The sequence below is a fragment of the Cupriavidus sp. OTU4054 genome (assembly GCF_038440175.1).
Lineage (GTDB): Bacteria > Pseudomonadota > Gammaproteobacteria > Burkholderiales > Burkholderiaceae > Cupriavidus > Cupriavidus pauculus_D.
Window position 1 is genome coordinate 114,036 of record NZ_JASATF010000003.1, and the last position, 57,671, is coordinate 171,706.

At 67.7% G+C, this 57,671-nt stretch carries 49 protein-coding genes (2 of these 49 cut by a window edge); 27 read left to right on the forward strand and 22 right to left on the reverse strand.

What is annotated here, in order from left to right; translation table 11 throughout:
• Together AAHB16_RS05370 and AAHB16_RS05375 are read right to left on the reverse strand one after the other, a co-directional pair.
• Positions 1-187, reverse strand: partial view of an alpha/beta hydrolase gene (locus AAHB16_RS05370; protein ID WP_342050299.1) — the beginning only. It extends 524 nt beyond the left edge of the window; only the first 187 of its 711 coding nucleotides appear in the window; its start codon is at positions 185-187; its stop codon lies off the left edge, out of view.
• A 166-nt stretch (positions 188-353) separates the two neighbouring features.
• On the reverse strand, positions 354-680 hold the full coding sequence (locus tag AAHB16_RS05375; protein ID WP_150376758.1) for a hypothetical protein: 327 nt from the start codon (positions 678-680) through the stop codon (positions 354-356).
• Positions 681-1,467: 787 nt separating this feature from the next.
• Here AAHB16_RS05375 and AAHB16_RS05380 point away from each other — a divergent pair.
• The 6 genes from AAHB16_RS05380 to AAHB16_RS05405 all read left to right on the forward strand — a co-directional run bounded on the left by AAHB16_RS05380 (position 1,468) and on the right by AAHB16_RS05405 (position 13,907).
• Positions 1,468-5,427, forward strand: coding sequence for a cobaltochelatase subunit CobN (locus AAHB16_RS05380; protein WP_411859887.1), 3,960 nt, complete (start codon positions 1,468-1,470; stop codon positions 5,425-5,427).
• 147 nt (positions 5,428-5,574) lie between these two features.
• Positions 5,575-7,221, forward strand: a complete 1,647-nt coding sequence (locus tag AAHB16_RS05385) for a M30 family zinc metallopeptidase (RefSeq protein WP_223851634.1) — start codon at positions 5,575-5,577, stop codon at positions 7,219-7,221.
• A gap of 99 nt (positions 7,222-7,320) precedes the next feature.
• Positions 7,321-8,379 (forward strand): cobalamin biosynthesis protein CobW, encoded by a 1,059-nt coding sequence (cobW, locus tag AAHB16_RS05390; protein WP_342050300.1) that lies wholly within the window; start codon positions 7,321-7,323, stop codon positions 8,377-8,379.
• A gap of 4 nt (positions 8,380-8,383) precedes the next feature.
• Entirely contained in the window at positions 8,384-12,196 is a 3,813-nt protein-coding gene (cobN, locus tag AAHB16_RS05395) for a cobaltochelatase subunit CobN (RefSeq protein WP_342050301.1), read from the forward strand.
• The gene (locus AAHB16_RS05400; RefSeq protein WP_342050302.1) at positions 12,193-13,260 is read left to right on the forward strand and encodes an ATP-binding protein; all 1,068 of its coding nucleotides are present in this window, start codon (positions 12,193-12,195) and stop codon (positions 13,258-13,260) included. The genes cobN and AAHB16_RS05400 overlap by 4 nt, the downstream gene beginning before the upstream one ends.
• A gap of 92 nt (positions 13,261-13,352) precedes the next feature.
• Positions 13,353-13,907, forward strand: a complete 555-nt coding sequence (locus tag AAHB16_RS05405) for a vWA domain-containing protein (RefSeq protein WP_342050303.1) — start codon at positions 13,353-13,355, stop codon at positions 13,905-13,907.
• A gap of 18 nt (positions 13,908-13,925) precedes the next feature.
• On the opposite strand, the gene ltaE is transcribed toward AAHB16_RS05405, so the two are convergent.
• Positions 13,926-14,957: a low-specificity L-threonine aldolase gene (gene ltaE, locus AAHB16_RS05410; RefSeq protein ID WP_150376765.1), complete on the reverse strand. Its 1,032-nt coding sequence runs from the start codon at positions 14,955-14,957 to the stop codon at positions 13,926-13,928.
• Positions 14,958-15,177: 220 nt separating this feature from the next.
• On the opposite strand from ltaE, the gene AAHB16_RS05415 reads away from it, so the two are divergent.
• On the forward strand, positions 15,178-16,398 hold the full coding sequence (locus tag AAHB16_RS05415; protein WP_191002306.1) for a methyl-accepting chemotaxis protein: 1,221 nt from the start codon (positions 15,178-15,180) through the stop codon (positions 16,396-16,398).
• Between the two features lie 5 nt (positions 16,399-16,403).
• Here AAHB16_RS05415 and AAHB16_RS05420 read toward each other — a convergent pair whose 3' ends face one another.
• Entirely contained in the window at positions 16,404-17,300 is an 897-nt protein-coding gene (locus AAHB16_RS05420) for an alpha/beta hydrolase (RefSeq protein ID WP_150376766.1), read from the reverse strand.
• 330 nt (positions 17,301-17,630) lie between these two features.
• Here AAHB16_RS05420 and AAHB16_RS05425 point away from each other — a divergent pair, with 330 nt between their 5' ends.
• A complete protein-coding gene (locus tag AAHB16_RS05425; RefSeq protein WP_342050304.1) occupies positions 17,631-18,116 on the forward strand; it encodes a copper resistance protein CopQ in 486 nt (161 codons plus the stop codon).
• Between the two features lie 407 nt (positions 18,117-18,523).
• Positions 18,524-19,144 (forward strand): TetR/AcrR family transcriptional regulator, encoded by a 621-nt coding sequence (locus AAHB16_RS05430; RefSeq protein WP_150376768.1) that lies wholly within the window; start codon positions 18,524-18,526, stop codon positions 19,142-19,144.
• A 60-nt stretch (positions 19,145-19,204) separates the two neighbouring features.
• On the opposite strand, the gene AAHB16_RS05435 is transcribed toward AAHB16_RS05430, so the two are convergent.
• The 5 genes from AAHB16_RS05435 to AAHB16_RS05455 form a co-directional block, all read right to left on the reverse strand.
• Positions 19,205-19,972 (reverse strand): alpha/beta fold hydrolase, encoded by a 768-nt coding sequence (locus tag AAHB16_RS05435; protein ID WP_342050305.1) that lies wholly within the window; start codon positions 19,970-19,972, stop codon positions 19,205-19,207.
• Positions 19,969-20,997, reverse strand: coding sequence for a M14 family zinc carboxypeptidase (locus AAHB16_RS05440; protein ID WP_150376770.1), 1,029 nt, complete (start codon positions 20,995-20,997; stop codon positions 19,969-19,971). The genes AAHB16_RS05435 and AAHB16_RS05440 overlap by 4 nt, the downstream gene beginning before the upstream one ends.
• A gap of 18 nt (positions 20,998-21,015) precedes the next feature.
• On the reverse strand, positions 21,016-21,939 hold the full coding sequence (locus AAHB16_RS05445) for a LysR substrate-binding domain-containing protein (protein WP_150376771.1): 924 nt from the start codon (positions 21,937-21,939) through the stop codon (positions 21,016-21,018).
• A 122-nt stretch (positions 21,940-22,061) separates the two neighbouring features.
• A complete protein-coding gene (locus AAHB16_RS05450; protein ID WP_342050306.1) occupies positions 22,062-24,209 on the reverse strand; it encodes a phosphocholine-specific phospholipase C in 2,148 nt (715 codons plus the stop codon).
• 53 nt (positions 24,210-24,262) lie between these two features.
• On the reverse strand, positions 24,263-24,454 hold the full coding sequence (locus AAHB16_RS05455) for a hypothetical protein (protein WP_150376773.1): 192 nt from the start codon (positions 24,452-24,454) through the stop codon (positions 24,263-24,265).
• Positions 24,455-24,923: 469 nt separating this feature from the next.
• On the opposite strand from AAHB16_RS05455, the gene AAHB16_RS05460 reads away from it, so the two are divergent.
• A complete protein-coding gene (locus tag AAHB16_RS05460; protein WP_150376774.1) occupies positions 24,924-25,412 on the forward strand; it encodes a hypothetical protein in 489 nt (162 codons plus the stop codon).
• 29 nt (positions 25,413-25,441) lie between these two features.
• Here AAHB16_RS05460 and AAHB16_RS05465 read toward each other — a convergent pair whose 3' ends face one another.
• A complete protein-coding gene (locus AAHB16_RS05465; protein WP_342050307.1) occupies positions 25,442-26,638 on the reverse strand; it encodes a DSD1 family PLP-dependent enzyme in 1,197 nt (398 codons plus the stop codon).
• A 175-nt stretch (positions 26,639-26,813) separates the two neighbouring features.
• On the opposite strand from AAHB16_RS05465, the gene AAHB16_RS05470 reads away from it, so the two are divergent.
• The 4 genes from AAHB16_RS05470 (at position 26,814) to AAHB16_RS05485 (ending at position 30,816) form a co-directional block, all read left to right on the forward strand.
• Entirely contained in the window at positions 26,814-28,241 is a 1,428-nt protein-coding gene (locus AAHB16_RS05470; protein ID WP_223851636.1) for a tetratricopeptide repeat protein, read from the forward strand.
• 38 nt (positions 28,242-28,279) lie between these two features.
• Entirely contained in the window at positions 28,280-28,630 is a 351-nt protein-coding gene (locus AAHB16_RS05475; protein ID WP_150376776.1) for a DUF6152 family protein, read from the forward strand.
• 2 nt (positions 28,631-28,632) lie between these two features.
• Positions 28,633-29,142, forward strand: a complete 510-nt coding sequence (locus AAHB16_RS05480; protein WP_150376777.1) for a hypothetical protein — start codon at positions 28,633-28,635, stop codon at positions 29,140-29,142.
• A gap of 126 nt (positions 29,143-29,268) precedes the next feature.
• The gene (locus tag AAHB16_RS05485) at positions 29,269-30,816 is read left to right on the forward strand and encodes a methyl-accepting chemotaxis protein (protein WP_342050308.1); all 1,548 of its coding nucleotides are present in this window, start codon (positions 29,269-29,271) and stop codon (positions 30,814-30,816) included.
• Positions 30,817-30,967: 151 nt separating this feature from the next.
• Here AAHB16_RS05485 and AAHB16_RS05490 read toward each other — a convergent pair whose 3' ends face one another.
• The gene (locus tag AAHB16_RS05490) at positions 30,968-31,912 is read right to left on the reverse strand and encodes a hypothetical protein (protein WP_191002307.1); all 945 of its coding nucleotides are present in this window, start codon (positions 31,910-31,912) and stop codon (positions 30,968-30,970) included.
• A 132-nt stretch (positions 31,913-32,044) separates the two neighbouring features.
• Positions 32,045-32,203, reverse strand: a complete 159-nt coding sequence (locus AAHB16_RS05495; protein WP_191002308.1) for a hypothetical protein — start codon at positions 32,201-32,203, stop codon at positions 32,045-32,047.
• A 202-nt stretch (positions 32,204-32,405) separates the two neighbouring features.
• Between AAHB16_RS05495 and AAHB16_RS05500 the strand changes: the two genes are divergently transcribed.
• The 4 genes from AAHB16_RS05500 (at position 32,406) to alaC (ending at position 35,742) form a co-directional block, all read left to right on the forward strand.
• Positions 32,406-33,062: a PadR family transcriptional regulator gene (locus AAHB16_RS05500; RefSeq protein WP_342050309.1), complete on the forward strand. Its 657-nt coding sequence runs from the start codon at positions 32,406-32,408 to the stop codon at positions 33,060-33,062.
• A gap of 33 nt (positions 33,063-33,095) precedes the next feature.
• The gene (locus tag AAHB16_RS05505; RefSeq protein ID WP_150376781.1) at positions 33,096-33,908 is read left to right on the forward strand and encodes a siderophore-interacting protein; all 813 of its coding nucleotides are present in this window, start codon (positions 33,096-33,098) and stop codon (positions 33,906-33,908) included.
• A 90-nt stretch (positions 33,909-33,998) separates the two neighbouring features.
• On the forward strand, positions 33,999-34,388 hold the full coding sequence (locus AAHB16_RS05510) for a hypothetical protein (RefSeq protein WP_150376782.1): 390 nt from the start codon (positions 33,999-34,001) through the stop codon (positions 34,386-34,388).
• Positions 34,389-34,521: 133 nt separating this feature from the next.
• Complete coding sequence (gene alaC / locus AAHB16_RS05515; RefSeq protein ID WP_150376783.1) at positions 34,522-35,742, forward strand: alanine transaminase; 1,221 nt, start codon at positions 34,522-34,524, stop codon at positions 35,740-35,742.
• Between the two features lie 47 nt (positions 35,743-35,789).
• Here alaC and AAHB16_RS05520 read toward each other — a convergent pair whose 3' ends face one another.
• The 4 genes from AAHB16_RS05520 to AAHB16_RS05535 all read right to left on the reverse strand — a co-directional run bounded on the left by AAHB16_RS05520 (position 35,790) and on the right by AAHB16_RS05535 (position 40,733).
• A complete protein-coding gene (locus AAHB16_RS05520; protein WP_446718066.1) occupies positions 35,790-37,148 on the reverse strand; it encodes a collagen-like triple helix repeat-containing protein in 1,359 nt (452 codons plus the stop codon).
• Between the two features lie 301 nt (positions 37,149-37,449).
• Positions 37,450-38,646 (reverse strand): GGDEF domain-containing protein, encoded by a 1,197-nt coding sequence (locus AAHB16_RS05525; protein ID WP_342050311.1) that lies wholly within the window; start codon positions 38,644-38,646, stop codon positions 37,450-37,452.
• Between the two features lie 96 nt (positions 38,647-38,742).
• Positions 38,743-39,717 carry a Bug family tripartite tricarboxylate transporter substrate binding protein gene (locus tag AAHB16_RS05530; protein ID WP_150376785.1) on the reverse strand — a complete coding sequence of 325 codons (975 nt, stop codon included), beginning with the start codon at positions 39,715-39,717 and terminating at the stop codon, positions 38,743-38,745.
• Positions 39,718-39,821: 104 nt separating this feature from the next.
• A complete protein-coding gene (locus tag AAHB16_RS05535; protein ID WP_150376786.1) occupies positions 39,822-40,733 on the reverse strand; it encodes a LysR family transcriptional regulator in 912 nt (303 codons plus the stop codon).
• A 161-nt stretch (positions 40,734-40,894) separates the two neighbouring features.
• Between AAHB16_RS05535 and AAHB16_RS05540 the strand changes: the two genes are divergently transcribed.
• Together AAHB16_RS05540 and AAHB16_RS05545 are read left to right on the forward strand one after the other, a co-directional pair.
• Complete coding sequence (locus AAHB16_RS05540; protein ID WP_342050312.1) at positions 40,895-42,250, forward strand: MmgE/PrpD family protein; 1,356 nt, start codon at positions 40,895-40,897, stop codon at positions 42,248-42,250.
• A gap of 38 nt (positions 42,251-42,288) precedes the next feature.
• Complete coding sequence (locus AAHB16_RS05545) at positions 42,289-44,418, forward strand: acetate--CoA ligase family protein (protein WP_342050313.1); 2,130 nt, start codon at positions 42,289-42,291, stop codon at positions 44,416-44,418.
• Here AAHB16_RS05545 and AAHB16_RS05550 read toward each other — a convergent pair whose 3' ends face one another.
• The 5 genes from AAHB16_RS05550 to AAHB16_RS05570 form a co-directional block, all read right to left on the reverse strand.
• On the reverse strand, positions 44,419-45,576 hold the full coding sequence (locus AAHB16_RS05550; RefSeq protein WP_342050314.1) for a RidA family protein: 1,158 nt from the start codon (positions 45,574-45,576) through the stop codon (positions 44,419-44,421).
• Positions 45,577-45,594: 18 nt separating this feature from the next.
• A complete protein-coding gene (locus AAHB16_RS05555) occupies positions 45,595-46,563 on the reverse strand; it encodes a PDR/VanB family oxidoreductase (RefSeq protein ID WP_342050315.1) in 969 nt (322 codons plus the stop codon).
• 13 nt (positions 46,564-46,576) lie between these two features.
• Entirely contained in the window at positions 46,577-47,602 is a 1,026-nt protein-coding gene (locus AAHB16_RS05560) for an NAD(P)-dependent oxidoreductase (RefSeq protein ID WP_150376791.1), read from the reverse strand.
• 17 nt (positions 47,603-47,619) lie between these two features.
• The gene (locus AAHB16_RS05565; protein WP_150376792.1) at positions 47,620-48,789 is read right to left on the reverse strand and encodes an aromatic ring-hydroxylating oxygenase subunit alpha; all 1,170 of its coding nucleotides are present in this window, start codon (positions 48,787-48,789) and stop codon (positions 47,620-47,622) included.
• Between the two features lie 82 nt (positions 48,790-48,871).
• Complete coding sequence (locus AAHB16_RS05570) at positions 48,872-49,840, reverse strand: Bug family tripartite tricarboxylate transporter substrate binding protein (RefSeq protein WP_342050316.1); 969 nt, start codon at positions 49,838-49,840, stop codon at positions 48,872-48,874.
• A gap of 186 nt (positions 49,841-50,026) precedes the next feature.
• Between AAHB16_RS05570 and AAHB16_RS05575 the strand changes: the two genes are divergently transcribed.
• A complete protein-coding gene (locus AAHB16_RS05575; protein ID WP_191002309.1) occupies positions 50,027-50,719 on the forward strand; it encodes a GntR family transcriptional regulator in 693 nt (230 codons plus the stop codon).
• Between the two features lie 24 nt (positions 50,720-50,743).
• On the opposite strand, the gene AAHB16_RS05580 is transcribed toward AAHB16_RS05575, so the two are convergent.
• On the reverse strand, positions 50,744-51,646 hold the full coding sequence (locus tag AAHB16_RS05580; RefSeq protein ID WP_150376795.1) for a LysR family transcriptional regulator: 903 nt from the start codon (positions 51,644-51,646) through the stop codon (positions 50,744-50,746).
• 175 nt (positions 51,647-51,821) lie between these two features.
• On the opposite strand from AAHB16_RS05580, the gene AAHB16_RS05585 reads away from it, so the two are divergent.
• From AAHB16_RS05585 to tcuB, 6 genes are all read left to right on the forward strand, one after another.
• Positions 51,822-52,775 carry a Bug family tripartite tricarboxylate transporter substrate binding protein gene (locus tag AAHB16_RS05585; protein ID WP_150377565.1) on the forward strand — a complete coding sequence of 318 codons (954 nt, stop codon included), beginning with the start codon at positions 51,822-51,824 and terminating at the stop codon, positions 52,773-52,775.
• Positions 52,776-52,794: 19 nt separating this feature from the next.
• A complete protein-coding gene (locus AAHB16_RS05590) occupies positions 52,795-53,523 on the forward strand; it encodes a PIG-L deacetylase family protein (RefSeq protein WP_342050317.1) in 729 nt (242 codons plus the stop codon).
• A complete protein-coding gene (locus AAHB16_RS05595; protein WP_150376797.1) occupies positions 53,520-54,233 on the forward strand; it encodes a 4-carboxy-4-hydroxy-2-oxoadipate aldolase/oxaloacetate decarboxylase in 714 nt (237 codons plus the stop codon). The genes AAHB16_RS05590 and AAHB16_RS05595 overlap by 4 nt, the downstream gene beginning before the upstream one ends.
• A 46-nt stretch (positions 54,234-54,279) precedes the next feature.
• The gene (locus AAHB16_RS05600; protein ID WP_150376798.1) at positions 54,280-55,221 is read left to right on the forward strand and encodes a LysR family transcriptional regulator; all 942 of its coding nucleotides are present in this window, start codon (positions 54,280-54,282) and stop codon (positions 55,219-55,221) included.
• 151 nt (positions 55,222-55,372) lie between these two features.
• Positions 55,373-56,794: an FAD-dependent tricarballylate dehydrogenase TcuA gene (gene tcuA, locus AAHB16_RS05605; protein ID WP_150376799.1), complete on the forward strand. Its 1,422-nt coding sequence runs from the start codon at positions 55,373-55,375 to the stop codon at positions 56,792-56,794.
• On the forward strand, positions 56,781-57,671 hold the 5' portion of the coding sequence (gene tcuB, locus AAHB16_RS05610) for a tricarballylate utilization 4Fe-4S protein TcuB (protein ID WP_150376800.1). 294 nt of this gene lie beyond the right edge of the window; the window shows 891 of its 1,185 coding nt (coding positions 1-891); the start codon lies at positions 56,781-56,783; its stop codon lies beyond the right edge, outside the window. Before tcuA ends, tcuB begins: the two co-directional genes overlap by 14 nt.

Below are 57,671 nucleotides of genomic sequence, written 5' to 3' on the forward strand. Positions count from 1 at the left end.
GCGGAAACACGAAGCGGATATTGGGCGCGTCGCCGAGGCCCAGTTCGGGCACCACGGGCACGAAGTCGCTGCCGTCGGCGCCGAGGCCATGCATCCAGATGACGGTATAAGCGGGCGGTTGCGCCGCGGATTGCGACCGTTCGGGCGCGGATTCGAGTTCGATGGCGGGGAGCAGCGCAGCGGTCATGAGAGGAGGCCGGTTCCAGGGTCGGGGCGCGCGCGAGGGCCCATCGCCGGGAATCGGCCGGGCCGCGCGGAGGCGCACGGCCGCGAGTATCGCACAGGCTTCGGTCGCGCACGCTTCGGCGGCCGACGCTTGCCAGCCAGGCCCTCCGCCGCGTGGCGGACGTGCCTCAGGCCGCGGAAGGCACGATGGGCACGGTGGTCAGGCCCGGCGATACGCGCGCGGGCTGGGGCACCTGCGGGAGCTCTTCCGGCCGCTTGTCGGCGCGGGGTTCCGTGGCCGGCGCGGCGGCGCGGCGCTTGTCGGCGACGCCTTCCACACCGCTCGTCCCGACTTCCTCGAGGAACGAGATCATGTTGCGGTAGTAGTCCACCTGCATCTGCGCTTCCAGCAGGCGACGCTCGGCCTGAAAAAGCGTCAGCCTCATGTCTTGCAGTTCCTTCTCAGCGATCTTCTCGGGCGTCGGTGGACTGAACAGGTTAGCAAGCGAACGCATGGCAGATACCTCCAGGGGTGACGACTGCTGTTAATGCAAATGCCTTGCCATGACCATCAATATAGTCGACCTGAGGTGAGGTACACGATGGGTCACCATGCTCCGTGTGGGCTCGCCCACGCGGATGATTGCCTCTCGCCGCTCCCCGGTGTAGATTTTTTGCCGGCGCATAACGGGTGTTTCGGGGCATGCACTTTGTGCACGAAGCATCGATCACTTCTGCACGCGATTGTCATTTTTACGCGCGGGCATGCTCGCTTGTTGCCTCGCGCGCATGAATGACATGCACTCATGCCCCGGCGTTTCCCTCTGCGTTGTCGATTTCAGTGAGCGCAAAAACAACAGGTTGCGGCACCCTGCAACGTGCGTTTGGATGGTGTCGCGCACCACACATCGCATGGCAAACGCGCGTGCGAGGCGCAAGGGTAGAATGCTGCGCTTGTCTGCCCCGACCGCCCCGACTGTCCCGTCGTCGCCCCCTGTGTTCATTCCTCGCTCCGTCCGCGCCAGCCTGCTGACGGCCTCGGCCCTGCTGCTGTTCTGCCTGCTGCTGATCGCGGGGCCGAAGGCATTCGCCGCGCCGGTGCGCATTCTCGTCATCACCCCGAACACCCATCTGTTGCCCGCGGCGCAGGCGGCCTTCCGTGCGCGGTACGCGCAGGGCGACGGCATCGCGGACATCGACTTTGCCGCCACGGCGTCCGAGGCCGCGACGCGCATCGCGCGCGCCGATGTCGTCCAGACGTGGTACGTGCCGGGTGCGATGCAGCGCACGCTGGCCCCGGCGATGCGCGCCGCACAGGCGCGCGGCGCGCTGTTGCTGGCCACGCCTGCCGCGGACGCGGAAGCGGCGTGGGGCGTGGCGCTCGATGCCGCGCGCAACGATGCCGCGCGCCAGTACTGGGAGGCCGGTGGCGCGGACAACCTCGCCGCGTTCTTCGCTTATGCGGCGGCGCAGCGTGGCGCGGCGATCGACGTGCCCGCGGTGCGGCCGGCGCCGGCGGCGGGCATCTATCATCCGCGCGCCGCGCAGCCGTTCGACAGCCTGCCCGCGTATCTCGCCTGGTACCGGAGCGAGAGAGGCGGAGATGAAAGAGGCGGAGATGAAAGAGGGGGCGGGGTAGGGGCGCGGTCGCCGCTCGTCGCGCTGGCGTTCTATGCGACCAGCTATCGCCAGCGCGATCTTGCGCATATCGATGCGCTGATCGCGGCGCTCGAGCGGCAGGGCATCGGGGTGGTGCCGGTGTTCGGCTGGCCCCTGTCGAGTCTCGACGCGTATCTGACGACCGATGGCGCATCGTCGCCGATCTCGCTGCTGCTGTCGCTGAACCTGACCATTCCCCGCGCGCAGGACAAGGACTGGCTTGCCGCGCATCGCATCCGGATCATCAACCTTGTTGCCACGCGCGACAGCCGCGCAACCTGGGCCGCCGATGTGCGCGGCATCCCGGGCGACCGCGTGCCGCTGCTGGTCACCGCGCCCGAACGCGCCGGTGCCACCGAGCCGATGCTGTTCGCCACGCAGGAAGACGTGGAAGGCGCACGCGCGAGTGTCGCCGTGCCCGAGCGCGTGGAGGCCATCGTGGCGCGCGTGCGGCAATGGCTGTCGCTGCGCGCCAGGCCGGCCGCGGACCGGCATGTGGCTATCCTCTATTACAACAACCCGCCCGGCCGCGGCAATATCGGCGCGAGCTATCTGGCGACGCTGCCCTCGCTGGCCGCGATGCTCGAGCGGTTGCGCGCGGCGGGCTACCGTACGGGCACCGCGCTGCCCGACACCGCGACGCTCACGCGCCTGCTCGAGGCCAACGGCCGCAACGTGGAGACGTGGTCGCCGGGAGAGCTCGACGCAATGGTGCGCGCGGGGCACGTGACGCTGCTGCCCGTGTCGCAATACCGCAAATGGTTCGATGCGCTGCCGCCGGCGTTCCGCGAGGCGGTGACGCGCGCATGGGGACCACCGGAACGCAACCCGCTGATGATGACGCGCGTGGCCGCGCGGGGCTCGCTGGGCATTGACGGCAAGACCGTGACGGAAGGCGAGCCGGCATTCGTCATTCCCGGTCTGCGCTTCGGCAACCTCTTCGTCGGCCCGCAGCCGCTGCGCTCGACGTTCGCGCGCGCGCAGGACACCTCGCACGATCTGCTCACGCCGCCTCCGCATTCGTATATCGCCGCGTATCTCTGGTATCGCCATGCCTTCGGTGCCGATGCCGTCGTGCACGTCGGCCGCCACGGCACGCTCGAATGGCTGCCGGGCAAGCAGGTGGGTTTGTCGGGCGACGACAGCGCGGAGGTGCTGCTCGGCGGTGTGCCGAATGCCTACGTCTACATCCAGGACGGCGGCGGCGAGGCCATCCAGGCCAAGCGCCGCAGTGCCGCGGTGCTCGTCAGCCATCTGTCGCCGCTGCTTGCCAACGCGGGCCAGCCGCCGGCGCTTGCGCAGCTCGATCAAGCCATCGAGCAGGAAGCCGCCACGCGCGATGCCTCGCCGGAACTTGCGCGCCAGTACCGCGCGCAGGCGATTGCCGAGGTGCGCGCGCTCGGACTCGACCGGCAGCTCGGGCTCGATCCGGGCGCGCCGTGGGAGTCGATCGAGCCGACGATCCATGCGTTTCTGCATCGCGTGGAGGCGGAGCCCGTGCCGCTCGGCATTCACGCGCTGGGCCAGATGCCGCCGCTGCGCGAGCAGGAGGATGCGTTGGCCACGATGCTGGCCGCGCGGCTGCGTCCGGCGCAGGTCCGCGCGCTCGGGATGCCGCGTGTTCGGGAATGGGCCGCGGATCTCGTCGCCGGCCGCGAGCCGTCGCTCGATGCGCCCTCCGCCCCTTCCGCCCCTTCCGCCCCTTCCGCCTCATTCCACGACGCCGGTCCCGCGGCGCCCCCGGCGGCGGCCGACCGATCGCTCGCCGACGCCGCGCGCGCGGCCATTGCGGCCGGCCGTGGATGGCTCGCCGACCTGCGCGTATCGCCCGCAAGCGAACTCGACGGGCTGCTCACCGTGCTCGACGGCGAATACCTGCCCAGCGGCCCGCTCGGCGACCCCGTGCGCACCCCCGACTCGCTGCCCACGGGCCGCAACCTGCACGCATTCGACGGCGCCCAGATCCCCACGCGCGCGGCATGGGCGCTCGGCAAGACCATGGCGGAACAGACGCTCGCCCGCTATCGGCAGGAACACGGGGCGCCGCCCGAGTCCGTCTCCATGGTCCTCTGGTACGGCGAGACCGAACGGCATCAGGGCGCAATGGAAGCCGAAGCGATGTACCTGATGGGCGTGACGCCCGTCTGGAATGCGCGCGGCATCGTCGAAGACGTGAAGCTGATTCCCGACGCGGAACTGGGCCGTCCGCGCGTGAACGTGGTGCTGACCATCTCGGGCATCTATCGCGACGGGTTTGGCGACAAGGTCGCGCTGCTCGACAAGGCCGCGCGGCTGGCCGCCGCGGCGGGCGACAACGCCATCAGCCGGCACGACCGGGCAGTGACGGACGCCCTGATCGCGCGCGGTACCGACGCCACGCAGGCCGCGCGTCTCGCTCGCGCCCGTGTGTTCGCGGCAAGTCCGGGCAATTACGCCATCGGCGTGCAACAGATGGTCGAGCAGAGCCGCGACGCGCAGCCGCCGGCCGGCGATGCGCAGCCCGGCACGCAGGGACCGCGCAACGCACTGGCCGAGCTCTATCTGCACGCGATGAACCACGCCTACTCGGCCGATGGCTGGGGCGAGAGCGCACCGGGCGCGCTGGCCAGCCATCTGCGGTCGAACCAGGCCGTGCTGTTCTCGCGCGCAAGCACGCTCTATGGCGCGCTCGACAACGACGATACCTATCAGTACGCGGGCGGCCTCGTCGCGGCCACGCGCTCGGTAACGGGACAGGCCCCGCCGCTGTGGCTGCACAACCTGCGCACGGCCGGCGAGACGCGCACCGTTGACGCGCGCACGTGGCTGGCCACCGAGCTCAATGCGCGCCACTGGAATCCGAAATGGATCGCCGCGATGCAACGCTCGGGCTACGCGGGCGCCCGCGAGATCCAGCGCGAGATCGAGCACCTCTACGGTTTCCAGGCGACCGTCCCCGAACAGATGTCGGGCACGTTCTGGCAACGCACCTACGACGTGTACGTGGCCGACAGCCTGCACCTGGGCATGGACCGATTCTTCCGCACGGCCAATCCCCATGCCATGCAGGCCATGCTGGCGCGCCTCATCGAAGTGGACCGGCAGGGCAGTTACCGTTTCAGCGACGCCGAGCGAGCCGAGCTGCTGCGCCGCTATGCGGCGTCGGTGCGGCGCGACGGACTGTCGTGCACCGCGAACACGTGCGGCAATCCGGTACTGATGGCGCATATCGCGCGCGCGTCGCAGGCGGCGCATGTGGATGCCGCCCTGCTGCGCGACATGGGGCGGCAGTTCGCGGACGCGAAGGTGGCGGATGCGCGGACGCTTCTCTCGGCCCGCTCGGCCCGCTCGGTGCCCTCGGCGCCATCACGCCCTTCACCGGTAACCCCCATGCATGTCAGCCGTGACCCCGCCGCGCGGCCCGCGCGGGAGGCACCGGCCGCGCCCGCCCAGGCCGAGCCGATTCACGGCATCCGGCTCGAACCGGTAACAGGCACCACGCCGTCGCTCGCGCCCGCGTCCACGCCTTGGCGCCTCGGTGCCGCCGCGTTCACGCTGCTCGCGTTTCTGGCCGGCGCGGCCGCCGCGTGGCGCCGCGCCACACACCGAGCCCCTCGGGCCTGATCCGGGCGCAGGGGTACAGACCGGGCGCGCGCTGCCGATATTGCCCCATGGACCTGTCTTCCACAGGGACCAAAAAAATCTAGACAAAGAACGGGGAAAAGTATCATGCGTGCGCGCAATGCAACGAATTGGGGCGCGATAGCGGCCATGACGCTGAGCGCGGCGCTTGCCGCCTGCGGTGGCGGCGGCGGCGACGACGGCGGCGCGGCACAGACGAGCACACCGGCCACGACGTCCGGACCCGTCGCACCCAGCGCGCCTGCCACGCCGGCGTTGGTGGTGGCGGCCGCCTGCGGCGGCTGCGCGGCCGTGGACGCCAATACCTATGCCGGCAGCGGCACGGGCGTCTGGCAAGCCAGCAACACGTCGCTGGCGGCGGTCGATTTGCCCGTCAGCATCGCGGGCCTCAATGGCCAGGACGTGTCGCTCGTCTTTACCAACGACGGCGCGGTGGCGCAGGCCATGCCCGCGATCTCGCTGACGGCGTCCCGCTTTCCGGCCGCATTGCAGAGCCTCGAGCTCGACGGTGGCGCACAGGATGCGGAGGCCACGCGGCGCGCGATCTCGGACTTCAACCACAATGGCTGGGCGACGCTCGTCGGCGACAAGCGCCCGCAGTCGTCGGCCATCGCACCGCAGGCGCCGAACTTTACCGCGCTGACGAATTCGCGCACCTGGTATCACGCGGACAACAGCGCGCGTACCGCGACGCTGCGCAAGCAGATCGCCACGACCGACGGCACCACCGTGAACTTCTGGGTGGAGAACGGCGAGGAAGGCGCGGGCAGGATCGACTCGACGACCCTCGACAGCCTGGCCGCCGCGTATGCGGGTGCCGGCGGCATCTACGACATGCTCAAGTCCGTCGGCGGCGTCATGTGGGGGGCGCAGCAGTTCTCGACGCTGATCGACGGCAGCGGCCAGCCGATCGACATCGTGATCCTGAACTTCGATCGCAACAACAAGCCGTACGACCTCGTGGGCTACTTCTACGCGCGCAACAACTTCAAGCGCGCAAGCCAGCCGTTCAGCAACGAATCGATCTCGCTCTACCTCGATTCGGAGACGCTCTATCTCGCGGGCGCGGCGGGCATGCAGCAGATGCGCATGACCATGGCGCACGAAGGCATGCACATGCAGAACTTCTATCGCCGTGGCGTGCAGCAGTCGAGCGTCTACATGTACGACACGTGGCTCGAGGAAGCCACCGCGATGATGATGGAGGACTTCGCGAGCTTCACGATCGATCCCACGTACAACGCGATCCGCGACGTCCGCTTCCGCGACTATGTGGCCTATGGCGCGGGATCGTACAACTGCAACCTCACGGTCTGGCGTCCGTTCGACGCCAGGGTGTGCGACAGCTACTCGGTATCGGGTTCGTTCGGCGGCTTCCTGAACCGTCAGCTCGGGCTGGCGTTCTACCGAAACCTGCTCACCAACTTCAGTACCACGGCCTCCGTGGGCGTGCTCGACGCGGCCATCCGTTCGGTGCAGCCCGGTTCGGGCTTCCTGCAGCAGTTCGCGGCCTGGAGCGCCACCGCGGCGTCGCTGATGCCCGCGAGCGCGAGCCCGGCCGGCTATGGCTACCCGGTGCGCGCCGATGGCGGCTTCGTGCTGCCGCAGATCGATCCCGCGTCTTACGCCAGCCTGCGCACGCTGACCACGGCCGTGCCGCAGACGCTGCAGGCCTATGCAAGCCTGCCGATCGTGCGGCAGGCCGTGCGCGGCACCTATCGCGAGACCGTACGCGTGCCTGCCGGTACCCATCTGTCGATCGTCGTGCACGATTGATCTCCCTCCGGTCCCCTCTTCGCGCGAGAGGGGACGCGGCGGCTCTGCTATGCTGGTCGTCCTTGCGAAAAACCTTCGCGGCACAACCTTTCGACCGGCATGCAAACCAACAAAATCCCGGCAACGATCGTCACCGGCTTCCTCGGCAGCGGCAAGACGACGCTGCTGCGCCATATCCTCGACAACGCCAACGGCCGCCGCATCGCGGTCATCGTCAACGAGTTCGGCGAACTCGGCATCGACGGCGAAATCCTCAAGGGCTGCGGCATCGGCTGCGACGACGCGGGCGAGCCCACGGGGCAACTCTACGAACTGGCCAACGGCTGCCTGTGCTGCACCGTGCAGGAAGAGTTCTACCCGGTGATGGAGCAATTGCTCGAGCGCCGCGAGCAGATCGATCACGTGCTGATCGAGACGTCCGGCCTGGCGCTCCCCAAGCCGCTCGTGCAGGCCTTCCACTGGCCGAGCATCCGCAATGCGTTCACGGTGGACGCCGTGGTGACCGTGGTCGATGGCCCGGCCGCCGCCGCCGGCCAGTTCGCGGCGAATCCGGTTGCCGTGGACGCGCAGCGCCGCGCCGATCCGAACCTCGACCACGAGTCGCCGCTGCATGAACTGTTCGAAGATCAGCTCGGCAGCGCGGACCTCGTCATCCTGAACAAGACCGACCTGATGGACGACGCGCAGCGCGCGCAGGTGGAGGCGCTCGTGCGTCCCGAGATTCCGGCCGAGGTCAAGATCGTGCCGGCACAGGGGGGCCGCATCGACGTGGACCTGCTGCTCGGCCTGAACCGCGCGTCGGAGGACACCATCCACCTGCGCGTGGACCATCATGGCGACGGGGACGACGCCGATCATCATCACGACGAGTTCGACTCGGTGGTGGTGGAGGCCGGCGATGTCGATCGGGATCGGCTCGTGGCGGCGCTCGGCCAGCTCGTGCAGTCGCATACGATCTATCGCATCAAGGGTTTCGTGGCGCTGCCGGGCAAGCCGATGCGGCTGGTCGTGCATGGCGTGGGCCAGCGTTTCGACAGCTATTTCGACCGTGCATGGCGCCCCGGCGAGAGCCGCCGCACGCGCGTGGTGCTGATCGGGCAGGACCTCGACCACGCGACGCTGCAATCGCAACTGACGGCCGCGCTGGCAAACGCCTGACCCCATGCACCTGCTGTCTACCCGGCCGGGCGGCTTTGTCGAGGACAACGCCATCGTCCTGCGCATCGAGCAGACACCGGGGGACATCGTCGTGCTCAGCGCCGCCGACACCACGCTGTCGCTGCTCGCGAGCGTGGTGCCGCGCCTCGGTGCCGATTTTCCCTCGGTGCGTCTGGCCAACCAGATGTACCTGCGCCAGCCCGCGTCGCTCGACCTCTATGTCGACGAGGTCTTGCGGCATGCGCGCGTGGTCGTGGTCGATCATCTGGGCGGGGCCAGCGACTGGGCCTACGGGCTCGAGCGCTTGCCCGAACTCGCCCGCGCGCGCAATCAGCTGCTGGTCATGGGCTCCGGCGACCTTGCCGAGGACGAGAACCTGGCGCGCCATGGCAATGCGCCGGCCGCGCTGAGCCACCTGCTCTGGCACTACCTGCGCGAGGGTGGCGCGGGCAATGCCGAGCAGTTCTTTCGCTGCATCGGCCATCATGCCTTCGGCCTCGGCGAGCCCGCGCTGCCGCCGCAGGTGTTGCCGCAGGCGGCGCTCTATCACCGCGATCATGGCGTGGCCACGCTCGCGGACTGGGAGCACGAATGGTGCGCGCGCGGCTTGGCGGAAGCGCCGGTCGTGGCCGTGCTGTTCTATCGCTCCCATCTGCAGGCAGGCAACACGGAAGTATTCGATGCGCTGTGCGCGGCGTTGATGGACGCCGGCATGCGGCCGCTGCCCGTTGCGCTGACCTCGCTCAAGGAACCGATCTGCCGCGACGTGCTGCAACGGCTCTGCGATGCGCATGCGGTGTCGGTCGTGCTCAACACCACCGCGTTCTCGGCCGGCACGCCCGACGGCGGGGAGGGCGATGGCGTGGTCATCGCCAACGACGCGCCGGTGCTGCAGGTCATTCTTTCCGGCGGCAATCGCGAAGACTGGCTGGCCGACACCCAGGGGCTGGGCACGCGCGATATCGCCATGCATGTCGCGTTGCCCGAGGTCGATGGACGCATCATCACGCGGGCCATCAGCTTCAAGGGCCTCGCGTATCGCTGTCCGCATACCGAGGCCGATGTCGTGCGTTACCAGGCGGACGCCGAGCGCGTGGCGTTCGTCGCCGAACTCGCGCGGCGCTGGTGCCGGTTGCGCGCGCTGCCCAATGCGGAGAAGCGTGTCGCGCTGATCATGGCCAACTATCCGGCCAGCGAGGGGCGCATCGGTAATGGGGTGGGGCTCGATACGCCCGCGTCGGTCGTGCGCATTCTCTCGCTGCTGGCGGCCGAGGGCTATACGGTGGAGGCATTGCCTGCCGATGGCGATGCGCTGATGCACGCGCTGACGCAGGGCGTGACCAACGACCTCGATCAGCATGCGGTGCGGCCCGCGTTCCAGAGCCTGGCGATGGATCGCTACCGTGCGTGGTTCGCGTCGCTGCCGGCCGAGAACCGTCATGCCGTGATCGCCCGCTGGGGCGAGCCCGAGCAGGACCCCATGGTGCGCGCGGGGCGGTTCATGATCGCGGGCGTGCGCAGCGGGCATCTGTTTATCGGTATCCAGCCCGCGCGGGCCTATGGTGTGGACGACTACGCGAGCTATCACGACGCGGAGCTCGCGCCACCGCATGGCTACCTCGCGTTCTATCTGTGGCTGCGCGAGGTGTTCGCGATCGATGCGGTGGTGCATGTGGGCAAGCACGGCAACCTCGAATGGCTGCCGGGCAAGAGCGTGGCCCTCTCCGCGGCGTGCTGGCCCGATGCGATTCTCGGGCCGTTGCCGCATCTGTATCCGTTTATCGTCAACGATCCGGGCGAGGGCGCGCAGGCCAAGCGCCGCGCGCAGGCGGTGATCATCGACCATCTGATGCCGCCGCTGACGCGGGCCGAGAATTATGGGCCGCTGCAGGATCTGGAGCGGCAGGTGGACGAGTACTACGAAGCGCTGACCGTCGACCCGCGGCGCGCGAAACTGTTGCGTCGCTCGATCCTCGATACGATCGTGAACCAGCAGTTGCATCGCGAACTCGGTTTCGAGGCGCCTTCCGGTGGCGACGAGGAAGACGCGCTGCTCAACCGGACCGATGCGTGGCTGTGCGAACTCAAGGAGTCCCAGATCCGCGACGGGCTCCACGTATTCGGCGCCTCGCCGCACGGCACGCAGCGGCGCGACACGCTGGCGGCGCTGGCCCGCTTTCCGGCGGGCGACGGTGTCGGCTTGCTCCACGCACTGGCAAAGGACCTGGCCCTCGACTTCGACCCGCTCGACGCGGACTGGGCCGCACCGTGGCACGGGCCCCGGCCCGCGTTGCTGACGGGCGTCGATGCCGGGCCATGGCGACATCATGGCGACACGCGCGAGCGGCTGGAGTTGCTGGCGCTGGCGTTGCTGGAAGACATGTTGGGGGACGCGTTGGCGGGTGCGCCGGAGAGCGATAGCGCGATGGCGCGCACGGACCTGCCCAACACGCGCCGCGCGCTGCACCACATCGCCAGCGAGCTCCTCCCGCGCCTCGACGCCTGCGGCGATCAGGAACTGTTGCAGCTGAAACGCGGCCTGAACGGCCAGTTCGTTCCCCCGGGCCCGAGCGGCGCGCCCTCACGCGGTCGCCCCGACGTGCTGCCGACCGGCCGCAATTTCTACTCGGTGGACACGCGCGCCGTGCCCACGCGCACCGCGTGGACGCTTGGCGTGCGTTCCGCGGACCAGCTCGTCGAGCGCCACCTGCAGGAGCATGGCGAGTACCCGAACGCGGTTGGCCTGTCCGTATGGGGCACGGCGACCATGCGCACCGGCGGCGACGATATCGCGCAGGCCATGGCGCTGCTCGGTGTGCGTCCCAAATGGGCCCCCGGCAGCCATCGCGTGGTCGACTTCGAGATCCTGCCCGTCTCGACCTTCAACCGCCCGCGCATCGACGTCACGCTACGCGTATCGGGCTTCTTCCGCGATGCCTTCCCGGGCCTCGTGCAACTGTTCGATGCCGCCGTGCACGCGGTGGCGGCGCTCGACGAGAGCGAGGACGTGAACCCCATCCGCGCGCGCGTGCTGGCCGAACGTGCGCGGCTCCAGGCCGAGGGCGTCGACGACGCCACGGCAAGCGAGCGTGCGACCTGGCGCGTGTTCGGCGCAAGACCGGGCGACTACGGCACGGGCCTCCAGCCGCTGATCGACAGCCGCCGCTGGCAGGACGACGCGGACCTGTCGCATGCCTATCTGCATGCGGGCGGCTATGCCTATGGCCAGCGCGCCGACGGCATCGATGCACGGGAGAGTTTTGCCACGCGGCTCGCGGAGATCGACGCGGTGATCCAGAATCAGGACAACCGCGAGCACGATATCCTCGACGCCAACGACTACTACCAGTTCCAGGGCGGCATGGTTGCCGCCGTACGGCATCTCGGCGGCACGCAGCCCGCGATCTATCATGGCGATCACGCCAACCCCTCCGCGCCACGGGTGCGCACGCTCGGCGAGGAGATTGCACGCGTCATCCGCACGCGCGTGGTCAACCCCAAGTGGATCGACGGGGTCAAGCGCCATGGCTACAAGGGCGCGTTCGAGATGGCCGCCACCGTCGATTACCTGTTCGGCTACGATGCCACCGCGCGCGTGGTCGCCGATCATCAGTACGCGCTGGTGGCCGACGCCTATGTCAACGACGATGCCACGCGCGACTGGATCGCACGGCATAATCCGCGCGCGTTGCAGGGCATCTGCGAACGCCTGCTCGAAGCGATCGAGCGTGGGCTGTGGCAGGAGCCCGGCGACCAGCGCGCGCGTATCGAAGCGCATCTGCTCGACAACGAGCAACGGCTCGAAGGACATTCATGACCGCCTCGGCAAGACCGATCTTTCCTTTCTCCGCACTGGTTGGCCAGGAGCGTCTGCAGCTCGCGCTGCTGCTCGCGGCCGTGGACCCCGGCATCGGCGGCGTGCTCGTGACGGGGCCGCGCGGCACCGCCAAGTCGACGGCCGCGCGCGCGCTGGCCGAGCTGTTGCCCCATGGCCATTTCGTGACGTTGCCGCTGGGCGCAAGCGAAGAGCAACTGACGGGTACGCTCGATCTCGGACATGTGTTGCAGGAGGGGCAGGTGCGGTTTGCGCCGGGGCTGCTCGCGCGCGCGCACGAGGGTGTGCTGTATGTGGACGAGGTCAACCTGCTGCCCGATCCGCTCGTCGATCAATTGCTCGACGTCGCGGCGAGCGGGGTCAATGTGGTCGAACGCGATGGGGTCTCGCATCAGCATGAGGCGCGGTTCGTGCTTGTCGGCACGATGAATCCGGAGGAGGGCGACCTGCGGCCGCAGTTGCTCGATCGTTTCGGCCTGGCGCTGGCCATCGGCAATTACGACGATCCCGTGGCGCGGCAGGCCATCGTGCGGGCGCGGCTGGCGTTCGATGCGGATCCGCAGGGGTTTCGCGCGAGCGTCGCGGCGCGCCAGCGCGATCTCGCGGCGCGTGTGGCCGATGCCCGCGCGGGGCTGCGATCGCTGGCGTTCGACGATGCGGTGCACGCGCGCGTGAGCGTGCTGTGTATCGCCGCCGCGGTGGACGGCGTGCGCGCGGACCTCGTCATGCTGCGCGCGGCCCGTGCGCTGGCGGCGTGGGAGCGCGCGCCGGCGCTGACCACGGCGCATGTGGACGCGGTGGCGGACCTTGTGCTCTACCACCGCCGGCAGGCGTCGCAGGGGGGCTCGCCAGACGAGCGTGGCACGGCCGAGTCGTCGCCGGGCTCGCCATCGGACCCGCCATCGGACCCGACGTCGGGCGCGCCGGAGGCGCAGCCGGGCAGCGATGAATGGGGCGCACTGCCACCGCCAACGGAGCAGGCCACCCCCGTAGCCCACGTCAAACCGCTGAAGCCCTTCGGAAAGCTACCGCCAAAAAAAGCCTAGGCCACCGGCGCGATACGCCCGCCAGACAGGGCGGCGCCCGGTGGCATGCCCCTCGCGGTGGCAGCGCACGCGGCCTGCAGCCTGGCACACGCGTGCACTGGCCGCGCACGCTCGCGCGCAAGGGCCGGGATGCGCTTGACGCATCGCACCTCCGTTACCGCGACGCGGACGCGCGTGCGGGCGTGCTGCATTGTTTCGCGCTGGATTGCTCGGGCTCGATGCTGCAGGCAAGGCAGCTCGCATTTGCCAAGGGCGTATTGCTCAGACTGCTGGAGCGCGCGTACCAGTCGCGCGGCGACGTGGCACTGGTGTGCTTCGCCGCGAGCCGCGCCGAAGTCCGGCTGCAACCGTCCCGCGCGCGTCCGTGGAACGAGTCCTGGCTCCGCCCGATTCGCGGGGGCGGGGGCACACCGTTGACGCTGGGCATGGCCCGCGCCGACCAGGTATTGGCCGGCCACGCCCGGCGCGCGCCTGCCCAGCAACGATTGCTATGGGTGCTGACCGACGGCCGCACTAACGACGCACCGCCTCGCCCGGCGTGGGCCGACCATATCGTGGTGGTCGATATGGAGCGCCACGCGTTGCCGCTGGGACGGTGCCGATTGCTCGCGGAGAGATGGGGCGCGGAGTATATGCCCGCGCCTTGAGGGTGGCCTGTTTCCGCTTCAACGCGAAGCAAAGAATCCCTGCACGGCCTCCACCGCCGCCTCCACCGCCGCCCGCCCCACATCCAGATGCGTGACCCACCGCTGCTGCGTGGCGCCATAAGCAGACGTCACCCCGAGCCCAAGCTCCGCCACATGCGCCGCCAGTGCCGCCGCATGCTCGGCCGGCACCGTCACGAACACGATGTTCGTGTCCGGCATCACCACCTTCAATGCCGGCACCTTCGCGAATCCTTCCGCCAGCCGCCGCGCATTCTCGTGATCGTCCGCGAGCCGTGCCACATGGTGCTCGAGCGCATGGAGCCCCGCCGCGGCCAGAATGCCCGCCTGCCGCATCCCGCCGCCCAGCATCTTCCGCAGGCGCCGCCCCTTGCCGATCAGCTCGGCCGAGCCCACGAGCACCGAGCCGACCGGCGCCCCGAGCCCCTTCGACAGGCAGACCGACACCGAATCGAACGGCCGCGCCAGCACATCGGCCGCGACGCCCGAGGCCACCGCCGCATTGAACAGCCGCGCCCCATCGAGGTGGCACGCGAGCCCACGTTCACGCGCCAGCGTCGTGGCCTCGACCACATAGGTCTGCGGCAGAATCCGCCCACCGATCGTGTTCTCGAGCGCCAGCAGCCGCGTCCGCGCAAAATGCGGATCGTCGGGCTTGATCGCCGCCGCGATATCGTCCAGCGCCAGCGTGCCGTCCGGCTGGTTCGCGATCGGCTGCGGCTGGATGCTCCCGAGCACCGCCGCGCCACCCGCTTCCCAGCGATAGCAGTGCGCCATCTGCCCGACGATATATTCGTCGCCCCGCCCGCAATGCGCCATCAGCGCAACGAGGTTGGACTGCGTACCGGTCGGCACGAACAATGCCGCTGCCTTGCCCAGCATCTCCGCGGCACGCGCTTCGAGCCGCGTCACGGTCGGATCGTCCCCGAACACGTCGTCGCCGACCACCGCCTCGGCAATGGCCGCGCGCATCGTCGGCGTGGGGCGGGTCACGGTATCGCTGCGGAAATCGTATCGAATCGGGGTGCTCATGGCTGGGGTCCTCGTCGGCCGGTTGGCGTGCAAAAACGCGCGTGAAAACAGCAATGATGGCACGCCCGGGCGTCGCTTGCCGCACCGCATCGACGGTTCGCCGCATTGCAAGAACGATCGCGCTAAAGATTGCCCGCTCATCTGCCGTTAGGACAGCGATCGAACGACGAAAGCCCCGCGGGATCCCCCACGCGAGGGCGCAAGAGGAGCGGGAGCACCCATGGCTTTGACGAACTTGAGCATTCGCGCACGCATAGGCATCGCCTTTGGCGTGGTATTGATCGTGATGGCGGTCATCATGGCCGTGGCGCTGGGACGCGTGACGCAGCTCGAGGCGCGGCTGGCGGCGAAGCCGGCGGCCGCCGAGACCGTGGCCACCGCGGACGACGACAGTACACGCGCTATCGTCTACGGCCTCGGCGTGTTCGCGCTGCTGGCGAGCGTGGTGGCCGGCATCGGCATCGTGCGCGGCATCGAGTCGCCGCTCTCGGAGGCGGTCTTTATCGCGGAAACGGTCGCGGCCGGCGACCTGAGCAAGGAATTCGAGACCGATCGCGGCGGCGAGTTCGGCCGGCTGCTCGGCGGCCTGGGCGAGATGGAGGACATGCTGACGGACCTCGTCACGCGCATCAAGGCCGCAACGGATGCGATCTCGGTGGCATCGCACGAGATTGCCGCCGGAAATACCGATCTGTCCCAGCGTACCGAGGAGCAAGCCGCCACGCTCGAGGAAACCGCATCGAGCATGGGTGAACTGACGTCGATGGTGAAGCTCAATACGGACCGCGCGCGCACGGCCAACACGCTCGCGGGCGAGGCGTCGGGCATCGCTGAACGCGGTGGCGCGCTGGTTGGCAGCGTGGTGGAGACCATGGAGGCCATCAACACGAGCTCGCGCAAGGTCACCGATATCATCGCCGTGATCGAGGGCATCGCGTTCCAGACCAACATCCTCGCGCTGAACGCCGCCGTGGAAGCGGCCCGCGCGGGCGAGCAGGGCCGCGGGTTCGCGGTCGTGGCGGGCGAGGTGCGCACGCTCGCGCAGCGCAGCGCCGCCGCGGCCAAGGAGATCAACGTGCTGATCAGCGATTCGGCGCGGCAGGTGGAGAGCGGCTCGGCGCTGGTCGGGCAGGCCGGCGAGACCATGAAGGAGATCGTCCAGGCCGTGCGCCGCGTGACGCAGATCCTCGCGGAGATCGCCACTGCGTCCGATCACCAGAGCACGGGCATCGCGCAGGTGAACGAGGCTGTGGCGCAGATGGATACGGTCACGCAGCAGAACGCCGCGCTCGTGGAGCAGGCCGCCGCGGCGTCGGCGGCGCTGGCCGACCAGGCGCAACAGCTGCAAAGCGTGGTGGGCGAGTTCAAGCTCGACGACGAGCCGGCCTCCCCCCGCCCCGCCGCGCGGCCGGCCCAACGTCCGGCGCTCGCGCACGCCTGACCAGGTTAGCCTCCCGAGGCGGGGTCACGCAGGTCATCCGACCGCAGATAGGGAATCACCGGCGCCCAGAACGCCGCGAGCCAGTCCGGATGGGTCGCGGCGTTGTGGGGCAGGTCCTCGAACGTCACCAGCCGGCTGGCGCACCGCGCCACGCGCGCGAGCTGCTGGCCGTGGCTATAGGGAATGGTCGCGTCGATCCGGCTATGCAGCAGCATCAGCGGCATCCGCAGCCGGCAGACCCGCGCCGCGTTATCCCACGGGTCCGGCAGCATCCACGCCATCCACCCCGGTACGCGTCCCGTCGCTACCGCCGCGGCACGCGCCGACGAGAATCCCGCGCCGATGATCGCGCCCACCGGTGCCGGCTGCAGCCGGTGCAGCACGTCGAGCAGAATCCCGGACCCCAGCGAGTAGCCCAATACGTAATGCCGCACCGCCCGCGGGGTGGCCGCCCGGAAATGCGCATAGGCGGTCTTCGCATCCTCCCGCAGATTGCGCACCGTGGGCCGCCCGGTGCTCGAGCCGTAGCCGCTGTAATCGAAGACGAACGACGAAATCCCCGCCGCATGGAGCAGCGCCTGCACGGGCGCCCAGTCCGACAGGCACTCCGAATTGCCATGGAACACGCAAAGCGCCGGCGCATCCGGTGCCGTGGCCTGCACAAAACAGCCATGCAGCGTGCGATCGCCGCTCGCGAACTTGAGAGAGACGGAAGGCGCCCCCATCTGTTCAGGCGTGACGGCATGGTCCGGGCAGGTATTGAACGCGGCCCGCTCGACCGAGCGGAACAGCAGTTGCCGGCCCACGGCAGCGGCCGCCAGCAAGGCCAGCAGCGCCGCGGCGCGCCCCGCTGGCAGTCGTGAGGCCGTGCGGGCTGGCGGATTCGGGTCGATCGCGGTCATGGATATCGGGGGCAGTGGCGCCAGGAGTTTGGCGGCCACCAGACTGGGCCGCAGGCCGATGCTATCGCATCGATAGAAACTATTTAGGCCGGCATCGCAAAAAACACCTTGCTTATCTATCTAGTAGTAGATATTATTCGATCCATGGTCACGACGCAGTCAGCGTCACAAACCAGCAGCACAGCAGTCAGTACCGGGAGTCGGTCTTTTTTTTAACGCTGGATCTCTACCTACCAGTAGATGTAGCGAAAAACGAAAAAGACCGCAACACAGACATCGGGCCCGATCGAGCGTCAACCTCGTAGCGCCCAAACGAAACGGAGCTAGATCATGAACGCCAAGACTATCCTTACCGCCGCCGCCCTTGCCGCCGCTTTCATCGGTGGTGCCGCCCAAGCCGCACAAGGCTCGCGTGACCCGTACCTCGACGGCGCCCGCACCATCAGCGAACCGCGTAGCACGTTCACCGACGGTGCCCGCATCAGCAACCGCGATGGCTTCACCGACGGTGCCCGCACCGCCGACCCGTACCTCGACGGCGCCCGCGTCGGCAAGGCTGACCCCTTCACCGACGGTGCTCGCATCGTCGCCGGTCTGGACCGCGTGGGTGTCTCCGCCGAACCGAGCCGCAAGGTTGACCCGTACACCGACGGCGCCCGCGATATCAACCGCCCGCGCAACCCGTACTACGACGGTGCCCGCACGACCGATGTCTACACCGACGGTGCCCGCACCGTAGCCGGCCTGGATCGTACCGGCGTCTCCGCTGAACCGTCGCGTCAGTTCGATGTGTTCACGGATGGCGCGAATGCCTGACGGCAAGCTTTGATGGCAGGTGACATATCCGGTCTCCTGCCTGATACGCCGAAGCCGTCAGGACGCTTCCGGCGCGCGGACCCTCTCTCCCCGCGCGGCGGTGTTTCCTGACGATTGCGGCAGATCCGGCAGGAGCCTCATGAGGGCTCCTGCTTCAGTTGTAAGAACCAGAAGAAGAAAGGAGTTTCATCATGAGTATCCGGAACAGTGCCTTGATCCTCGGCGGGTGGGTAGCCCTCAGCCTGATCAGTGGCTCGGCCGTCATGCTGGTGGCGCAAACGCTGCCTGCATAAGCCCCCTGTGCCCCATCGGGCAGATTCGGGAAATTCCCGGTTGAGTATCTATCTTCGTGTAGATAAACTTCCGGCATACGCAACTCTGGACGCGGTGTCCGCCTCCTCGGGAATATGAAAACGCAACCTGTTCGCGAGCAACTGCTCGAGCACACGCTGGTACTGATTCGCCGCCGCGGTTTCAACGGCTTCAGCTACCGCGATCTGGCCGAACTGGTCGGGGTCAAGACCTCGAGCATTCACTATTACTTCCCGTCGAAGGACGATCTGGTCCTGGAGGCCGTGAAGACGTACAGCGCGCGCATTACCGAGCGCATGCGGAACATCGACCCGGAACTGCCGTTGCTGGACCAGGCCCGCCAATACCTGGAACCGATTCGCGCAACCTGCGGCTCGGACCAGATCTGCCTGGCGGGCATGTTGTCCACGGAAGTCCTGAGCCTGCCCGAGTGCGTGCACAAGGTGCTCAAGGACTTCTACGCGGTCAACGAGGCCTGGCTGACGAAACTGCTCGAAAAAGGCCAGGAACAACGCGACATGCCGTACCCGGTGCCGCCGGCCATGCTGGCGCAGGTGGTCTACGGTGCGCTGCAAAGCGGCCTGATCGCGGCGCGCCTGTTCGGCAACCAGGAACGCGTGGAAGCCGCGGCCCACACGCTGCTCGGCGCGCTGGAAAACGTCAAGTGCCCGAATCAGCTGGCGGCGGAAGCCGCCGCGGCCGCCGCAGTGGTCTGATCGCCGCCGTACCCGCAAGACAAGAAACCCCGCTTCGCGGGGTTTTTTTATTGGCGGTCCTTATTGCTGGCTGAAGCGCGCGACCCTCTCGCACACCCAGTGCGGATCGTCATGGGGGAGGTCGTGGCCGGCCCACGGGTGCTGGTGGTGGGCGACCTGCCATGCGGCTTCGAGTTGCCGGGTGCAGATGGGGTTGACGAGGCGGTCTGCCGCCGAGGACAGCAGCAGGGTAGGGCAGGCGGGGCGCGCCGGTTGCGCCTGGTAGCGGGCGGCCGCCATCAGCTGTTGCCACGCGGCACGGCGGGGTACCGGGGCGGACCGCGCGATGGCGACCCATTCGGCGAGGTCCGCGTCGCGGGTGTCGAGCCGTTCGCAGGTCAGCCGGTGGATCGTGCGCTCGCAGCGCACGCGGTCGTCCCAGTGGCGGGCCATCCCGAGCAGTGCGGCCCACGTGTCGGGGCGCAGCCGTTCGGTGACGCCGCTGAACGGGCGCAGGCTCGTATTGACGAGCACGAGGCCCGCGATCTCGTCGGGATATTGCTGGGCCCAGTCCGTGGCGACCATGGCGCCGAGCGACATGGCGAGGACACGATAGGGCGCCTTATAGGGAGCCGTATGAGGCGGCAGCATCGCCTGCCGCGCGGCGGCCCGCACATGTTCGCGTATGCCGCCCACGGTCGCGGGCACGGGCACCCCGCGCTGGGCGCCATTGCCGGGCAGGTCGATCGTGACCGGTCGCCCCAGGCCGTGAGATTCCCACAGCGCCGGCAGCGTGCCCCAGTGGCGCGCCTCACGCGTCAGTCCACGCAGGAAGATCCAGGTCGTCATGGCGCGGGCGGTCCTTCCCAATGCCGGCGCGCCTGCTCGTCCAGCAGCGCGCGCCGTTCGCCCTGCGGCAGCCACCGCTCTGGCGAGAACGCGATGCGGCCGAGAAAGTCGAACAGGCTCACATGCCGCCGAAGCACGCGCGCGGTGCGATGCGCCTTGATCGGGTTGAAGATGCCCGCGCGCGAGAACAGCTGCCGCGGATTCTTCTTGATCCAGAGCCACGACCCGAGCTCGAGCGTCATCGGCAGAAATAGATGCCGCGCGGGCGTGCGGTCATACGCGTAATCCCAGAGGTCGCCGTGCAGCAGATACTGGTGGCTCTGCGGCTCGAACGCATAGCCGTGGTGCGGATGGGCCTGCTCGAACATCGTCTTGAGCAGATACATCTCCGGCAGATGCGGCATATGCGCGTGCGTGCGCGCATACGGAAACCAGATGCTGTCGCGCCAGCCATAGCCCGAGTGGCAATCCACCGCGAAGCTCAGTGGCCGCGACAGCAATTCTTTTTCGACGACGCCAAGCAGTGCCGCGCTCTCCGGCTCCATCGGCGCGCCCGCGCGTCCGCGAAACCACGGCAGCCACGGGCCGATGCGCTGGCCTCCCGCGAGAAACGGCACGCGGGCATCGGCGTTCTGCGGGGCATTGCGCATGAGGTCCACGCCATTCGGATTGGCTCGCCGGCCGGTCCACATGCCGCCCGGGTTGACGATCGGCATGAACACGAGCCGCACGGCCTGCAGTTCGCGATGCAGCAGTTCGTCCCATTGCAGGCGGCACAGCAGCGCGCGCATATAGTCGAGCACCAGTTGCGTGCCGATGCGTTCGAGCCCGTGAATGCCGCCGAAGATGCCGATGGCTGGCGCGTCGGGCGAGTCGGAGCCGAGCGCGGCCACATGCACGCCGAATGCGCGATCGCCGACGGCCACGCTGCAGACCTCGCGCACCTCGAACCACGATGCGCCCAGCTCCAGCAGTGTCATCAGTTGGTCATACTCGGGAAAGCCGGCGGGGCCCGTCGCGGTCATGAGGAGATCATCGGGCAGTCATGATTCGTGCGTTGGCGTGCGATCGCGCAATCCGTTCACTATAGGCGTCCCCGCGGCGGGTGTGGGCAGCACCACGCAATCGAGCAGGGCCGTGACGAGACGCGTGGCGCGCCGCGCCTGCAGGCAGTACAGATATTCGTGGATGACAGGCGATGGCCCCGCGAACGGAATCGCGCGTAGCGACGGATCGCGCGGCACCTCGCCCACGGGCATCACGCTGACGCCGAGGTTGTGGCGAATGGCCTCGCAGATGGCCTCGCGGCTGCCGATTACCGTATGCGGCGGCAGTTCGAGGCTGGCGGCGGCCAGCGCGGTCTCGGTGGCCTCGCGGGTCATGGAGCCGCGCTCGCGCACGAGCAGGTGGTGGCGTGCGAGTTCGGCGATGTCGATGCGTGCCTCGCGTGCCAGCGCATGATCGGGATGCGCGACCACGACGGTCGGGTCTGCGGCGAGCATCACGCGCGTCAGCCGGTCGTCGTCCACCGCATGGGAAGACACCGCGGCGTCGATGCGATAGTCGAACAGCGCGTCGAGCACGGTCTTGGAGTTGCCGGTCTCGAGCGTGACGCCGATATCGGGATAACGCTGGCGGAACGCGGCGATGCTGCGCAGGATGTAGAACGGCCCGGTGGCACCGATGCGCAGCTTGCCGAAGCGCAGGCTGCCGGCATTGCGGAGCAGGAAATCGGCGTCGCCTTCCTGCTGCATCATCTGTTCGGCAAGCGGCATCAGCGCGATGCCGACATCGCTGAGATCGACGCGGCTCGCGCGGCGGTGGAACAACTCGACACCGTAGATTTCTTCCAGTTGGCGGATGCGGCCCGTGACGGTGGGTTGGCTGATGCGGAGCTGCCTGGCAGCGGTGGTGATGCTGCCCTGGCGCGCGACTTCGAAGAAGGTCACCAGCAGGTCACCAAGCATGTAGGGTCTGATCGAGGCGGGACGACCAGCGAGAGTAACGTGCGATTGTGACAATCTGGAGACGACATGATGCCCCGCGCTTCATGAAAGAAGCGCGGGGCGTCGGACATCGGCGGTGACGCCTAGCCGCCCATCGCCGGATCGGACACGCCGTCCTTGCCGTTCTCGAGCCGGCCCGCAAAGCGCCGCGTGAAGCCGCCCTGCGCGGTGGTCACCGTGAAGTCATACCAGTTGCCCTGCGCGGCCAGTGCCCAGTTCCTGTCCACGCTCTTGCCCGCCGGCACCGCGACGGTCTCGGGGCTGAAGCCGGGGTAGGCGTTCGGCGTGATCGTGAACGTGCACGCCGTGGCGCCGCGATTGATCAGCGTGAGGTAGACGTTGGCGTTGGCTTCGTCGTAGCAGACGCGGATTTCCGGCGCGGAAGCGCCCGACCCCGTTGCCGTGCTCGCATCGCCCGAGAACGAACGATGGAAACCGTTGGGGCCGACCACCCACAGGTCGTAGCGGCCGTTCAGCAGCGTGAACACGTCCCACCTGGCGTCGATCTCCTTGCCCGGGTCCACCGCATAGCGGCGCGGCACGTCCGCGAGGTGCAGCTTGTCGTAGACGTGGAATACCGCCGCCTGCGTGCCGTCGTTCTTGAACTTGAGCCACATCGCGCGATTGACCGGGTCTTCCAGGCCGCTCACGTGCAGCGTGTAGGGCAGCTTGCGCGATGGCCGCGTGCCGGCGGCCTGCTTCGGCAGCACCTGTGCGGCCACCGTCGGCTGCGCGATCTGCGGCAGCGCTTCCTGCGCGGTGCGCAGGTTGTCCGCATCGGCCTTCTGCATGGTCGGCAGCGTGGGCAGCGCGTTGGCATTGGGGTTCACGAAGTCGAACGCGCTGGTCAGGTCGCCCATTACCGCGCGGCGGTACGCGCTGATATTGCTCTCCACCACGCCGAAGCGGGCTTCGAGGAAGCGCAGCACCGACGTATGGTCGAACACCTGCGAATTGACCCAGCCGCCGCGGCTCCACGGCGATACCACGTACATGGGCACGCGCGGGCCGGGACCGTAGGGCTGCTTCGTCGTGTGGTACTCGCCATCCGTGCTCATCGTGGCGGCGCCGATCGGCTGGCCGCTGGCGTCGAGCGCGGGCACGGCCGGGGGCGGCACGTGGTCGTAGAAGCCGTCGTTCTCGTCGAAGTTGATGAACAGCACGGTACGCGCCCAGATATCGGGGTTGGCCGTCAGCGCGTCGAGTACCTGCTGCGTGTACCAGGCCCCCTGCACGGGGCTCGAGGGCCCGGGGTGCTCCGAGTACGTGGCCGGGGCCACGATCCACGACACCTGCGGCAGCTGGCCCGCGGCGATATCGTCGCGCAGCGCCTGCAAAAAGCCGCCGTCGGGCATCGTGTTGCCAATGCCCTTGTAGAGCGGGCTCACGGCCTCGTCGGCGGTCGTGTACGCGGGATACGGCGCGCCGTTGATCTGGTTGCCGCGCGCGGCGTTGGCGGCGCGATATTGCTGGAAACCCGCGAGCGGGTTGTCCGTGAAGTTGTCCGGCATGTTCTGGTAAACCTTCCAGCTCACGCCCGCTTCCTGCAGGCGCTCCGGATAGGTCTTCCAGGTGTAGTTGATATTCGTGGCTTCGAGCGAGTCGCCGCTGTTGTCGATGACGGGGCCGCCATGCGCGCCGGTCGGATCGTTCGTGCCGGTCCAGTGGAACAGGCGGTTGGTGTTGGTGCCGCCGTGGAAGCTGCAGTGGTATGCGTCGCAGATCGTGAAGGCGTTGGCCAGCGCGTACTGGAAGCCCGCTTCCGCTTCGGTGTAGTACCCCATCGATTGCGGCTGCTTGAACGTAGGCCAGCGGTTCATGCGGCCGAGGTCCCATGCGTTCTGCGCGTCGGGGAAGCTGTGCGGCGTGCCGTTGACGCGCTGCGCGTTGCCCTTGCTGCTGTCGAGGTGATACGGCGTGAGGGTGCGCGTGACGCCCGTGCTGGCGTTGATGTACGTCTGCTGAAAAACGTTGAGACCGCCGGCGAGCGGAATCGGGAAGCGGTCACCGAAGCCGCGCACGCCCTTGAGGGCGCCGAAGTAATTGTCGAAGGAACGGTTCTCCTGCATGAGGACAACCACGTATTCCACGTCGCGGATGGACTTCGTGGCGTTGTTGGCGGGAATGGCCATTGCGCGGCGGATGGCTGGCGGGAAGGCGGCGAGGGCGGCCGTGGCGGCGACGCCGGAGCCTGCCATCTTCAGAAAGTTGCGTCGGCTGTTCGAGTTCATGGCGAGTCGATGAGGTTGCTTGCCGGTAGGCGTTTGGGGGGGCGATGCGGGCCTCAGGGCGCGCACTTCATCTGGGGCGTGACGGTGCCCGGTGGCGTGGTGCCGCCACCGGCGGGCGGCGTGGTGGGATTGCTGCCGTTATCGGCATCGCTGCCGCCGCAGGCGGCGAGCGCGGCGCAGAGCGCCAGGGCGGCCAGCGGCGCGAACGGGCGCGCGCGGGTCAGGGTACGAAGGACGAAGGTCATGGTGGGGTTCTCTCTTGCGGAGGACGGGACGTACGCTGCAGATCGTAGGAAGGGGCGTTTTCGCCGCAATGACATTCGGCGCAAGAATGCCGATGTCGGTATTGACGCTTTTGTGTGTCGTGTTTGTGACGTGGACGACATGTGATCGATGCATCGCAGCGTCGGGTTTTGTGCGAAAAACCGCGGCAGATACCAAACAGGTGCTGCGACGCAGCAATGGCTGTGCTATGGTTTTTAGACTTCGCCCTCTACTCAAGGCCTGCGCGGCACGAGTGCGGATCGGCTATGGTCTTGCCCTACGATCTGAGAACCCGCGCTGGCACTGGCTTTGCGGGTGACAAAGGGGTCTGGAATGCGGGTTCGCGCCGCCAGGTGGTGCACACGTCATGCGCTCCAGCCCTGCTTGTAAACACGCCCTTTGGTCACCAATGTGGCTGTAGAAGGGACGTTTGCAGGGAGCTGCTTGGAAATGGATGCTGATTCACCTTATGTCTGGCACTACACGGTAGGCACGCCGCTGGCGGCCATCGCGCGTTCGGGGCAGCTCGTGCCCGGCGCCGGGGGCGCGTGCGGACACGCGGCCGAACCGTGCCAGAAGATCCTGTGGTTCTCGCGGAACCAGCAATGGGATCCGTCGGCGAGCAAGGACGACAAGCTGCGCGCGGACGCGCGCGGCCTGAGCCGCGCGGCGCTGCATGCGCGCTTCGGTCTCTACCGGTTCGGATTACGGGCCGACGACCGCCGGCTGTTACCGTGGCCGACCGTCACGCGGGTGGCGGACATGGATGTACCCGACGCGATGACGATGGTCGCGAGTGGGCTGCGCTGTGGCGCGGCACCCACGGACTGGATCGGGACGCTCACCGATGTCCCCGTGAGCGACCTTGTGTTCGAGGCATGGAATGGCCGCGGCTGGATCGCCGCGGACCTGTACGAGCTGGCGGCCCAGCTCGCCTGATACGGTTGTTTGAGTTTTAGCGGCTGAATCTAGCGGCTGAACCCGCGCGCGGCGATCGGCCAGACGGCCTCCACCACTCCCGCGCGCACGCAGACGAGGTCGTCGTAAAGGTTCAGCGTCGGGTCGCAATGGCCCGGCACGAGCAGCACGCGGCTGCCGAGCGCCGGCAGCGCATCGATCCCACCCCCCTCCGCCACGGGCTTCACGATGCCATGCTCGTCGTTGGCCGCGGTGTACACCAGCGTTTGCGAGGGCGCGTTTGCCTGCTCGCTCCACACCCACGGCAGGCCCGAATCCACGGCCATCGACTTGAGCCCGGCGTCGAGGATCACGCGGTCGCCCGCGGCCACGCTCATTACCGTGCTCGCGATAAACAGGCCGTGCGCGAAGCGCATCGTGCCCGTAAAGGCGTTGCTGGCGTAGTCGGCGTCCATGAACACGTACGAACCGGGCTGGATCTCGGTATAGACCCCGCTCTGCAGGTCGAACTCCACGCTGCCGCTGCCGCCACCGGTGACCACTTCGCATTCCACGCCGGCCGCGCGCAGTTCGGCGACCACGGCGGCCGTGCGGGCGGCCGCGCTGGCCGCCGCATCGCGGCGCTCGTTCCAGTCGCGAAGATGCTGGATGCCGCCGTGATAGGCCTGCAGCCCGCGCATATGCAGGCGCTCGAAGGTGGCGATACGCTGGGCCAGGCGCAGCGCCGCGGGCGCGTCGGGCACGCCGCAGCGGCCCTGGCCCACGTCGATTTCCACGAAGACATCGAGCCGGCTGTCGGCGCGGTCGCATGCCGCCGCGAGCACGTCGATCTGCGCGACGTCGTCCACGCATACGCTCAGGCGCGCATGCCGCGCGAGCTTCGCGAGCAGATCGGCCTTGGCGGGGTTTGCGGGGTTCAGCGCGACCTCGTTGCTGATATGGATGTCCGTGACGCCCGCGGCGACGAACGGCAGCGCCTCGCTGACCTTCTGGCAGCACACGCCCACCGCGCCGCGCGCGATCTGCGCGAGCGAGATGTCGGGGCATTTGTGGGCCTTGGCGTGCGGGCGCAGCTTGATGCCGGCGGCATCGGCCGCGGCCTGCATGCGATCGAGGTTGGCCTCGAAGGCGTCGAGGTCCAGCACCAGCGAAGGAGTGTCGATATCGGCGACGGACTGGCCCGGGCAGGCCGCGGCGGGAAGAGTCAGGGACACGGCTTCGTAGGTGTCGCGGGAGGCGGAGCGCATGGGCGTGGCAGTGGCATGGAGGAGCGAGGAGCGTAGCATGGGTGCCTGCAAGTGTGGAGAGGGACGCCTGGCGCGGGCGGCCTCCCGCCGCCTTCGGGGGCCGGCCCGCCTTGCGCCGGCGCGCCTGTTGACTACGATGAGGGGATGTCCGCGCAGACGACGACAAGGGGACGCGATGGCACAGACGGACTTCAGGGGCCTGCACGTATCGCCCGCGAGCGCGCATTCGCTCGAGCGGTACGAGGCCGCGCTCAACCTGCTGCATGGGTATTACGGCGATCCGCTGTCCGTGATCGACGGCGCGCTGGTCGACGATCCCGACTTCGCGATGGGCCACGCACTGCGTGCCGGCCTGATGGTGACGTCCGGCGACGGGACCGCGGAGCCGATGCTGCGGCAGAGCGTGGAAGCGGGCGAGGCGCTGGGCGCGCGCGCCAACGAGCGCGAACGCCGGCATTTCGCGGCGGCGCGGGCCTGGCTCGACGGACGGTTCTCGCAGGCCGTGCAGGCCTACGGCGATATCGCCGTCGATTATCCGCACGATATCCTTGCGATTCAGGTCGCGCATATCGGCGATTTCCTGCTGGGCCAGTCGAGCATGCTGCGCGATCGCATCGCGCAGGTGCTGCCGCACTGGAATGCGAACGTGCCCGGCTACAGCTATCTGCTGGGCATGCATGCGTTCGGGCTCGAGGAGATGCAGCGGTACGAGGATGCCGAGGCGCGCGGGCGCGAGGCCGTGGCGCTCAACCCGCGCGATCCGTGGGCGATCCACGCGGTGGCGCATGTCATGGAGATGCAGGGGCGCCTCGACGCCGGCGTCGATTGGCTGACCGCGCGCCGCGAGGACTGGGCCGAGGACAACATGCTCGCCGTCCACAACTGGTGGCACCTCGCGTTGCTGTTGCTCGAACGCGAGCAGCACGATGCGGTGCTCGCGCTCTACGACGATCATGTCGCGCGGCCCGCGCCGGCGGTCGCGCTCGACCTCGTGGATGCCGCCGCGCTGCTGTGGCGGCTGCATCTGCGCGGCGTGGACGTGGGCAACCGCTGGATCGACGTGGCCGACGACTGGCAGTCGCGGGGCGCGGCTGGATACTATGCGTTCAACGACGTGCATGCGATCATGGCGTGTCTCGGAGCCGGGCGCATCGACGATGTGGCGGCCCTGCACGCTGCCATGCAGGAGGCGGCGGCACAGGGCGGCGCGGGCAATGCGCACCACGCGGGCAACACCAACAGCACGATGACGGCCGAGGTCGGGCTGCCCGTGGCCGAGGCGTTGATCGCGTTCGATCGCGGCGATCATGACAAGGCGATTGCGCGGTTGATGCCAGTGCGGCAGATCTGCCATCGCTTCGGCGGCAGTCACGCGCAGCGCGACGTCTTCACGCTGACGCTGATCGAGGCGGCGCTGCGCGGCGGCCGCGCGAATCTTGCCGATGCCTTGCTGGCCGAGCGTGCCGCGCTCAAGGCGATGAATCCCGCGCTCGGCACGATGATGCGGCGCGCGCGGACGTTGCGCGAGCCCGGTGGATTGTCCTCGGCGACGCCCGACAGTATTGCGCACCCGCCGCCGGAGTCGCCGCGGTTTGATGCCTGAAGTTTGACGCCTGAAGTCTTTCGACAAGGAGTGTTCGCATGCACCATCCCCGTCGTTTGTTGCTGTCGCTCGCGTTCGCCGTCAGCCTGCCGGCTTTCGCGCATCATGGCTGGTCCACCTATGACGATACCAGGCCGCTGACCGTGACCGGCAAGGTCGTCGAAAGCCACTACAGCAATCCGCACGCCACGATTACCGTCGAAGCGAGTGGCAAGCGATGGTTCGCGGTGCTCGCGCCCGTCTCGCGCATGGAGTCGCGCGGCGCCACCGCCGACAAGGTCGCCGTCGGCCGCGAAGTCACGATGGTGGGCTACGCCAGCAAGGAGAAGGCCGACGAGATGCGGGTCGAGCGCATCACGCTCGACGGCAAGACGGTCGAGTTGCGCTGACGGTGGCGACCCCGGTCGCTGTCACCGAGTGGGCCGCCCAGCTTGCGGCGCTGCCCGTATCGGCCACGCTGCGTGCGTCCGCGTGGGCCTATCCGATCGTCGAGATTTTTCATCTCGCTGGCATGGCGCTGCTGTTCGGCTCGATCGTCGTCGTCGATATGCGGCTGGCGGGGTTCGGCCGGCAGTTGCCGGTCACCGTGCTGCTGCGCCATGCGCTGCCGCTATCGGTCGTCGGCTTCCTGCTGATCGCCGCGAGCGGCGTGCTGCTGTTTCTTGCGCATGCCGACGACCTGGTCGGCAACCGCGCATTCGTCGTCAAGACCCTGCTTGTGCTGCTCGGGCTGGCCAATGCGGCGTGGTTCCATATGGGGCCGTATCGCGAGCTGCTGCGGCCCGGCAGCCGCTGGGAAGCCGGTGGAACGCCTCCGGCGGGCGCGCGGCTCTGTGCGTGGATCTCGCTCGTGACGTGGGGGCTCGTGATTTGCGCGGGACGGTTGATTGCTTATATGTAGTCTCTGCCGTCAAGTGCAGAATCGCAGAAGTTTGATGTAACGCAAACGTGTGCGTGGAAGGTCTCAAGGTTCGGGGCGAGGCGTCGTTAAGCCGGTACCGACTGATCGATCGAATCTGACAACTCCATGCAAAACGTAAGCATCCGCCACGGCCTGCTGGCAACGCTGGCGATTTTCGGCCTTATGCTCGTTCTTGGCGCCGCCCTCGGCGTGCTCGAACTGCGCGAGTCGAAGTCCTCCCTCGAACGCGCGCATCTGGTGGCTTCCCGCGCGCTGCTGCTCAACGACGCCTACAAGGACATGATGCGGGCGCGCTCGGCGCTCACGCGCGCCTACAGCTCCAGCAAGGAGAACGGCAAGGTCAGCGACGAGGCGCTCGGCATGGCGGACAAGTTCATCGCCAAGTCGAAGGAGGAGCTCGACGCGTTCGAGAAGGCCGATACCTTCGCGGGGCAGGATGCGAGCACGCGCGAGGACATCATTGCCGTGGCCCGCGGGCATATCGATGCGGGGCAGCGCGCGGTGGCGGCGCTGCGCAAGGATGACACCGCGGGCTATACCGCGATCAACGAGAAGGACATCGTCGGCTTCGGCACGAAGCATTCGGCCGGTGTCGAGCGGTTCCAGCAACTGGCGTTGCGCCTCAATGACGAGGAACTGGCGCGCAGCCAGACGCGTTATCAGCGCGTGATCGTGCTTGTGATCCTCGGGCTGACGCTGTCGGCCGCGCTGATCGTGGCCGTGCATCTGGCGCTGCGCAGCCTCGTGGTGGCGCCGCTGACCAAGGCATCGGACCTGCTGATGCGCGTGGCCGAGGGCGATCTGACGATTACCGTGCCCAGGGCCGGCACCAACGAGATCGGGCAGGTGCTCGACGCGCTCGCGCGCATGCAGCATGGGCTGACGGAGACGGTGCTCAAAGTGCGGGCGAGCTCCGATGCGGTGACGATCGGCGCGCGCGAGATCGCGGCGGGGAATACGGACCTGTCGTCGCGTACGGAGCAGCAATCGTCGGCGCTGGAGGAAACGGCGGCGAGCATGGAGCAGCTGACCTCGACCGTGAGCAACAACGCCGACAGCGCCTCGCGCGCGAGCGAACTGGCCAGCAGCGCGGCCCAGCTGGCCACGCGGGGCGGGGAGGTGGTGCGCGGCGTGGTGCAGACGATGAGCGAGATCAACACGAGCTCGCAGAAGATCGTGGACATTATCGGCGTGATCGACGGCATCGCCTTCCAGACCAACATCCTGGCGCTGAACGCCGCGGTGGAAGCCGCGCGGGCCGGCGAACAGGGCCGCGGATTCGCCGTGGTCGCCGGCGAAGTCCGCGCGCTCGCACAGCGCAGCGCCGGTGCCGCGAAGGAAATCAAGGCACTGATCGATTCGTCGGTCGGCAAGGTCGACGCCGGCAGCGTGCAGGTGGAGCAGGCCGGCAGCACGATCGGCGAGATCGTCTCCGAGGTCCGCCGCCTGGCCGACCTCGTGAACGAAATCTCGGCGGCATCGGGCGAGCAGTCGTCGGGCATCGCACAGGTGAGCTCGGCGGTGTCGCAGATGGAACAGGTCAACCAGCAGAACGCCGCACTGGTCGAACAGGCCGCGGCCGCGGCCGATTCGCTGGAAGCCCAGGCCAACCAGCTGTCGTCGGCGGTGATGACTTTCAAGCTGGCGGCGTAGGGGCTTGTTGAGGACGCGGCGGCGGCCGTCTCATATGCGCCAAAACGATGACTCGTATGAGCAGGGGATGCCACGTGGGTAGGGGGAATGGATCCACAGGCCGAACTCCGCGCGGTTCCGTTCGCCCAGCGCAGTTGCCTGTAGCGCGTCCTTAGAAACTCGCCGCGAAACCGAACGACACGCCGGAGACGTTGTTGCCGAACACGTACCGCACCACGGCGCGGATGCGGGTCACGAAGACTTCGTGGGCGCTCGTGTCCAGTTCCAGTCCCGTGCCGACCGTGGTCAGGTAGTTGAAGCCCAGTGCGCCGGCCTGGTTGCCAAAGTACTGCGAGTGGGAGAGCTCCAGCACATAGCGGACCGGGCGGTCGAGGGCGCGGAGGCCGGTGGGGGCGCGCCAGCGTGCGTAAAGGCTGGCGGTCTGCGCGGCCGAGGACGCGCCGATGCCATACGATGTCCCGAAGCTGCGCAGATAGATGTTCGTGTAGCGCAGTTCCAGATCGAGATCGTTCTCGCCGCGGTGGCTCTCCCAATCCAGCATCACCGATCCGCCTATCCCATAGGCGTTCATCGATCCATCCTCGAGAAACATGATGTCGCGGTCGGTCTTCTGTTCGACCGCGAACTTGGCCACCGAGATATCGCTTGCGACGCGTCCGATCGATGCGTTGAGGATGGGCCGGAACACCAGCTCCTTGCTCTCGGTCAGCGGAAAATCCCAGCCCACCCCGACGGTGCCCGCGAACGTGTTCCATTTGGTCGGCACGCGGCGCGTTTCCTGGCCATTCGAGGCGACAAAGGTCGGGTCGTACCGGTTGTAGGCTACCGAGCCCTCGAGGTATAGCGGGAACGACTTGCTGAGCGTAAAGCCGCCGCCGAGCTGCCAGAGCGTGATATCGGGATTATCGGTACTGGTATTGCTGATGGACAGCGAACTGGACGCCAGATCGGGCACGACCGCGAACGACATCAGCGTCAGCACCGCATTCGCCTGCTTCTGGACGTTGGCGCCGACGATGCCGAACGTCTGCGCGCGCGACGGCGCCGGCGAAGCGAGCAGGCTCATCGTCAGCAGGATGGTCAGGAGGACTCGCATGTGCACGTTCTTGTCGCGCATGGGTGGATTGATCTTCCGTCATCCGCTCCCGAGATTGAAGTGAATCTTTTCCTCGGCGCAGGAAATATCTTCGACGCCGGTGACGACGTTCAAGCCGGCGGCGCAGCGCGCTTAACCCTTGCCGACATCCGAAACGATGGCGATGAAGTTGTCGATCATTGCGCTGCGCGCGCTACGAAGCGAGACCGCGGCAACGGGGTAGGTGATGGGGGTGCCGTCCTCGTGGACCAGATCGACGTATGCGATGCCCTGCAGCTGGAACGCTCGCATGTACGGGGAGCTCTATCACGCCAAGGGGGTGGCGGCGGAACTCCGCAATGCGCTGCTGTCGCAGACGAGCGCGGCTCAGGCCCGCCAGCATCTGTCCTGGCTGTTCCATGGCATCTAGCCGGCGCGCTTTCGCAGCCTCGCCTTGACCTTTTTTGTCGCTCTGTATATCGTAAGATATGTTTTACGATATTCGGAGCGACGCATGCGTCACCTTCATCAGCATTTTCATGCCCACCTGCACAAACTGCGCGCGCACATGATGCATCGCCATGGCGGCGGGTTCTGGAGCAGCGGCGGCCGCCCCGAATGGGACGGCGGCGACGGGGCGGACGGATTTGGCTCGGACGACGGCTGGCGGCGCGGGCGGAAGTTCAGCGCCGAAGACCTCCAGCTGCTGCTGCTGTCGCTGCTCGAGGAAAAGCCTTCGCATGGGTACGAGCTGATCAAGGCGCTCGAGACCCGGACCGGTGGGTTCTACAAGCCGAGTCCCGGCGTGGTCTACCCCGCGCTGACGTTTCTCGAGGACCTCGGGTATGCGAGCGTCGATGCGGAGGGCAACAAGAAGCTGTATCGGATTACCGAGACCGGCGTTGCCTATCTGGAAACGCATCGCGAACGCGTGGCATTGATGGTTGGCAAGCTGCGGCACGTGGCCAAGAAGATGGACTGGATGCGGCGCGCGATGACGGGCATGCCGCAGCAGGATCCCGAGCAGGGCGGCTGGCTGCCGGAGTTCGTTGAGGCGCGCATGCGGCTCAAGCGCGCGCTGGCGCTGGCGACCGACGCCGCGCCGGACGAGCAGCGGCGGATTATCGCCATCCTCGATCGTGCCGCGCGCGAGATCGAGAACAAGGGCTGAGCCTGCCATATCGACACCACTGGATACCCCTATATGAATGCTCCACGCGATCTGACCGTTCAACGTGTTCGCCATACGCTTCGCATGCGCCAGCTTCAGGTGCTGCGCGTCCGGAAAATATCGTCGCAACTGCTGCGCGTAACGCTCGGCGGTCCCGACCTTGCCGACTTCGTGTCCGCATCGTTCGACGACCATATCAAGGTGTTTTTCCCGGCGGCGGGGCAGGAGAAGCCCGTGCTGCCGGAGGTGGGACCCGAGGGGATCACGTTCCCCGAAGGGGCAACGCGCCCGCAGGCGCGCGACTACACGCCGCGTCGCTACGACCCGGTGGCCCAGGAACTCGATATCGAGTTCGTGCTGCACGGCGACGGGCCCGCTTCCACATGGGCCGCGCAGGCGCGGCCGGGCCAGTACCTCGGCGTCGGCGGTCCGCGCGGTTCGTTCGTGATTCCGCGCGAGTTCGACTGGCATCTGCTGATCGGCGACGACACCGCGCTGCCCGCGATCGGGCGGCGCCTGGAAGAGCTCGGGACCGATGCGCGCGCGGTGGTCGTGCTCGAAGTGTCCGACGCGGGGTCGCATATCCCGCTCGTGACGGGACCGAATATCGAGGTGCATTGGGTCCATCGCGAGGATCGTCCCGAAGGCAGCATGCTGCTGCCCACGCTGCGCTGGGTCAGCCTGCCCGAAGGCGATGGCTACGTGTGGGCCGCGGGCGAGGGCGCGGCCATGCGCGAGGTGCGCAAGTACCTCGTGGAAGAGCGTGGCGTCGACAAGTCGCGCATTCGAGCATCGGCCTACTGGAAGCGCGGCAATGCCGCCGTGCACGAGACGATCGACGATTGAGCGAATGAGCGTTTGAGCGACTGAGCAATTGCAGCGCAATGCGGAAGGCGGGCGGCTACACTGCAAGCACGCCCATCCTCCGGAGATGCCATGTCGCTGCCTCGCGCCCGCCTGTCTGCCGTCGTCATCGCCCTCGGTTTGCCATTGGCCGCCTGCGCGCCGGACTCGGTCCGCAACTTCGAGGCCAAAGGGTTCAACCAGTACGTGGACCGTATCCAGAACACCTGTGCCGACGCCACGCTCGGCACGCATCCTGTCGGCGAGTGGCTGCGCACGGGCAGCGACGAGAGCGATAGCGAGTACGTCTACTGGCTCGACCAGACGTCGCGGCTGTACTACCAGCGCATCAGCGTGCCCGAGTATCGCGCATCGATCGCGGGCGCGATGGGCGGCGACCAGGTCAATGCCGATGCGCTCAACTGCATCGTGCGGCTGCTGCCGCCCGATCGTCCGTATCGTCCCTCGGGCGTGTCGTGGTGAGATCGCGATAAAAGTGTGAAAGAGGGAGTTGTGCAAACGCGCGCCGCTGCGTAATATCGGTTCCCGGTGGTCGAGACAACAGCCACCGACGTCGCTCGGACGGTTCCGGGCGCTTACGTAAAAGGACTCCTCCATGGCCGCCGATTCTTCCGGCAAGCGCCGCTTTGCGCGCATCGATCGTCTCCCCCCGTACGTCTTCAATATCACCGCCGAGCTCAAGATGGCCGCCCGCCGCCGTGGCGAGGACATCATCGACATGAGCATGGGCAACCCCGATGGCGCGACACCGCCGCATATCGTGGCGAAGCTCGTCGACGCGGCCCAGCGGCCGGACACGCATGGCTACTCGGCATCGAAGGGCATTCCGCGGCTGCGCCGCGCGATCTCGCACTGGTATCGCGACCGGTATGGCGTGGATATCGATCCCGATACCGAGGCCATCGCCACAATTGGCTCGAAGGAAGGGCTTGCGCATCTGATGCTCGCCACGCTCGATCGCGGCGATACGGTGCTGGTGCCGGACCCGAGCTATCCGATCCATATCTACGGCGCCGTCATCGCGGGCGCGGATATTCGCTCGGTGCCGATGACGGCGGACATCGATTTCTTTGCCGAACTCGAGCGCGCGATTCGCGGCAGCTATCCGAAGCCGAAGATGATCGTGCTGGGTTTTCCGTCGAACCCGACCGCGGCCTGCGTGGAGCTGGATTTCTTCGAGCGCGTGATCGCGCTGGCGCGCAAGCACGATATCTTCGTCGTGCACGACCTCGCGTATGCGGACATCGTGTTCGATGGATGGAAGGCGCCTTCGATCATGCAGGTGCCTGGGGCCAAGGACATTGCGGTGGAGTTCTTCACGCTGTCCAAGAGCTACAACATGGCGGGCTGGCGTATCGGCTTTATGGTCGGCAATCCGGATCTCGTGAACGCGCTGACGCGCATCAAGAGCTATCACGATTACGGCACGTTCACGCCATTGCAGGTGGCGGCGATCAGCGCGCTCGAGGGCGATCAGCAGTGCGTGAAGGAGATTGCCGCGCAGTACCAGTCGCGGCGCGATGTGCTGGCGCGCGGGTTGATCGAGGCGGGCTGGCCTGTGGAGATTCCCAAGGCGTCGATGTATATCTGGGCGCGGATTCCCGAGCCGTATCGCGCGCTCGGTTCGCTCGAGTTCGCCAAGCAGTTGCTGGCGAAGGCCAAGGTGTCGGTGTCGCCGGGGATTGGCTTTGGCGACTATGGCGACGAGCATGTGCGATTCGCGCTGATCGAGAACGAGTCGCGGATTCGTCAGGCGGTGCGGGGTATCAAGGCGATGTTTCGTGCGGATGGGTTGATCAAGCCGGTCGCGGCTTGACCGGTGCGATGCGCGCCCCTCTCCGGCGGGAGAGGGGCATTTTTCGCTTAACGCTGGCCGGTCAGGCTGCCGACGAGGTTGGTGACGGGGGCCAGCGGGTTCGTGCCGCCGGTGCCGCCGCCCACGCCGCCGGTTAGGCCGCCGACGAGATTCGTGACGGGTGCCAGCGGGTTCGTGCCGCCCGTGCCGCCACCCACGCCGCCCGTGAGGCCACCGACGAGATTCGTGACGGGTGCCAGCGGGTTCGTGCCGCCCGTGCCGCCGCCCACGCCGCCCGTGAGGCCACCGACGAGATTCGTGACCGGGGCCAGCGGGTTCGTGCCGCCGGTGCCGCCGCCCAGTCCGCCCGTCAGCCCGCCCGTGAGGCCGCTGACGAGGTTGGTGACGGGTGCCAGCGGGTTCGTGCCGCCCGTGCCGCCGCCCAGTCCGCCCGTCAGCCCGCCCGTGAGGCCGCTGACGAGGCTGGTGACCGGTGCCAGGGGGTTCGTGCCGCCGGTGCCGCCGCCTAGTCCACCCGTGAGGCCGCCCGTCAGGCCGCTGACGAGGTTGGTGATCGGGGCCAGCGGGTTCGTGCCCGGTGTCCCACCCGCGGGAATCAGCGCGCCGCCCAGCGCCGCCACCGCGGTGCCCGTCGTCTGCACGATGCCGCCGACCTCGCTCACCACCGGTGCCTGCGTCTGCTTGAGCGTGCCGCCCACATTGTTCACCGCGCCGCCCAGCGTTACGAGCAGGTTGTTCACGGTAGGCCCAAGACCCGTGGCGCCGCCGATGGTCTGCGTGGCGTTGCCGAGCGTGGCCGTCAGCGGCACGATGGCGCGGTTTGCCGTGGTCAATACCTGATTGACCGGATCGGCCGCAAGTTGCGGCGTGAGGTTGCCGACGAGGTCGCCGGTCTGGCTGACGACGGAGCCCACCGGCGCGGTCACCGCGGCGAGCGGTCCCGTGCCGAGACCGCCGACCGTGCTGCCGACACTGCTGACCGCGGTGCCGACCTCTTTCAGCACGGTGGGACCCGCGGCGCCTGTCGGACCCGTGGCACCCGTTTCCCCTTGAGGACCTTGCGGACCTTGCGGACCGGTGGCGCCGTCGCTGCCGGCCGGGCCGGTGGGACCGGTCGCGCCGGTCTGGCCCTGCGGACCTTGCGGGCCCGTGGCACCCGTCGCGCCCGTGGGACCTGTCGCACCGGTAGCGCCCGTCGCCCCCGTCGCGCCGGTCGCACCCGTAGCACCTGTAGCACCTGTAGCACCGGCGGACCCCGTGGCGCCGGTCGCACCGGCCGAGCCCGTGGCGCCCGTCGCGCCGGTGGCACCCGTCGCCCCCGTCGCTCCCGTCGCGCCGGTCGGGCCCGCGATGCCTTCAGGCCCCATGGGGCCGGTATGGTGATGGGAGCAGCCGCCCATCAGCATCAGGCCCACCAATACCAGGCCGAGCAAGTAATTGTTGTTGCGCACGATGACCTCTCCTTTGTGATGTTCTGCGAGTGCAGCGACTCACCACCGCAACGGCCATGCCCAGTGCGCGCGCGGCCCTGTCAGGGCATCCGCGACGTTGCCGGGTACCGCCACGGCATTGGGTTTGCGGGAAGGAGGGTGCGATTGAGACGTCCGTTCGAACGTGCGCGGGAGCACGCGGGGCCGTTACGGCATCGTTACCTCGTAACGTCGGCCGTAACGTTCGCCGTAACGCGAGATTAAAACTGACGGCGCATCAGACCGTGTTGGTGATGCGATCCGAGGCGGGCGCGGTCAAGCCGTCCACGAGTTCGCTCTGGCCGACCATACGATTGCGGCCCGTCAGCTTGGCGCGATAGAGCGCCGCATCGGCGCGCGCCGACAGTTGCGCGAGCGATTCGCCGGCGCGCCACGTCGCCACGCCGCCGCTGACCGTGTAGTGCACGGTGCCGAACAGCGTATCGACGGCATTGGCCGCCGCGCGCGCGCGAACCCGTTCCGCGACATGCCGCGCTTCGGCCTCGCCCGTCGCCGGCAGCAGGATCACGAACTCCTCGCCGCCCAGCCTCGCGAGCCGGTCGCTGGCGCGAATCTCCTCCCCAGCCACGCGCGCGAACTCGCGCAGCACCGTATCGCCCGCGGCGTGTCCCCACGTATCGTTGACGGACTTGAAGCGGTCGATATCGATGATCACGAGCGCGGGCGTGGGGCCGCCGCGCATGGCCCGCGCGAGTTCGCGCGCGGCTTCGTCCTCGTACGCCTTGCGCGAGGCCACGCCGGTCAGCGTATCGGTATTGGCGATGGCTTCCAGCCGCCGCACGAGGCTGTCGTGGATCATCAGCACCGCGCCCATCGTCAGCGCGGGCATCACCAGCGCGCCGAGCGTCAGGAACGCGACGTTGAGGCCCGGTGCCGTGATGCCGTCGCCGAGCATCGCCATCGCGGCCATGGCGCCGCGCGCGGCATGCGCCAGCGCGAAGCCGAGCGCGAACGTCGCGGTGGTCAGGAAATGGCTCGCGGTACGATTGCGCGGGCGGCGCGTGAGCAGCGTGATGCCGACGCCCGCGCAGAGCAGCGCATGGAAGGCGGAGACGAGCGCGACGCGGGCCGCGAAGTCATCGACGACATAACGCAGCGCGGCAATGCTCACCGCGACGCCGGCCGTGCCGGCGATCAGCATGCGCCATGGCGGCCGGCCGCCGCAGAACAGCACGGTGCCCGCGTAGAACATGCAGATGGCCCAGGCGAGCGCGGCATTGGCGACCACGACCGACAGCACGTCGGAAATATTGCCGCGTAGCGCGAACAGGACGAGCGCGACGGTGGCAACGAGGTTCGCATGGCACCACTCCTGCACGCCGGGCAGGCCGCAGCGGCGCAGCGACAAGACAATGGCCAGCATCATTGCGCTGAGCGCCGCGGTAATGACCAGCAGGGCGATCGGAGCCGACATCGGCGAGGCGTCCTCCATCAAAAGCTCAATGATACGCCTCGCAAAAGCAACGCCCCGCACGGGGCGGGGCGTCGTGGGCCAGGAGGGCGGGCAGGGTCAGTCGATGCGCGCGCCCGAACTCACCACCACCGGCTTCCAGCGCTTGTTCTCGCTGAGCACGAACTTGCCGAACGCCTCGGGCGAGAGCCGCATCGCATCGGCACCCTGCTGCGCGAGCTTGTTCTTGACCTCGGCCTTCCCGAGCGCGGTGACCACGGCGCCGTTGAGCTTGGCGAGCACGTCCTTGGGCACCCCCTTGGCCGCGAACAGGCCGAACCACGCGCCGGTTTCCACGCCGGAGACGCCAGCTTCGGCCATCGTCGGCACATCGGGCAGCGTGCCGGTGCGCTGCGGCGATGCCACCGCGAGCGCGCGCAGCGTGCCGCTACGGATATGCGAGATCACGGACGGCAGCGTCGCGAACATGAACTGCACGCGGCCGGCCAGCAGATCGTTGAGCGCATCGGCGCCCTTGTAGGGCACGTGCGTGGTCTGCACGCCCGCGCGCTCGTTGAACAGCACGCCCGACAGATGCGCGGCGGTGCCGACGCCGGTGGAACTGAAGTTGGTCGAGTTCGGATGCGCCTTCGCGTAGGCGATGAGGTCCTTCACCGATTTCACCGGCAGCGTGGGCGGTACCACGAGCACGTTGGGCACGTCGGCCATCGGGGCCACCGGCGTGAGTTCGGTCAGCGGGTTGACCTTGAGCTTGCTGTAGAGCGACGGGTTGATCGCGATGGGGCCCACCGACGTGGCCAGCAGCGTGTAGCCGTCGGGCTCGGTGCGGCTCACGATCTCGGTGCCGATATTGCCGCCCGCGCCGGGACGGTTCTCCACCACCACGGACTGGCCCAGCGTCTGCGACATCTCGGCGGCGACTTCGCGCGCGAGGATGTCGGTGGTGCCTCCGGCCGTGAATGCCACGACCATGCGGATGGGTTTGGTGGGGAAATTCGTCGTCTGGGCCGACGCGGTCGCTGCGGCGCAGCAAAGCAGCATGCCGGCCGCGATGGGCCGGAAGATCTGAAGCATGAGTCGTCTCCGATGTTCGTAGTGTTCTACCGACCATCTTAGGGAAACGCGCCCGCTCAGCTATGAAAAAAGAGAAACGCTGCGTTCATGCCTCGCTGCCACTTCTAGCGCGGCCGCTTGAAGTGCTGCTCCATCGTCGCGCAGCGCGCGAGGTACTCGAGCAATTGCGCCGTGGCGGCCGGCAGGCTGTCGCGATCGCGCACGCACACGTGGAATTCGCGCACGGCCCATTCGTCGTTGAGCGTCAGCAGCGACAGGCCCATCATCGACAGGTAGTTCTTGGCAATGCCTTCTGGCACCACCGCGATACCGAGCCCTTCGCGCACCATGCGGCAACGCGCCTCGAAGTTCGAGACCTGCGTCTTGATCGTGAGCGGACGCGAGATCGTGCCCGACACCAGCGTCAGGAACGCATCGAACGTATGGCGCGGGAAATAGCCGAGGAAGTCGTAGTCGAGCGCTTCCTCGAGCCGTAGCGATCCCTTGGCCTCGAGCGGATGGCCGCGCGGCACGACGAGCCCGACGCGATCCTTTCGGTACGGCAGCGAGAACACCCCCGGGCTCGGGCTTCGCGCGTGATAGATGCCGATATCGGCGTCGCCATTGGACACCATGCGCGGGATATCGAAGCTGAACGCCTCCATCAGGTCGATGCGCGCTTCGGGGACCTGCTTGAGAAAGCCGCTGATATCGGTGGGCAGGAACTGCAGCACCGTCGAGCGATTCGAGGCCAGGCGAATCTTCGCGGTGCCGTCGGTGGAGAACGTGGCGAGCGCGTCCTGCGCCAGTTGCACGCTGCGCACGATGGCCTTGGCGCGCTGATACAGCATCGCGCCGGCCGGCGTCGGCTCCACGCCGCGGCCGTGGCGGCGCAGCAGCGCGGTGCCCGCGCGGCGCTCCAGTTCGGCGATGCGCTTGCTGGCCGCGGAGGTTACGAGGTTCTCGCGTTCGGCCGCGCGCGACAGGCTTTTTTCCTCGACGGCGGCAATCAGGATGAGTAGCGACGGAATGTCCATGGGCGCAGTATGCACCGCACGGCGCGTCCTCTGGAATCCCCGCGATATTTCGGGAGGTTTCTCCAAAAGTCAAAGCTGGCCACGCCGGCGAGCCTACGATGATAACCATTCCAGACTGTCGACGGGCGCCAGAGACGCCCGCATCCCGAGGAGCACAACTCATGATCATCGAAGATTTCGCCGCCTATGTCGGGCGGGAAGCGTCGTCGCGCCTGCCGGACGCCGCACTGCACCATGCCCGCCGCGCCGTCATCGACTGGTTCGCCGCGCTGCTCGCCGGCGTCCAGATCGCGCCGGGCCAGCAACTGGTGGCCGCGCACCGCGAAGAGCTCGGCGTGGGCCGCTCGACCGTCATCGGCCATGGCACGCACGCGTTTCCCGCGCTGGCCGCATGGATCAATGGCAGCGCATCGCACGCGGCCGAGTTCGACGACATCTTCCGCGATGCCGTCTATCACCCCGGCTGCCCGACCATCGCGGCCGCGCTGGCGCTGGCCGAACAGGTCGATGCCACGGGCATCGATTTCCTGCGCGCGGTGATCGCCGGCTATGAAGTGTCCACACGCATCGGCGCGGCCATCCAGCCCGCGCACTATCGCTTCTTCCATACCACCGGCACGGTCGGCTGCTTCGGCGCCGCGGCCGCGGGCGCGCTGCTCGTCGCCCCGGGCAATGCGCGTGTGGCCGCCGATGCGATGGCCACGGCCGCGACGTTCGCCTCGGGCCTGCAACAGGCATTCCGCTCCGACGCGATGACCAAGGCGCTGCACGCGGGCCATGCCGCGCAGGTCGGCGTGCAGGCGGCGCAGGCCGCCGCGCACGGTGTCAACGGCGTGTACAACATTCTGGAAGGCGATGCCGGCTTCGGCGCGGCGCTGTGCGGCAAGCCGGACTGGAGCAACGTGACGCAGGGCCTCGGCACCGACTACAACGTCACGCGCATCACGCAGAAGAATCACGGCTGCTGCGGCCATACGTTCGCGGCGATCGATGCCGCCCAGCAACTCGTGCGCGATCACGCGCTCGACCCGGCGCGCATCGCGGCCGTCCGCGTGGCGACGTACCAGGTGGCGCTCGATGTGACCGGCAACTTCAATCCGACCACGGCATTCGAGGCGCGCTTCAGCCTGCCGTACGTCGTGTCGCACGGCATTCTGCGCGGCGCGGTGCGGCTCGACGCGTTCCTGCCCGAACGCATGGCCGATGCGCAGATTCGCCAGTTGATGACCAAGGTGTCGCTGACCGCCGATCCGGAACTGACCGCGGCGTTTCCGCGCCAGCGTGCCGCGCGCGTGGAGATCGAAATGGCCAATGGCGCGCGCCATAACTACTTCGCGCCGTATCGCAAGGGCGACCCCGAGTCGCCGCTCGACGACGCGACACTGGCCGACAAGTTCATGGAGCTCGCCGCGCCGGTACTCGGCGCCGGCCCGGCCGCGCGGCTGCTCGACACGCTGTGGCAACTCGACGAGCGGCCCATGCGCGCGCTTGGCCTCTCCCGGCTCAAGGCCGGCTGATCTTCGCCCACGCGATTCCGCTTACGACCGATTTCCTCATGACCTCGACTTCCCGACCCGCCGGCGCCGCGCTGGCCAAGGCCCTTTTTACGCCGCAGCGTGTCGCGCTGGTGGGCGCTTCCGCCGACGAAAGCAAGAACACCGCCCGCCCGATGCGCTTCATGCGCAAGCACGGCTATCGCGGCACGATCTATCCCATCAATGCCGGCCGCGCGGAGGTCATGGGCCTGCAGGCCTATCCGCGCGTCGCCGATCTGCCGGCCGCCATCGACCACGCGTTCGTGATGGTGCCGGGCCGGCAGGTGCCAGAAGTGCTCGAACAATGCGCGGCACAGGGCGCGCGCGTGGTGACGGTGTTCTCCGACGGTTTTGCCGAACTCGGCGGCGACGGCGTGGCCGCGCAGGAAGCGCTGGCGGCGCGGGCGCGCGAGCTGGGCGTGCGGCTGCTGGGGCCGAACAGCATCGGCGTGGTGGATGTGCACAGCGGCGCGATTCTCTCCGTCAACGCCGTGCTGGAGATGGATGAACTGCGCGCTGGCGGTATCAGCGTGGTATCGCAGAGCGGCTCGATGCTCGGCGCGCTGCTGTCGCGCGGGGCCGCGCGCGGACTCGGCTTTGCCAAGCTCGTATCGGTCGGCAACGAATGCGATATCGGCGTGGGCGAGCTCGTGGATATGCTCGTCGATGACGACGCCACCGAGGTCATCCTGCTGTTCCTCGAAACCATTCGCGACGCCGCGGTGCTCGGTCCCGCGCTGCGCCGCGCACGGGCTGCCGGCAAGCCCGTGCTGGCCTACAAGCTCGGCCGTTCCGCGCAGGGCGAGGCGCTCGCGCAATCGCATACCGGTGCGCTCGCGGGCAACGATGCCGCCGTCGACGCGTTCCTGCGCAAGCACGGCGCCATGCGCGTGGAGTTTCTCGAAGCGCTGTTCGAACTCGCGCCGCTCGCACGCCGTTATGCGAAGACGGTGCCCGTGCTCGATCGCCATCCGCGCATCGCGGTCGTGACGACGACGGGTGGTGGGGCCGCCACGGTAGTCGATCGGCTCGGGCTGGCCGATGTGGAGGCCGTGGCGCCGCCCGATGCCTTTGTCGCGCAAATGGCCGCGCGAGGCGTGAAGATTCGCCAGACCCCGATCATCGATCTCACGCTGGCCGCGACGAGCGCGCAATACCAGGACCTCGTCGAGCAGATGCTCGAGAGCGACTGGTGCGATGCGGTGCTGTGCGTGGCGGGTTCGTCCGCGCAATTCCACCCGCAGCTGGCCGTGCGGCCGATCGTCGAGGCTTCGGCGGTGTCCGCGCGCACGGGCAAGCCGCTGCTGGCGTTCCTCGCGCCGGAGGCGACCCAGTCGCTCGACCTGCTTCAGCAGGCTGGCGTGCCCGCGTTCCGCACGCCGGAGAGTTGCGCCGACGCGCTGGCCTGCCTGTTCCGCGCCGCGAAGTCCCGCGACGACGCCATCGCGGAACCGGCACCGATCGCATGGCCGGCGGGGCTGCCCACGCAGGGCGACCTGTCCGAGTTCGAAGCCGCGAAGGTGTTTGCGGCGGCGGGCGTGCCCATCGCACCGATGGCGCTCGTCACCGATGCATCGCTGGCCCATGCGGTGCCGTATCCGGTGGTGGCCAAGATCTGTTCGCGCGATATCCTGCACAAGACCGAAGTCGGCGGCGTGAAGGTGGGGGTGCGCGACAACGCGGAACTCGCGAGCGCCGCCGACCAGCTGTATGCGAACGTACGCGGGGCGGCACCGGACGCGCGGATCGACGGCATTCTCGTGCAGCGCATGGAAAGCCGGTTGCTGGAACTGATGCTCGGCTATCGCAACGATCCGCTCGTCGGCCCGATCGTGATGCTGAGCGCCGGCGGCGTGACGGCCGAACTCCACCGCGACGTGAGCCTGCGTCCCGCGCCGGTCTCGCTGGCCGAGGCCAGCGAGATGATCGGCGAGGTCCGCTCGACACAGCTGATTCGCGGTTTCCGCGGCCTGCCGCGCGGCGACGTGGATGCGCTGGCGAAGACCATCGTCGCGTTCTCGAACCTCTGCGCCGTGACGGACGTGAAGATCGAGGACGCCGAGGTCAACCCGCTGTTCGTGCGGGCTGACGGGGTGGTCGGCGTCGATTGCGTAGTGCGATTAGGCGTGGGGCGATCAGGCGTGGTGTGATCAGGCCGAGGCGTCCTGCCCGAGGATTGCCAGCCCGTCGATCTGCACGCGCTGGCCCGGGGTGAGGAAGCCCGCCACCTGCACGATGCTGACCACGGTGCGGCCCGGGACCAGAAACCGGTGCAGCACCTCGGTCGCCGTCTGGGCCGACTCGCCGGGGCAGAGGAAGACGTTGAGCTTGACGATGTCCGCCATCGCGGCGCCGCCCGCTTGCGCGACTGTCGCCACGCGGGTCAGCGCGCCTTCGAGTTGCGCCGCCAGTCCGTCGGCCTCGGGTGCCGCCTGCGCGGCAATGTGGAGCGCGTTGCCGGCGCGCCAGCCCGGCGAGAACGGCGTTGCGCCCGTCTCGCCCGCGATGCTCACCGGCTCGCCGGCCTCGGTGGACGCGACGGCATCGATCTCGAGCAGCAGGCCTTCGTAAAGCAGGTCCACGCCGATCACGGTGATGGCCGGCTTCGGTCCCGCGAACCGGCGCGCCGCTTCGGCAACGATCGATTCGCCGAGCCGTTGCGATGCATGTAGCGACGCGTCGGCGTCATGCCGGTACGCGATCTTCAGCGAGCAGACCTTGTCCCAGTCCGTCCGCGCGTCGCGCAGCACGTGTTCGATGTACTCGAGCGTGTTGCGCGTCTGGGCCTCGACATCGCCGGCCGCGATGGTCCGCCCCTGCCGGTCCGCGGAAATCTGGCCGCCCACATACACGGTCGTACCGACGCGCCAGCCTTGCGAGAACGGCGTGGGGATGCTCCAGTCCCACGCGTGCGCGGGCATGATGCGCTGCTTGTCCTGGCCGAGTTCGGCGATGCCATCCACCGCGATCAGTGCCCGGTCCGGCCCGACGCCCTGCGTGCGCAACGCCGTGGCGGCCGGTCCCGGATCGGCCAGATGCAGGAGGCGTACCGCGGTCATGCGTTCCCAGTACGCCGTGACGTCGGTGCCATCGCCGTCGAACAGGTAGTACGTATGCAGCTTGGTGAGGTCGGCCATCGCGCCGCCGGCTTCTTCCAGTCGCGCGACCAGGCTGCGAAACACCTGGTCGGTCTGGTCCGCGATGTCCAATGGATGCGCGGAGGCGAGCGGAAGCTGCAGGCCGACGTAGACGGTCTGGCCGACGCGCCGCAGCGGGGGAATGTGTGGATTCGACGTGGGCATGTCCATGTTCTTCTCCTGATTCGTTCAAAGATCGAGCACGACTCGCGTGTGGGGCCGCCCGCGCGATACGCAGGGCATCATGCAGCGGTTGGCGCCGCGCTCCGCCGCGCCGAGCAGCAGATCACGATGGTCGATGTCGCCCGACAGCACGCGCACCTCGCAGGTCCCGCATACCCCCTCGCGGCAACTGCTGGGAAGATCGACGCCGTTGGCATGCAGGACATCCAGCGCGGTCTCGGTCGCGGGCACGGCCAGCACCTTGCCGGACGACGCGAGTTCGAGTTCGAAGGGCTCGTTCGGCGCCGCGTCGTCCCGGTCGGCCGCAAACCATTCGAAATGCACGCGCGATGTCGCCGTGTCCGGCGTTGCCGCCTGCACCGCGCGCATCAGGCCCGCGGGTCCGCAGCAATACAGATGGACATTCGAGGGCGACGCCGCGACGAGGCCGACGATGTCCCGCACGGGAAGGATCGGCGCCTCGCTGAAGTAGGTCGTGACGCGGTCGGGATACCGCGCGCTCAGCCGCGTGTGAAACGCCGCATGCTCGGCCGATCTCGCGCAGTAGTGCAATTCCCACGACTGGCCGGCGCGGTCCAGCGTCGCGATCATCGCCACGAACGGCGTAATGCCGATACCCCCGGCAATCAGCACCGTGTGCGCCGCGCTCGCGACCAGCGGGAAGTGGTTGCGTGGCGGCGAGATGCCGAGCGGACTGTCGACCTCCATGCCGTCATGGAGGCTCGCGGAACCACCGCGGCCGCCGCGTTCGTGCTTGACCGCGATGCTGTAGTGATCGGCATCGTCGATCGGCCCGCAGAGCGAGTACTGCCGCACGAGGCCGGCGGGCGTATGCACGTCGATATGCGCGCCCGCGGAGAAGGCCGGCAGCGGCCGGCCATCCACGGCGCGCAGGTCGAACTGCACGATGTCGGTGGCGACCTCGCGCATCGCCGCGACCTTGACCAGGCGAAGCTCGTCGGTGGCCTGACTCATGATGACGCCTCCTTCAGTAGCTGCGCGCGAGGTCGACGAGGTTCGTCAGCGGCTCGCCGTGGAAATGGCGGCGGATATTGTTGAAGAAGATATCGAGCGTGTGCGGAATGTAATGCTCGATATCGTCCGACAGCACGTGGGGCGTGATGACGAGGTTGGGCGTCTCCCAGTAGGGCCAGTCGGCGGGCGGTGGCTCCGGGTAGGTCACGTCGATCATGGCACCGCCAAGCTTGCCCGTGCGCAGCGCGCTGTCCAGCGCCGCGGGGTCGATCAACCCGCCGCGGGACATATTGATGAGCCCGGCGCCGTCGCGCATGCGCGCGATTTCCTCGGCACCGATCAGGAAGCGCGTCTCTTCCGTCAGCGCGGTGTTCAGCAGCACGAAGTCCGCCTGGGGCAACAGGTCGCGCAAGGCGCCGGGCAGATGCATGCTGTCCACGCTCTCGTGCGGAGCCCCGCTGCGGCGAATGCCCATCACGTGCATGCCGAACTGCTTGGCCAGCGTGGCGATGCCGCCGCCGATCGCACCGACGCCGACGATAAGCACCGTCTTGCCGTTCAGTGCCGACGTGAATTGCCGGTCCCATGCGTGCCGCCGGTGGTTCCACATCAGCGCGGGCATGCGCGCGTTGAGCATGAGCAGCGCCATCAGCCCCGATTGCGCGGCCTTGGGCAGATGGGCACCGCTGTTGGTCAGTACCTGCAGGCCGGACGGAACCCAGTCCAGCGGCAGCAGGTAATCGACGCCCGCGCCCAGCACCTGCAGCAGCTTGAGGCGCTTGCCGTCGTCGCGCAGCGTCTTGTGCGGGAAGCGGTAGGTGATCATCGCGTCCGCGGTTTCCATCGCATCGTGATAGATATCCTGATCGTGACCCCACGTCGTGCGGATGCGCGCGGCGACGTCGGGGTGCCGGCCAAGCGCGGCTTCGTACTGGTCCGTGTGCACCGTGAACACGGGCATCATCGCGCGCGAGTTCTCGATATGGATGTGGAGCGGATCCGCGCTGGAATAGTCGCGGCTTGCGGTCGTGGATGGCATGGGGGCGTCTCGTTGTCTTACGCGGCGTCGCGGAGTTCGCGCGACGATTCGGTGTCGGGGCCGATGACGCGGTCCAGCACGTGGTTCGCGATACGGTGCACGATGTACTCCTCGAGGGAGAGCCGGCCCGGAACATAGGCACCGGTGCGCATGGCCTTCTGCACGTTCGGATTGATGCCGAGGTCCTCGATGACGATCTTCGAATATTTCTCGTAGTACGCCGGACCGACGATCTCGCTGAAATCGTCGCGCGCCACGGTGCTGCGCGGGAACGTCCAGTTCTCGTAGATGCGCAGCTTCTCCGGACCCTCGGGCAGGTACTGGCGGAATTTCATGTACGACGACGTGACGATGATCTGGAGCGTCGGCTGGACCCAGATATGGAACAGGCAGTTCGCCTTCTCGGGGTCGATGCCGGGAATCTCGGGCAGGCCCGAGTACGCGACGATGCTGCGCTTGCTGTACATCGCCTCCCACGCACCATGGGTTTTCTCGAACTGCCAGTTCTGCGGGTTTTTCGGATCGACGTGGCTGCGATGGATCGTCGGCACGTGATAGTTCTCGAATGCGTTCTCGAGCCACACCTTCCAGTTGCAGTCGACGACGTACTCGTCGCGATGGGTCCACTGCATGTCCTCGAGCCGGTGGCTCGCCATATAGGCCGGCAGGTCGCCGAGGTAGTCGAGCAGCGGCGGCGCTTCCGCGTTGAACGTGATGAAGAGAAATCCGGCCCAGGTCTCGGAGCGGATGGACCGCAGGCCATGGTCGGCGGCCTTGAACCCGGCCACGCCGGCCATCGGCGGCGGCGTGCCGGGCGTGCCGATCAGCTTGCCGCTCGGGGCATAGGTCCAGCTGTGATACGGGCAGGTAAAGGCGCGGCACTTGCCCGCGCCCTCGGTGATGATCGCGCCGCGATGCCGGCACAGCGCGGAGTGCACGCGGACGTCGTTGTTCTCGTCGCGCACCACGATCAGCGGCTGGCCGAGCACCTCGATCGAGTAGTAGCTGCCCGGCTCGGCGACCTGTTCGACGCGGCCGACGCACAGCCAGTCCTTGCGGAACATGGTGTCGACTTCGCGCTGATACCACTCGGGGGACGTGTAGCACCAGCCCGGCAGCGGCGACCCCTCATGCAGAGGGCGGCGCTGCGCGACGTAGTGCGCGGGGGAAAACATGTTTTCGATCATCGTTGTCTCGGTTGTGACTACCTAGAAAACTAGTCAACTAGTTTAGAGGGCAGAGTACGCAATGGGCGGGCGATCGTCAAGGTCAGTTGTTCGAGATATCCGCGGCCGCCATGACCTTGCCCCACTTCTGGTTCTCGCGCTGCAGGAACGACTGGAACTGTTCCGGGCTGCCGCCGACCGGCTGGGCGCCCAGCGCCTTGAGCTTTTCGATGGCTTCCGGCGATTTCAGCCCCTCCGCGACCGCGGCCGACAGCTTCGCCGCCACGGCGGGCGGAATGCCGGCCGGCGCCACCACGCCATACCAGGACGTCACCTCGAAACCCTTGAGGCCCGCTTCGCTCACGGTCGGCACGTTGGGCAGCAGCGGGCTGCGCTGGTCGGCGGCGATACCGAGCGCGCGGACCTTCCCGGTCTGGACCTGCGGCGCCGCGGCGAGGATTTCCACGGACATCATCGATACCTGTCCGCCCATGACATCGGTCAGCGCGGGCCCGGTGCCCTTGTACGGGATATGGACGAGGTCGACGCCCGCCATCTGGTTGAACATCGCGCCCGCCACGTGGTGCGGCGTGCCCGGTCCGGACGATGCGAAATTCAGCTTCTTCGGGTTGGCTTTTGCATAGGCGATGAATTCCGCGAGCGTTTTCGGGGGCAGGGCGGGGTCCACGACCAGCACGTGCGGCACGGAGGCGACGAGGGTAATGGGCGTGAAATCCTTGATCGGGTCATAACCGACCTTCTGGTAAATCGGATTGATCGACAGCGAGCTGGTGGATCCCATCAGCAGCGTATAGCCGTCGTTGGGCGACTGCGCGGCCATCTTGGTCCCGATGGCACCGCCGGCGCCCGCGATATTCTCGACCACCACCGATTGGCGCGTGGCGTCGCCGATGATCTTGGCGGTCAGGCGGCCGAGGACATCGACCGCGCCGCCCGGCGGAAAGGGCACGATGAACCGGATGGGCTTGTCCGGATATTGGGCGTGCGCCAGAGGAGAAAGCAGCGCGGCAGCTGCAACGGCCAGACCTAGCAACGTACGACGGGATGACATGAGGTTTCTCCTCGGTGTGGGGGCGAATCGTCATCCTAGATCAATCGTTAAACTAGTCAACTAGAATGTTTGTTGGCACAAAAAGGGGGCAAAAGGCACATGAATCTCGCATGCATGAGAGGCATGCGCTAAACTGGGTAACTACTTTATTAGAGGTCTGGCGCTATCGATGCGGCAGAGATGCAGGTGACGACTGGCAGTGAATTGAAGATTCCAGAGAGTTCCGCGGTGGCGACGCTCGTGTACAACGAGATCAAGCAACGCATTATCAGCCTGCGTTATGCGCCCGGCGAAAAGCTTTCGGAAGCAAGACTCGCCGACGAACTCGGTTGCGGCCGCTCTCCGATCCGGACGGCATTCGCGCAGCTCAGGAACGACGACTGGATCGCGGTCAGTCCGCAGAGCGGGACCTATGTCCGGTCGCTGACCGAAGAGGAGATCCACGAGATCTTCGAATACCGTTTTCTGCTGGAGTCCTACGTCACGCGCCAGGCCGCCACGCGCATGTCCGACGACACCATCCGGCGACTGCGCGCGGCGTTCCGCCGGTTCGCGTCGGACGACGCCAGCTTCGAGAGCCAGTCGTTCGATGAATTCAACGAACTGGACGCGACGTTCCACTCGACGATCTACCGCACGGCCGGTAACGGCCTGATGACGGACAGCCTGCTGAACCTGCTGGACAAGCTGCGGTGGCTGAAGAAGATGACGCCGTCGCCGCCGTTGCGCATGAAGGATGCGGTGGCCGAACTGGAGAGCATCCTCGATGCGATCGAGGCGCGCGATGCGGATCTGGCCGAGGCCCGGATGCGTGAGCACATCGGTAACGCGGCGGACTTTGCCGAGGCTTATCGCACGCGCATGGCCAATGTCGCGTGAGCGGCTGCGGCTGCACGGTGCGCTTCAGAAGAACCCGACAAACCGCTCCATGATCGGCGACAGCATGCCCGCGCGGTGCGCCATCAGCACGCGGCTGTCCGCGTCCGGGCCGATCAGCGGCAGATAGGCCACGCCCGGAATGCCCGTGCGCGCATAGATCTCGGGCAGCACGGCGACGCCCGCGCCGCTGGCGACGAGGCCGATGATCGTCGTGGCCTCGCGCGCTTCCTGCACGGTGCGCGGCGCAAAGCCCGCGCGGTTGCAGAGCGTGGTCACGTGGTCGAACAGGCCGCAGCCGAGGCCGCGCGGAAACAGCAGGAACGCCTCGTTCGACAACTCCGCGATGTCCAGCGCATGATCCGCCTCGCCCGCATGGCGCCTATCGCGTGCGAGCGGGTGCCAGAGCGGTACCACCACGACGAGCCGGTCGCTCAGCACTTCCCTCACGGCGATGGACGTGGGCGGACGGAATTGGGGCGAAGGCCGCAGAAAGCCGATGTCGATCTCTCCCTCTTCGATCTGCTGCAACTGCTGGCCCGTGGACATATGCACGAGCTCGAGCATCGCATTGCGGTGGGCTTCGCGAAAGCGCTGGAACGCGCGGGGAAACGTGTCGTGCATCGGCACGGACGCGGTAAAGGCGACGCGGATCTCGCCGGCTTCTCCACTGGCCACCTGCTTTACGACATCGCGAGCCTGGTCGAGGTTGGCCAGCGCCGCGCGCGCCTTTTCCAGGAACAGGCTGCCGGCCGGCGTCAGCGCGACCTTGTGCCGCGTGCGTTCGAGCAGCGGACTGCCGAGCTCCTCTTCGAGGGCCTTGATCTGGATGGAGAGCGGCGGCTGGCTGATATGCAGCTTGCGGGCGGCTTCACTGAAACTGAGGGCCTCGGCGACCGCAACGAAGTAGCGCAGTTGGCGGAAATCCATGATGGGGGCGGTTTTCCGGCTTCGTGATAGCGAATTGAAATAACCGGCAGGTTGAAAACATATTAGACACTATCACGATCGGTGCCGAGAATGCGTGCACAAGCACAACAACGGGGCACAGATCATGAATTCCAAGCACACCTCGCGCGGCCGCCGGACCGTCGTGGCCGGCCTGATGGGTGGCGTCATCGCAGCGCTGGCTTTCACCGGCATGGCCGCTCATGCGCAGGATGCCTATCCCAACCATCCGATTCGCCTGATCGTGCCCTACGCGGCCGGTGGCGCCGTCGATATCGTGGCCCGCGCCGTGGGCCACAAGATGAGCGAGTCGCTCAAGCAGCCGATCATCGTGGACAACCGTCCGGGCGCGAGTACCAATATCGGGCTCGACATGGCCGCGAAGGCGCCGGCCGACGGGTACACGATCCTGATGGCCTCCAACAGCCTGGCCACCAATGCCGCGCTGTTCAGCAAGCTGTCGTTCAATCCCGCGACGGACTTCGCACCGGTGGCGCGTATCGGCGAGGCATCGCTCGTGATCGTGGTGCCGGCGAAGTCGAAGATCCAGTCGCTGAAGGATCTGATCGCGCAGGCCAAGGCGCAGCCGGGCAAGCTTGCCTACGCATCGGCCGGTAATGGCAGCTCGGGCCATCTCGCGGGCGAGCAGTTCAAGGAAGTGGCCGGCATCGACGTGCTGCACGTACCGTACAAGGGCGGTTCGCCCGCGATCACCGACCTGCTCGGCGAGCGCATCAACTTCATGCCGATCAACCCGCTCGAAGTCATCACGCATATCAAGGCCGGCACGCTGCGGCCGCTGGCCGTGGCGAGCGCCAGGCGTTCCGCGCAACTGCCCAACGTGCCGACGTCGCGCGAGGAAGGGCTGCCGAACTTCAATGCGTCCGTGTGGTGGGGCCTGATCGCCCCGGCCAGGACGCCCGCGCCGATCGTGAAGCAGCTGAACGCCGCGGCCAATGCGGCGCTGGCCGATGCCGAGGTGCGCAAGCAGCTCGAGCAACTGGGGGTGACGATCGTGTCCGGTACGCCCGAAGCGTTCGGCCAGTTCATCCGCAGCGAGACCACGACGTGGGCCGGCGTGATCCACAAGGCCAACATCACGGCCGATTGATTCTTTACCGATCTCAAGCATGACCGACACTCAAGCCAAGCCTTCCATCCTCGTTGTGAGCGCGCACGCCGCGGACTTTGTCTGGCGCGCGGGCGGCGCCGTGGCGCTCTATGCGGAACGCGGTTATCACGTGCGCATCGTCTGCCTGTCGTTCGGCGAGCGCGGCGAATCCGCCAAGATGTGGCGCCAGCCCGGTATGACGATGGACCGCGTCAAGGCGGCGCGCCGCGAGGAAGCCGAGCGCGCGGCCGAGATCCTCGGCGGCACGCTCGAATGCTTCGACCTCGGCGACTATCCGATGCGCGTGCCCGACGAAGCGCTGCTGCGGCTGGCCGATATCTATCGCGAGATCCGCCCCGAGTTCGTGCTGAGCCATTCGCGCGAGGACATCTACAACTTCGACCATCCGCTGGCGACGCACGTCGCACAAGAAGCGCGCGTCATCGCGCAGGCGCACGGCTACAAGCCCGACGTGCCCGTGATCGGCGCGCCGCCGGTGTTCCTGTTCGAGCCGCATCAGCCCGAGCAGTGCAACTGGAAGCCCGATCTGCTGCTCGACATCTCCCCGGTCTGGGAGAAGAAGCAGCGCGCGTTCACGACGATGGCCGCGCAGGAACACCTGTGGGAGTACTACACGCGTGTCGCGCTGCAGCGCGGCGCGCAGGCGACGCGCAATTCCGATCGCAAGATCCAGTATGGCGAAGGCTATGCGCGCGTGTTTCCGATGGTGAGCGAGGTGCTGGCATGAGGACGATTGCCTACCGCAACATCCTGCGCGCCGAGGCGCGCCATATCGATACGCTGGGCAAGCTGGGCGTGGCGACCGTGCACGAGGCGCAGCGGCGCACGGGGCTGATGAAGCCCTATATGCGGCCGATTCAGTCCGGCGTGGCGATTGCCGGCAGCGCCGTCACCGCGCTCATGCATCCGGGCGACAACTGGATGATTCACGTGGCCGTGGAGATGATCCAGCCCGGAGACGTGCTCGTGGTCGCGCTGACCAGCGATTGCACGGACGGGCTGTTCGGCGATCTGCTGGCCACGTCGCTGAAGGCGCGCGGTGCGCGCGGGCTGATCATCGAGGGTGGGGTGCGCGATGTCTCCGTGCTGAACCAGATGGGCTTTCCGGTGTGGTCGCGGGCGATTTCGGCCCAGGGCGCGGTCAAGGAAACCGTGGGCGCGGTGAATGTGCCCGTGGTGTGCGCGGGCGCGCAGGTGCGTCCGGGCGATGTGATCGTGGCGGACGACGATGGCGTGGTCGTGGTCGCCCGGCCGGCGGCCGAGGCGATTGCGAGGAAGGCCGCCGACCGGGAGGCGCTGGAGGCCGGCAAGCGGGAGAAGCTGGCCTCCGGCGTGCTGGGCGTGGATATGTACGATATGCGGCCGGGGCTGGCGGCCAAGGGGCTCGTGTATTCGGACCGGACCGTGGACTGGTATAGCGGGGCCGACGAGGCCTGAGTTCCCCCCCCTCCAATCTGGTATAAGTGGCGCATAGGGGAGACAGATGGAACTGCGCCAGCTTCAGTATTTCGTACGGGTGGTCGAACTAGGCAGCATGAGCCGGGCAGCGCTCGAGCTCGATATGGTGCAGTCGGCCATCAGCCAGCAGATCAGCCGGCTCGAGAGCGAATTGTCCACGCGTCTGCTGCGCCGTGCGCCGCATGGGGTCACACCGACCGAGGCCGGGCTCGCGTTCTTTCACGAGGCGCAGCTTACGCTCCGCCATGCCGAGCAGGCGAAGCGGGCCGCGCATCAGGCGCGGCTGTCCGGGACCGTGAGCGTCGGGCTGGCGCCGACCACCGCGTCCGTGGTCGGCGTGCCGCTGATGCGCGCGATGCGCGAGCGGTATCCCGATGTGCGCCTGCATATGGTCGAAAGTCTCTCCGGCCACCTCACCGCGATGCTCAACGCGCGGCAACTCGACCTCGCCGTCCTGTTCGACACGAACGCCGCGCGCCGCTGGACCGTCTTGCCGCTGCTCGAGGAAACGCTGTTCCTCATCCGCTCGCGCGCGGCATTGCCCCAGGGCCGCGCCGATCCGCCCACGCATCTGTCGATCGTCGATCTCGAAGCAATCCCGCTGATCATGCCCACGGGGCTCCACGGCCTGCGCAGCACGCTCGACGCCGCGTTCACGCGGGCCAAGGTCGTGCCGAACGTGGTGCAGGAAGTGGACTCGCTGGCGATGCTGATGGACGCGGTGGATATGGGCTTCGGCGCCACGCTGCAGCCCTGGGCCGCCGTCGGCCGCTATCCCGACGCGGAAAAACGCTTCCATCTCGCGCAGATCGACGACCCCAAGGTCGGCCGCCAGAACCTGCTTTGCAGTCTGTCCGACGACGAGCTGTCGCCCGCCGCCCTCGCGCTGCGCGTGGTGCTGGCCGATACCGCCCGCAGCCTCGTGCGCTCGGGCGGCTGGCATGGCGCGCGCCTGATGGAGGCATAGCCGCCACCGGCAGGGGTATCACGATTTGTGATGCCCCCATGCCGTGCAGGGGATTCGCAGGGGGAGGTGTGACCGATACAGTTCCGGCACGCTTCCACAAGATTTCAATCGTGTCTTCCCTCCCCACTCGAGCCAGAAAGGACGTCCGGCCATGATCGACGTTCTCGTCATTGGCGGCGGCAACGCCGCGTTGTGCGCGGCCCTGATGGCGCGCGAGGCCGGCGCCAGCGTGATGCTGCTGGAATCCGCACCGCGCGAATGGCGCGGCGGCAACTCGCAGCACACCCGCAACCTGCGTTGCATGCACGACGCCCCGCAGGACGTGCTCGTCGACGCCTATCCCGAAGAGGAGTTCTGGCAGGACCTGCTCAAGGTCACCGGTGGCATCACCAACGAACACCTCGCGCGCCTCGTGATCCGGGCGTCGTCGAATTGCCGCGACTGGATGCGCAGCCATGGCGTGCACTTCCAGCCGCCGCTGTCCGGCGCGCTGCATGTCGCGCGCACCAATGCGTTCTTCATGGGCGGCGGCAAGGCCCTGGTCAATGCGTACTACCGCAGCGCCGAAAACCTCGGCGTGCAGATCCGCTACAACGCGCCTGTCGATGCGATCGAGCTCGACGGGGACCGTTTCGTGGCCGCGCGTATCGGCAAGGAGCGCATCGAGGCACGTGCCTGCGTGCTGGCCGCCGGCGGCTTCGAGTCGAACCGCGAATGGCTGCGCGAAGCGTGGGGCCAGAACGAGCGCGGCGAATGGCCGGCCGACAACTTCCTGATCCGCGGCACGCGCTTCAATATGGGCGTGCTGCTCAAGTACATGATCGAGGCCGGCGCCGATGCGATCGGCGATCCGTCGCAATCGCACTGCGTGGCCATCGACGCGCGCGCGCCGCTGTACGACGGCGGCATCTGCACGCGTATCGACTGCGTGTCGCTGGGCGTGGTGCTCAATGCCAACGCCGAGCGCTTCTACGACGAGGGCGAGGACTTCTGGCCCAAGCGCTACGCGATCTGGGGCCGTCTGGTGGCACAGCAGCCGAACCAGATCGGCTACTCGATCATCGATGCCAAGGCCGTGGGCCGCTTCATGCCGCCGGTGTTCCCGGGCGTGACCGCCAATACGCTGCCCGAACTCGCGCGCAAGCTCGGCCTCGACGAGGCCACGTTCATGCGCACGATCGACGACTACAACGCCGCGTGCCGCGTCGGCAAGTTCGACCACACGGTGCTCGACGACTGCCATACCGAGGGCGTGACCCCGGCGAAGACCCACTGGGCGCGTCCGCTCGACACGGCACCGTTCTACGGTTACGCGCTGCGTCCCGGCATCACGTTCACGTACCTCGGCCTCAAGGTCAACGACAAGGCCGCCGTGCACTTCGACGGCAAGCCGAGCGAGAACCTGTTCGTCGCGGGCGAGATGATGGCGGGCAACGTGCTCGGCAAGGGTTATACGGCCGGCGTCGGCATGTCGATCGGTACGGCGTTCGGCCGCATCGCCGGCACCGAGGCGGCGCGTGCCGCCGCCGGCGCCAAAAAGGAATCACGGGAAATCGAGCATGCAAGTTCTTGAAGCGCTGACCCGCGAGGCAGCCTCGCTGGGCGAGGGCGCGCTGCCGCTCGCCGGTACTCTCACGGCAGACGAGGGCGAAGTCGCCCGCACGCTGCAGATCTGCAATGCCTGCCGCTATTGCGAGGGCTTTTGCGCGGTATTCCCGTCGATGACGCGCCGCCTGGAGTTCGGCAAGGCCGATATCCACTATCTGGCGAACCTGTGCCACAACTGCGGCGCATGCTTCCATGCCTGCCAGTACGCGCCGCCGCACGAGTTCGCCGTGAACATCCCGCAGGCGATGGCCAAGGTGCGCGTGCAGACGTACGGCGACTATGCGTTTCCGGCCGCGCTCGGGGGCCTGTATCGCCGTGCCGGCCTGACCACGGCGCTCGCGCTGGCCGCGGGCCTCGCGCTGTTCCTGCTGATGGTGCTCGGCATGCGCGGCACGCTGCTGCATGAGCCGCTGGCCGGCAACTTCTACGCGATCTTCCCGCATAACCTGCTGGCCGCGATGTTCGGCGTGGTGTTCGGGTTCGCGGTGATCGCGCTCGGGATTGGCGTGACGCGATTCTGGCGGCAGGTATCGCCCGGCACGCGGCCGAACGATTCGCGCGGCGCCGCGATCGGCGGCGCGGCCCACGACGCGCTGCGCCTGAAGTACCTCGACGGCGGACACGGCGAAGGCTGCAACAACGACGACGACGCGTTCACGCTAGCACGCCGCAGGTTCCACCACTTCACGTTCTATGGCTTCATGCTGTGCTTCGCGGCGACGGCCGTCGCCACGCTGTACCACTACCTGCTGGATCTGCACGCGCCGTACCCGTTCCTGAGCCTGCCCGTGCTGCTGGGCACTGCCGGCGGCATCGGCCTGCTGATCGGGCCGGCCGGCCTG

Coding starts and splice junctions, on each gene's coding strand:
- AAHB16_RS05375 (WP_150376758.1), bottom strand. CDS start 680: ATGCGTTCGCTTGCTAACCTGTTCAGTCCACCGACGCCCGAGAAGATC.
- AAHB16_RS05380 (WP_411859887.1), top strand. CDS start 1,468: ATGCGCGCCGCACAGGCGCGCGGCGCGCTGTTGCTGGCCACGCCTGCC.
- AAHB16_RS05385 (WP_223851634.1), top strand. CDS start 5,575: ATGACGCTGAGCGCGGCGCTTGCCGCCTGCGGTGGCGGCGGCGGCGAC.
- cobW (WP_342050300.1), top strand. CDS start 7,321: ATGCAAACCAACAAAATCCCGGCAACGATCGTCACCGGCTTCCTCGGC.
- cobN (WP_342050301.1), top strand. CDS start 8,384: ATGCACCTGCTGTCTACCCGGCCGGGCGGCTTTGTCGAGGACAACGCC.
- AAHB16_RS05400 (WP_342050302.1), top strand. CDS start 12,193: ATGACCGCCTCGGCAAGACCGATCTTTCCTTTCTCCGCACTGGTTGGC.
- ltaE (WP_150376765.1), bottom strand. CDS start 14,957: ATGAGCACCCCGATTCGATACGATTTCCGCAGCGATACCGTGACCCGC.
- AAHB16_RS05415 (WP_191002306.1), top strand. CDS start 15,178: ATGGCTTTGACGAACTTGAGCATTCGCGCACGCATAGGCATCGCCTTT.
- AAHB16_RS05420 (WP_150376766.1), bottom strand. CDS start 17,300: ATGACCGCGATCGACCCGAATCCGCCAGCCCGCACGGCCTCACGACTG.
- AAHB16_RS05425 (WP_342050304.1), top strand. CDS start 17,631: ATGAACGCCAAGACTATCCTTACCGCCGCCGCCCTTGCCGCCGCTTTC.
- AAHB16_RS05430 (WP_150376768.1), top strand. CDS start 18,524: ATGAAAACGCAACCTGTTCGCGAGCAACTGCTCGAGCACACGCTGGTA.
- AAHB16_RS05435 (WP_342050305.1), bottom strand. CDS start 19,972: ATGACGACCTGGATCTTCCTGCGTGGACTGACGCGTGAGGCGCGCCAC.
- AAHB16_RS05440 (WP_150376770.1), bottom strand. CDS start 20,997: ATGACCGCGACGGGCCCCGCCGGCTTTCCCGAGTATGACCAACTGATG.
- AAHB16_RS05445 (WP_150376771.1), bottom strand. CDS start 21,939: ATGCTTGGTGACCTGCTGGTGACCTTCTTCGAAGTCGCGCGCCAGGGC.
- AAHB16_RS05450 (WP_342050306.1), bottom strand. CDS start 24,209: ATGAACTCGAACAGCCGACGCAACTTTCTGAAGATGGCAGGCTCCGGC.
- AAHB16_RS05455 (WP_150376773.1), bottom strand. CDS start 24,454: ATGACCTTCGTCCTTCGTACCCTGACCCGCGCGCGCCCGTTCGCGCCG.
- AAHB16_RS05460 (WP_150376774.1), top strand. CDS start 24,924: ATGGATGCTGATTCACCTTATGTCTGGCACTACACGGTAGGCACGCCG.
- AAHB16_RS05465 (WP_342050307.1), bottom strand. CDS start 26,638: ATGCGCTCCGCCTCCCGCGACACCTACGAAGCCGTGTCCCTGACTCTT.
- AAHB16_RS05470 (WP_223851636.1), top strand. CDS start 26,814: ATGGCACAGACGGACTTCAGGGGCCTGCACGTATCGCCCGCGAGCGCG.
- AAHB16_RS05475 (WP_150376776.1), top strand. CDS start 28,280: ATGCACCATCCCCGTCGTTTGTTGCTGTCGCTCGCGTTCGCCGTCAGC.
- AAHB16_RS05485 (WP_342050308.1), top strand. CDS start 29,269: ATGCAAAACGTAAGCATCCGCCACGGCCTGCTGGCAACGCTGGCGATT.
- AAHB16_RS05490 (WP_191002307.1), bottom strand. CDS start 31,912: ATGCGAGTCCTCCTGACCATCCTGCTGACGATGAGCCTGCTCGCTTCG.
- AAHB16_RS05495 (WP_191002308.1), bottom strand. CDS start 32,203: ATGCGAGCGTTCCAGCTGCAGGGCATCGCATACGTCGATCTGGTCCAC.
- AAHB16_RS05500 (WP_342050309.1), top strand. CDS start 32,406: ATGCGTCACCTTCATCAGCATTTTCATGCCCACCTGCACAAACTGCGC.
- AAHB16_RS05505 (WP_150376781.1), top strand. CDS start 33,096: ATGAATGCTCCACGCGATCTGACCGTTCAACGTGTTCGCCATACGCTT.
- AAHB16_RS05510 (WP_150376782.1), top strand. CDS start 33,999: ATGTCGCTGCCTCGCGCCCGCCTGTCTGCCGTCGTCATCGCCCTCGGT.
- alaC (WP_150376783.1), top strand. CDS start 34,522: ATGGCCGCCGATTCTTCCGGCAAGCGCCGCTTTGCGCGCATCGATCGT.
- AAHB16_RS05520 (WP_446718066.1), bottom strand. CDS start 37,148: ATGCTGATGGGCGGCTGCTCCCATCACCATACCGGCCCCATGGGGCCT.
- AAHB16_RS05525 (WP_342050311.1), bottom strand. CDS start 38,646: ATGTCGGCTCCGATCGCCCTGCTGGTCATTACCGCGGCGCTCAGCGCA.
- AAHB16_RS05530 (WP_150376785.1), bottom strand. CDS start 39,717: ATGCTTCAGATCTTCCGGCCCATCGCGGCCGGCATGCTGCTTTGCTGC.
- AAHB16_RS05535 (WP_150376786.1), bottom strand. CDS start 40,733: ATGGACATTCCGTCGCTACTCATCCTGATTGCCGCCGTCGAGGAAAAA.
- AAHB16_RS05540 (WP_342050312.1), top strand. CDS start 40,895: ATGATCATCGAAGATTTCGCCGCCTATGTCGGGCGGGAAGCGTCGTCG.
- AAHB16_RS05545 (WP_342050313.1), top strand. CDS start 42,289: ATGACCTCGACTTCCCGACCCGCCGGCGCCGCGCTGGCCAAGGCCCTT.
- AAHB16_RS05550 (WP_342050314.1), bottom strand. CDS start 45,576: ATGGACATGCCCACGTCGAATCCACACATTCCCCCGCTGCGGCGCGTC.
- AAHB16_RS05555 (WP_342050315.1), bottom strand. CDS start 46,563: ATGAGTCAGGCCACCGACGAGCTTCGCCTGGTCAAGGTCGCGGCGATG.
- AAHB16_RS05560 (WP_150376791.1), bottom strand. CDS start 47,602: ATGCCATCCACGACCGCAAGCCGCGACTATTCCAGCGCGGATCCGCTC.
- AAHB16_RS05565 (WP_150376792.1), bottom strand. CDS start 48,789: ATGATCGAAAACATGTTTTCCCCCGCGCACTACGTCGCGCAGCGCCGC.
- AAHB16_RS05570 (WP_342050316.1), bottom strand. CDS start 49,840: ATGTCATCCCGTCGTACGTTGCTAGGTCTGGCCGTTGCAGCTGCCGCG.
- AAHB16_RS05580 (WP_150376795.1), bottom strand. CDS start 51,646: ATGGATTTCCGCCAACTGCGCTACTTCGTTGCGGTCGCCGAGGCCCTC.
- AAHB16_RS05585 (WP_150377565.1), top strand. CDS start 51,822: ATGGGTGGCGTCATCGCAGCGCTGGCTTTCACCGGCATGGCCGCTCAT.
- AAHB16_RS05590 (WP_342050317.1), top strand. CDS start 52,795: ATGACCGACACTCAAGCCAAGCCTTCCATCCTCGTTGTGAGCGCGCAC.
- AAHB16_RS05595 (WP_150376797.1), top strand. CDS start 53,520: ATGAGGACGATTGCCTACCGCAACATCCTGCGCGCCGAGGCGCGCCAT.
- AAHB16_RS05600 (WP_150376798.1), top strand. CDS start 54,280: ATGGAACTGCGCCAGCTTCAGTATTTCGTACGGGTGGTCGAACTAGGC.
- tcuA (WP_150376799.1), top strand. CDS start 55,373: ATGATCGACGTTCTCGTCATTGGCGGCGGCAACGCCGCGTTGTGCGCG.